Raw genomic sequence first — 57,671 nt, 5'->3', positions numbered from 1 at the left:
CGGCGATGATTTCGCGCGGGCTGCGGTCTTCTTCCATGTAGGCGCGGACGATGGCATCGAGCACCTCGTAGGGTGGCAATGAATCTTGGTCAGTCTGATCGGGTTTCAGTTCCGCCGATGGCGGCCGGACGATGATGTTTTCAGGAATCACCAGATCGCCCTGGCACAGCGTATTGCGATAACGCGACAAACGATAGACCAGCGTCTTGTAGACGTCCTTGATCACCGCGAAGCCGCCGGCCATGTCGCCGTACAGCGTGCAGTAGCCAACCGCCATTTCCGACTTGTTGCCGGTGGTCAGCACAAGCGACCCCGTCTTGTTGGAGATGGCCATCAGGATGTTGCCGCGAATGCGCGCCTGGATGTTTTCTTCGGTCGTATCGGCCGGCAGGCCGACGAACAACGGATCAAGCATGCTGCTGTAGACGTCCATCGCTGGCGCAATGGCGATCTCGTCGTAGCGCACGCCGAGGACGCGGATCATCTCGCGTGAATCATCGAGACTCATCTGCGCCGTATAGGGTGACGGCATCATGACCGCCCGCACCTTGTCGGCACCCAGCGCATCGACCGCGACGCAGAGCGTCAGCGCCGAGTCGATACCGCCGGACAGGCCGATGATGGCGCCCTTGAACCCGGTCTTGCCGATGTAGTCACGAACGCCGAGAACCAGCGCCTGGTAGGCTTCGGCCTCGATCGACAACTCTTCGGCCAGCTGTTCGGAATAGAGGTGGCCGGCATCGAAATCAACGATGCCCAGCGCTTCCTCGAACGAAGGCAAGCGCATGCAGCATTTTTTCCGGGCATCGAGCGCGAACGAAGCGCCATCGAAGACCAGCTCATCCTGGCCGCCGACCAGATTGCAGTAGATCGCCGGAATGCCCGTGGCGTCGATGCGCTCGCCGAGTACCTGGGCGCGTTGCTGATGTTTTTCGAGATGGCAGGGCGAGGCGTTAAGGACCAGCAGCAGTTCGGCGCCCGCCTTCCTGGCCAGCTCGGCTGCGCCCTCTTCCCAGATATCGGCGCAGATATTGATGCCGCAGCGCACGCCACCGAGGGTGACGACACAGGCGTCAGCACCAGGCTCGAAATAACGTCTTTCGTCGAAAACTTCGTAATTCGGCAGGCGAATCTTGCGGTACACCGCTATTTTCCGGCCATTTTCGATGACCGTCGCCGCATTGAAGCAGTGACCGTCATGCTCGGCAGGATGGCCGACGATAACGGCGATGCCATCGACCCGGCAGGCCAGGTCATCAAGCGCCCGGTTGCAGGCCCGGTAGAAATCCGGGCGTAGCAACAGGTCTTCGGGCGGGTAGCCGCATAACGCCAGTTCGGGCGTCAGCAGCACCTGAGCGCCGCGGGCTTTGGCCTCGACGGCGCACTGGATGATGCGTTCGACGTTGCCCGTCAGGTCACCGACGGTGGCGTTGAACTGGGCAACGGCGATACGCAACATGACGTGCTTAGTAAGCCGGCTTGTCTTTCGCGTCGTTGTAACGCTGGATGCCGGTCAGAATCTCGTTTCTGGCGGCTTCAATGCCTTCCCAGCCATTGACCTTGACCCACTTGCCTGGCTCGAGATCCTTGTAGTGCTCGAAGAAGTGGGCGATCTGCTTGCGCAGCAGTTCCGGCATGTCTTCATAGGTCTTGACGTCCTTGTAGAGCGGGGTCAGCTTGTCGACCGGGACGGCCAGAAGCTTGGCATCCTCGCCACCTTCATCGGTCATCGACAGCTGACCAAGCGGGCGGCAACGCACGACAACACCCGGCGGCAAGGAGAACGGGCTGACCACCAGGACGTCGACCGGATCGCCATCACCGGCGATGGTGTGGGGGATGTAGCCGTAATTGCAGGGATAATGCATCGAGGTCGACATGAAACGATCGACGAAAATCGCGCCGCTTTCCTTGTCAACTTCGTATTTGACGGGTTCGGAATGGGCCGTGATTTCGATGATGACGTTGAAATCGTCGGGCAGCGACTTGCCGGAAGGAACGTTGTTTAGAGCCATCGTTATCTCTCTGCGGTTGGGTTTGAGAACTTGTAATTATACCGTCGAGGCAGCGCTTATTTACTGCCAGGCGGCGAGAAACTCTTGCCAGTGCAGCGCACCGATCCGGGCCAACTGGGCCTTGATGAAATCACATTCGGCCAGCTCTTCGGCGGCGGTCAGCTCGCCGCGCATGCGGCGGAAACGGTTATAGACCAGATAGGTATTGATCACATCGGTCTCGCAGTAATCCCGAATCTCGGCGCTCTTGCCAGCCTGCCAGGCCTCCCAGACCTTGCCGCCATCCATGCCGAGCTTGCCAGGAAAACCGTAAAGCTTGGCCAGATCGTCGAGCGGCGCGTTGGCCCGGGCGTTGTAGAGGGCCAGCAGATCCATCAGATCGAGATGGCGCATGTGGTAGCGGCTGATATAGTTGTTCCACTTGAAATCGCGCGAATCGGCGTAGTCGCCGTCACCGAGATCCCAGTAGCGCGGTGCGGCAACACCGTGCAACATGCCGCGGTAGTGCAGGACCGGCAGATCGAAACCGCTGCCATTCCACGAAACGATCTGTGGCGTAAACTTCTCGATGCCATCGAAGAAGCGCTGGATGATGGCGCCTTCGTTGAGATCCGGCTCAGACAGCGACCAAACCTTGAGTCCCTCGCTGGTACGCAGCACGCAGGAAATGGTGACAATGCGCTGCAGGTGCAATTGCAGGAAGTCATTGCCCGTCTTGGCGCGCCGCTGCTGGAAGGCGAGTTCGGCGACTTCATCGTCGGAAAGCCCGGCCGGCAGATCGTTCAGGCGGCGGAGGCCAGCGACGTCGGGAATGGTCTCGATGTCAAAGACGAGAACAGGCTTCATGCCGGGAAAACGCCCGTAGACAGGTAGCGATCGCCGCGGTCGCAGACGATGGTGACGATCACTGCATTTTCCAGCTCCTGCGACAGTCGCAAGGCCACCGCCAAGGCGCCACCGGATGAAATGCCGGCGAAGATGCCCTCTTCCATCGCCAGCCGGCGTGTCATGGCCTCGGCATCGGCCTGACTGACGCTTTCTACACGGTCAACCCGATTTTTATCGAAAATTTTAGGCAGGTAAGCTTCCGGCCATTTGCGGATGCCGGGGATTTGGCTGCCGTCTTCCGGCTGGCAACCGACGATCTGGATGGCCGGATTTTGCGTCTTGAGGTACGCCGAAGTACCCATGATGGTGCCGGTCGTCCCCATGCTGGAAACGAAATGCGTGATCTTGCCGTCGGTGTCACGCCAGATTTCCGGGCCGGTGCCTTCGATATGAGCCAGCGGATTATCCGGGTTGCCAAACTGGTCGAGGATGATCCCCTTGCCTTCGTCGCGCATCTTTTCTGCGACGTCGCGACACAGTTCCATGCCGCCATCCTTTGGCGTCAGCACCAGTTCGGCGCCGTAGGCGCGCATGCTCTGGCGGCGTTCGATGCTCTGGTTCTCGGGCATCACGAGAATCATCTTGTAGCCCTTGATCGCCGCCGCCATGGCCAGCGCGATGCCGGTGTTGCCGGAAGTCGCCTCGATCAGCGTGTCACCGGGCTTGATGTCGCCGCGTGCTTCGGCGTGGACGATCATCGACAGCGCCGGGCGGTCTTTCACCGAACCGGCCGGGTTGTTGCCTTCAAGCTTGGCCAGAATGACGTTGTTGCGCTGGTCGTTTTCAATGCCCGGGATGCGCACGAGGCGAACCAGCGGCGTGTTTCCGACAAAATCCTGCAGGGTTTTATACATTTTTATTGAGCCACTCGATGTATTGGGAGACGCCCTCCTCAACCGTCGCCATCGGCGCAGCGTAGCCGGCGTCGCGCAGGCGCGTCAGATCGGCCTGGGTGAATGCCTGATACTTGCCTTTCAGCGCCTCGGGGAAGGCGACGTATTCCAGCAAACCCTGTGCCCGCAATTCGTCAAGCGATAGCGGCGCTTCGCTTTTTGCCTTCCGGCAGCCGTTGACCGCAGCAACCGCGACATCGTTGAAACTCTGCGCCCGACCGGAACCGAGGTTGAAAATGCCGGACTTTTCCGGGTGATCGAGGAAATACAGATTGACCTTGGCGACGTCGCCGACGAAAACGAAATCGCGCTGCTGACCGCCGTCCGGGTAGCCGTGCGAACCTTCGAACAACTTGACCTTGCCGTCAGCGCGGAACTGGTTGAAGTTGTGGAAGGCGACGGAGGCCATGCGCCCCTTGTGCGTTTCGCGCGGACCATAGACGTTGAAGTAGCGGAAGCCGACGATCTGCGAAGACGGGTCCTGCGCCAGCTTCTGGCGGACGATCTGGTCGAAGAGGAACTTGGAGTAGCCGTAAACGTTGAGCGGCCCTTCGTATTGGCGCTCTTCCTTGAAAACGTTGCTGGCCCCGTAGGTGGCGGCGCTGGAGGCATAGAGGAACTGGACATCCTGATCGAGACACCAGTCGAGCAGAATGGATGAATAACGGAAGTTGTTTTCCATCATGTAGCGACCGTCGGTTTCCATGGTGTCCGAGCAGGCACCCTCGTGGAAAATGGCATCGATCTCGCCATCGAAATGGCCGGCCTGAATGCGTGCGATGAAATCGTTCTTGTCGATGTAATCGGCAATCTCGCAATCGATCAGGTTCTTGAACTTGTCGGCCTTGGTCAGGTTGTCGACCGCGATGATCTTCGTTAGGCCCCGCTCGTTGAGCGCCTTGACGATATTGGAACCAATGAAGCCGGCAGCGCCGGTAACGACTGTGTACATGATTATTCCTTACAGGGCTGCGGCAAGTTCTTCACGGCTGACAACGGCGGTACCAAGTTTGCCGACGACGATGCCGGCGGCGATATTGGCGACCCGAATGGCTTCGGCCCAATCGGCGCCGGCAGCGATCATGACGGCCAGTGTGGCGATCACCGTATCGCCAGCTCCGGAAACGTCGAATACTTCGCGCGCCAGGGCCGGCTGATGGTGTGTCTCATCAGCGAAAAGGGTCATGCCCTCCTCGCTGCGGGTAACCAGCAAGGCTTCGAGGCCGAGCTCGCCGCGCAACTTGCTGGCCTTGGCAGCCAGTTCGTCATCCGACGACCAGCGCCCGACAACCTCTTTCAGCTCCGAGCGATTTGGCGTGATCACGGTAGCACCTGAATACTTGCCCCACTCATCGCCTTTGGGATCGACCAGCACCGGTTTGTCGTGAGCGCGCGCGATGCGGATCATCTCGGCGATATGCGTCAATCCGCCCTTGCCGTAGTCGGAAAGGACCACCACATCGGACTGGACAACCCGGGTTTCAAAATCGGCCAGCTTGGCCTGCAGCACTTCGTGCGAAGGGGTCGTCTCGAAATCGATGCGCAGCAGTTGCTGCTGACGACCAATGACGCGCAACTTCACAGTGGTGTCGATTTCACGGTCAACGTGCAAATTGGCATCGATTTGACCTTCTTCGAGCAGGCGCCCGAGCGTACGCCCCGCCTCGTCGTCACCAACCACTGACAGCAGGGCTGAAACGGCCCCGAGCGAAGCGGCGTTGCGGGCAACATTGGCCGCCCCGCCGAGACGCTCTTCCATGCGCTGAACCTTGACCACCGGCACCGGCGCCTCGGGCGAAATCCGGCTGACCTCGCCGAACCAATAGCGGTCAAGCATCACGTCGCCAACTACCAGCAGACGAACCTGCGAAATCTTTTCCAGCATGCTGCTGCTCATTGATCAGCGCCCGATTGCGAAATACTCGATGCCTGTAGCACGCACGAATTTCGGGTCATACAGGTTACGGCCGTCGAAGATCACCGGGCTCTTGAGCGTTGCCTTGATGGCCTCAAAATCCGGACTACGGAATTCCTTCCATTCGGTAACGATCAGCAGCGCATCGGCGTTGTTGAGAGCACCCATCGGGTTTTCAGCATATTGCAGACGGCTGTCATCACCGTAGATGCGCTGGGTTTCGTGGATGGCGACAGGATCGTAGGCCGTCACGGTGGCGCCGGCGGCGAACAAGTCAGCAATCAGTTCACGGCTGGGCGCCTCACGCATGTCGTCGGTATTCGGCTTGAATGCCAGGCCCCACAGGGCGAAATGCTTGCCCTTGAGATCGCCGAAGCGTGCCTTGAGCTTGCGCGTCAGCACGTGCTTCTGGGCATCGTTGGCTTCCTCGACGGCAGTCAGTACCTTGAGGGTAATATCTGCATCGTCCTTGGCCGTCGCGATGAGCGCCTTGACGTCCTTGGGGAAGCAGGAGCCACCGTAACCGCAACCAGGGTAAAGGAAGTGGTAGCCGATGCGCGGATCAGAGCCGATACCCTGACGAACCATTTCAATGTCGGCACCCAGCACTTCAGCCAGATTGGCCAGTTCGTTCATGAAACTGATACGCGTCGCCAGCATGGCGTTGGCGGCATACTTGGTCAGTTCTGCGCTCTTGACGTCAGTAATGATCAGGCGCTCATGGTTGCGCTGGAAGGGTGCGTAAAGGGCACGCATGAGGTGGATGGCCTGCTCTTCCTCGGCGCCGACGACGATGCGGTCGGGACGCATGAAGTCTTCGACAGCCGCTCCTTCCTTGAGGAACTCAGGATTGGAGACAACGCTGTAAGGGATATCGATACCCCGCTTGGCGAGTTCGTCAGCGATGGCAGCCTTGACCTTGGCACCTGTACCAACCGGCACGGTGCTCTTGTCAACAACGACTTTATAGTCAGTCATCAAACGGCCGATGTTGCGGGCTGCGCCAAGAACGTATTGAAGGTCTGCAGAACCATCTTCATCAGGCGGCGTACCAACCGCGATGAACTGAATCGTGCCGTGCTGCACGGCTTTTTCAACGTCGGTGGTGAAGTGCAGGCGACCGGCGGCAACATTGCGGCGGACCATTTCCTGCAGACCAGGCTCGAAGATCGGGATACCGCCTTCTTCGAGAATGCGGATTTTCTCCGGATCGACGTCCAGACAAAGAACATCGTTACCTACTTCAGCCAGACAGGTGCCACTGACCAGACCAACATAGCCGGTGCCGACAACGGTGATTTTCATAAGACTTCCTACAAGGATTGATCGAATTCTTCACTGCGCCGCGGCGGATAGGTTTCCCAACCACCACAGGCCGGACAACGCCAATAGAACTGGCGGGCCTTGAAACCGCAATTATCGCATCGATAGCGCGACAGACGTTTCGTGTAGCCCTGGATAATGGTCCTCGCCAACTCGACATCCGGACGAACCTCCGGCGCCACCAGCGGCAAACGCGCGCTCATCAGTTTTTCCAGGCCTAGCAAGGTGGGATTGCGCTGGAGCTCGGCCCGCACCAAACGATAGGCCGCTTCGACACCTTCGCTTTCAAGAACCAGCTGATAGACCACCTCGAGCAGATCGAGCGAGGGATAGCGTTCAAGATAACCGCTCAGCAGTGCAATGCCTTCGGCCGGCCGTTCAAGCCTGCGATAAGCCTCGAGCAGTCGCTGGGCGACCAGCGCCAGATATGCGGGATCCTGTTGCTCGATACGCTGCCAGGCTTCGATCGCGCCGTTGAGATCGACCTCCTGCATCAACAGATCCCCTTGCAGGAGACTCGCCCGCACGCACTTCCGATTCTCCTGGGTCGCCACCTCAAGATACTCACGCGCCGAATCCGGACGGGAACGCATGATTTCGTTGGCCGCCAGTTCGCAGTAGTACTCGGCGATATCGCGATGCGACGCGACATCCGGCAATTCACGGGCTATTTCTATTGCCTTCAACCACTCCTTCTCGACCTGATAAATTTCCAGAAGACTGCGCTTGGCCTCTTCCTCAAAATCAGTTCCCAACAATTTATTAAATATTTCTTCAGCCCGATCGAGCAGGCCCGCCTTCAAATAATCCTGCCCCAACTCCGACAGCGCCTGCAAACGCACTTTGTCATCGAGATCAGGCAAGTCAATCAGATTCTGGTGCATGCGTATTGCACGCTCGGTTTCGCCACGCCGGCGAAACAGGTTGCCAAGAGCAAAATGCAACTCGACGGTTTGCGAATCAACCTTGGCAACTTCGAGAAAGGAATCGATTGCCTTGTCCGGCTGCTCATTGAGCAGAAAATTCAGACCTTGAAAATAGGAACGGGGCAAGGTGCGCGATTCATGCACGACTTGCTGCATGTCGACGCGGGCAGCGATCCAGCCCAAGGCAAAAAAGGCCGGTATCAGCAGTAGCTGCCAGTATTCGAATAATTCGTTCATGCGTTTGGCGGCGCTTCCGGGGTAAGCGAAGATGGTTTTTGCACAACCTCGCGCTTCAGGCTGGAGATTTCACGGCGCTGCCGGAAAATGACACCAAGCAACGAGAGCGCGCCAAGTATCACGCCACCGATAAAGAAGGCCAGCAAGGCGATCACCAGTGGCGTCTGCCAGATCGCCCCAGGAAGAATGCGCAGGCTTACCGGATCGGTGTTCTGGGTCGCAAAAACGACCAGAAAGATAAAAATAATGGCCCGTATGGCCCAAGTCAGTGCTGTCATGACATTCAATAAAAAAGGGCAGTGAAATCATTCACTGCCCTGAATCTACCACATTGGGCCAAGCCCGACGTCAGATCGCCTGATCGACCCTTTCGCGCAATTCTTTTCCAGCCTTGAAGTGGGGAACCCACTTGGCCGGGACGCCAACCTTTTCCCCTGATTTGGGGTTACGGCCAGTACGCGGCGGCCGATAGTTGAGCGCAAAGCTGCCGAATCCGCGGATCTCGATACGATCTCCTCGCACAAGTGCTTCGGACATCGCATCGAGAATCATCTTGACCGCAAAATCAGCATCTTTCGCCACCAACTGGGGAAACCGCTCCGCCAGCCGGGCGATGAGCTCGGATTTGGTCATGCTTTTGCCTTATCAGCCTTGCTGGTTGAGCTTGGCCTTCAAAAGAGCACCCAGGTTGGTCGTACCGGAGGCAGCAGCGGAAGACTCGGCAGAAAGTTTCTGCATGGCTTCGTGCTGTTCGGCATTGTCCTTGGCCTTGATGGAAAGGTTGATACCACGGGTCTTGCGATCCACGTTGATGATCATGGCTTCAACCGTATCGCCCACCTTGAGGTGCTGCGACAGGTCGTCGATACGATCACGCGAGAATTCGGAAGCACGCAGGTAACCTTCGTTCTCACCATCCAGCGTCAGCACAGCGCCGCGAGCGTCGACCGTCTTGACGGTGCAGTTCACGATGCTGTTCTTTTCGTGGGTAGCGATGAAGTTGGTGTACGGATCACCTTCCATCTGCTTGATACCGAGGGAGATACGCTCCTTCTCGACGTCGATGCCGAGGACCAGCGCCTCAACTTCGTCGCCCTTCTTGAAGTTGCGGATGGCTTCTTCGCCGGTCGCAGACCAGGACAGGTCGGACAGGTGAACCAGACCATCGATACCGCCAGGCAGACCGATGAAGATGCCGAAGTCGGTGATCGACTTGATGGCGCCCTTAACCTTGTCACCCTTCTTGTGGTTCATCGCGAAGTCGTCCCAAGGATTGGCTTGGCACTGCTTCATACCCAGGGAGATACGACGACGCTCTTCGTCGATCTCGAGGATCATGACTTCGACTTCGTCGCCGAGCTGGACAACCTTGGACGGATGAACGTTCTTGTTGGTCCAGTCCATTTCAGAAACGTGAACCAGGCCTTCGATGCCCTGTTCGATTTCAACGAAGGAACCATAGTCGGTCAGGTTGGTGACCTTGCCGAACAGGCGGGTGCCGGCCGGGTAACGGCGGGCGATGCCGACCCACGGATCGTCGCCCAGTTGCTTCATACCCAGGGAGACGCGGTTCTTCTCGGCATCGAACTTGAGGATCTTGGCGGTAACTTCGTCACCGACGTTGAGCACTTCGCTCGGGTGACGGACACGACGCCAGGCCAGGTCGGTAATGTGCAGCAGGCCATCGATACCGCCGAGGTCGACGAATGCGCCGTAGTCGGTGATGTTCTTGACGATACCCTTGACGGTGGTGCCTTCCTTGAGGTTCTCGAGGAGCTTTTCGCGATCTTTGTCAGCGGTGGCTTCGAGCACGGCACGGCGGGACATCACGACATTGTTGCGCTTGCGGTCAAGCTTGATGACCTTGAACTCCATGGTCTTGCCTTCGTACGGCGTGGTGTCCTTGACCGGACGCATGTCGACGAGGGAACCCGGCAGGAAAGCGCGAACACCGTTGGACATGACGGTCAGACCGCCCTTGACCTTGCCGGTGATGGTGCCAGTAACCAGGGAGTTGTTGTTCAGGGCTTCTTCCAGGAAGTTCCAGGCAGCGATGCGCTTGGCGCGATCACGGGACAGGCGCGTTGCGCCGTAGCCGTCTTCCAGCATTTCGATAGCCACTTGGACGAAATCGCCCACCTTGACTTCGAGTTCGCCCTGATCATTCAGAAATTCTTCGAGCGGAACATAGGATTCCGATTTCAGGCCGGCATTGACCACAACGAAATTGTGATCGATGAGCACCACTTCTGCAGTGATGACTTCGCCTTGACGCATTTCCTGGCGAGCCAGGGATTCTTCAAATAGTTGAGCAAAAGATTCCATTGACGGAGAGAGCTTTCATGCTGCCGCGAATCGTGAAATCCACAGCGGGTTAGGGTTTAAAACAAATTACCAGCCACCTGACTGGCAACACCTTACTGCAACGCTTCCCTGCTCCATTCCAGCACCTGATTCACCGCCTGTTCGATGGTGAGATGCGTGGTGTCGAGCAGCTTTGCATCTGCCTCTTGCCGAAGAGGAGCAACGCTACGCTGAGAATCGCGCTCGTCACGTTGCTTCAAGTCCAACAGAAGGTCCGCGAGATTAGCAGAGAATCCTTTTTCGATCAACTGCTTATAACGACGCTCAGCGCGCGCTTCGGCACTCGCTGTCAGGAACACTTTTAGCACTGCGCGGGGGAAGACGACCGAGCCCATATCCCGCCCGTCACCAATCAGGCCAGGCGCCTTGTTGAAGACCCGTTGGCGAAAAAGCAGCGCCTCCCGTACAGCAGGCAGGGCCGCGACTTTCGAGGCCCCCACCGAGAGTTCTTCTGTACGAATGGCGTCACCGACAAGCTCACCATTTAGACGGATGTCACCCCCTGAAAACTCGACGTTGAGCTCAGCGGCAATGGCAGCCACAGCAGTCTCATCCGCCCAATCGACAGCTGCCTGTCGAGCGGCCAGTGCGGTCAACCGGTAGAGGGCACCGGAATCGAGATAGGCGTAACCAAGTGCTGTAGCCACCCGGGCTGCTACTGTTCCCTTGCCGGAAGCCGAAGGGCCATCGATGGCGATGACCGGCGCTGCCTTGGTGACGGCCGCAAAGCGTTCAAAATAATCAGGGAAAGTCTTGGCCACACACTTTGGATCATTGATGCGCAGCGGTGTACCGAAAGCGGCCAATGAGAAACACATTGCCATGCGATGGTCGTCGTAAGTATCAATGGCGGCTGGTTTGAGAGTTGCCGGGGTAACAGATATGAAATCCTCCCCCTCTTCGACCACAGCACCCAATTTACGCAATTCGGTTGCCATCGCCGCAATTCGGTCAGTTTCCTTGACCCGCCAGCTAGCAATATTGCGCAGCGTGGTCGTACCTTTGGCAAACAGCGCGGTCGCCGCCAGCGTCATCGCTGCATCGGGAATGTGGTTGCAATCGAGGTTAACCGCAACCAAGCCTGATTTTGGCGCACGCGCCTCCATCCAGTTCGGCCCCATCTCGATTTCCGCACCCATTTTGGCCAAAGCCTCGGCGAAACGAACGTCGCCCTGGATAGAGTCTCGCCCGACACCTTCAACACGTACGGGTCCGCCGCCTATAGCCCCCTGGGCGAGAAAATACGACGCCGACGAAGCATCACCTTCAACGTAAATCGTTCCCGGCGAGACATAGCGACTACCACCCAGGACTGTAAAACGCTGCCAGCCGTCACGCTGAACCTCTACCCCAAAACGCGCCATGGTCGCCAGCGTGATTTCGATATAAGGTTTGGAAATCAACTCACCAACGACGTCGACCGCAACAGTCTCCCCGGTCAATGGCAACGCCATCAGCAAACCAGTCAGGAACTGGCTGGAAACATCACCACGCACCTTGACCACGCCGCCCGGCTGTATATTAGCCGGCTTCAAACGCAACGGCGGATACCCTTCGTTGCCTAGGTAGGTCACATCCGCCCCCAACTGGCGCAAGCCATCGACCAGATCACCGATCGGCCGCTCATGCATGCGTGCCACGCCCTTCAGCACATAATCACCACCGGCCAGCGCCAGCGCCGCGGTCAATGGGCGAAAAGCCGTGCCGGCATTGCCGAGAAACAATTCAGCCTGCCGGACCGGGCAATTGCCAGAACAGCCCTTGATGTGCCAGTTCTCACCCCCGAGATGGGTAATCCCGACACCAAGCATCTTGAGCGCATCAAGCATGCGTTCAGTATCATCCGAAGCAAGCAAATCACGTACTTCGGTCTCGCCATCGGCCAGTGCGGCAAGGAGCAAAACCCGGTTGGAAATACTTTTCGAGCCGGGCAAACGAACCGAGCCGACAGCGGAAATGAGTTGGGGCAGATCGAGGAATTCGTGGGTCACACAGTCACCGTGGTCATGATGCGGCAGTCGCCGGAGGGATAGTCAAGAGGGATTGAAGGCGGCCGGGGTGTATTCCGGGACCCATTGCTGTAGCGCCTGACGCACCAGCGCATCGCTCTGGCTGGTTTCGGCGAGCCAGGGCTGCAAGTTCATCAGGAATTCGTCGTCAACCGGCCGCGCCCGGGCAATGCGCAGCTTGGGATGCGGCGTCGGCTGAGTCTGTTCGGCATCGGCCAGCAATTCTTCATAGAGCTTTTCGCCGGGACGCAAGCCGGAAAACTCGATACGTATCTCGTTATCTGTATAACCGCACAAGTGAATCATCTTGCTCGCCAAATCGACGATCTTGACCGGATCACCCATGTCGAGAACGAATATCTCGCCACCCTGACCCATCGCTGCCGCCTGCAGTACCAGTTGTGCGGCTTCTGGGATTGACATGAAATAACGAGTAATTTCCGGATGGGTGACCGTCACCGGCCCCCCTCGAGCAATCTGTTCCTGAAACTTGGGAATCACGCTACCAGTGCTGCCCAGCACATTGCCGAAGCGCACCATGCCAAACTTTGTGCCACCGCCCTGACGATGCAATGCCTCGCAAACCATTTCGGCCAGACGCTTGGTAGTGCCCATCACGTTGGTCGGATTCACCGCCTTGTCAGTCGAAATTAGCACAAAGCGTTCGGCGCCGAAGCGGCTGGCACATTCTGCCACCCGCAAGGTGCCCATGACGTTGTTGCGTACAGCCTGCCAGGCATTGCCCACCTCCATCAACGGTACATGCTTGTAGGCTGCGGCGTGAAATACCACTTGCGGCTGGTAGGCGGCAAAAACCTCATCCAAGCGAGCCGCATCCTTAACATCGCCGGCCAGCGGCACCAGGTTGATGTCCGGCAAATGGGCCGAAAACCACTGTTCCAGCGTATACAGTGCAAATTCGCTCTGCTCAAAAAGAACCAGCTGTGTCGGCCCGAAACGCGCCAGTTGCCGGCATAGCTCGCTGCCAATCGAGCCACCTGCCCCGGTCACCAGGATGGTCTTGTCTGAGACCATGGCAGCAACATGTTCCGAGTCGATCCAAACCGGCTCGCGGCCCAGCAAATCCTCGATCGCCACCGGACGAATCGATGAAATGGCGACCCTTCCCGCCATCACGTCCCCCAGTCCCGGCACCGTGAAGACATGCGCTCCCGCCTCCACCGCCAGATCGGTTGCCCGTCGACATGCTTCTGTGGCAGCTGAGGGCATAGCCAAAATCACGTGAGAGGCTTTCTCGGAGGCCAGCACCTCTGGCAAAGCGTCAATGCCGCCCACTACCGGATGCCCGGAAAGCTCCCTGCCCCATTTATCGCGGTCGTCATCGACCAGACAGACCACCCGCCAGTCGGCGCTGCGCTCCAGTTCACGCACCAGGGTGACCCCGCCCCGCCCCGCCCCGACAATGACTACCGGCTTACCTTGGGCGATCAGGCCACCATACAGGCGATGCTCTTTCCACATCCGGTAGGCAGCACGACCGCCCCCCATGTAGACAACCATCAACAACGGATAGAGCACCAGCAAGGAACGCGGCACGACCTGCTGTTCGTGGCGATACAGCACAAAGAAAATCAGGAGGGCAATGGTGGACAGCCAGACAGCGCTCAGCACGCGTTTGAGATCCGGCAAGCTGGCAAACATCCAGATTCCGCGATACAGACCGGCAACGCGACAAGCCACGGCATGAGCCGGCAACAGAAACACCAGCCCCCAAGTCAATACCGAAACAAAATTGGCCGGCACGTCGAAATTGAAACGCAGCAGAAAGCCCCCTCCCCAAGCGAATAAGAATGCGGAGAGATCAAATATAAAGACAAAAAAAGATAGGAAGGCTTTGGTCATTTGTATCGGTTGGTTGCAGGCGCGAATCCAGTCACACATATCCTGAATTCAGCCCACTATTGTAACTGCTCCGCACACCATGCCGAACAGCCGACTACGCAGACAGCATTAATGGGTCACTCCATCGCGCCGCAGCACCTTGATAAACGTCATCCACAGAATGCGAATATCAAACCACAATGATCGGGCGCGCTGATATTCAACATCGAGCGCGACCTTCTGCGGAATCGGCAGTTCATCCCGCCCATTGACTTGGGCCCAGCCGGTCAAACCCGGGAGCAGTTCATGTACGCCTTTTTCCGTACGTAGCGCGATCAGGTCCTCCTGATTGAACAACGCCGGCCGCGGCCCGACAAAGCTCATGTCTCCGACCAGAATGCTCCACAACTGCGGCAGTTCATCCAAACTTGACTTGCGCAGGAACGAACCGATCGGAGTTAGGCAGGCCTTCGGATCGCTGAGTAAATGGGTCGCCACCGCGGGTGTCCCCACGCGCATGCTGCGAAATTTCGGCATACGGAAGATCTGGTTGCGGCGCCCGACACGATCAGACCAATAAAGCGCCGGCCCAGGCGACGTCAGCTTGACCAGAATGGCCACTAACACTAGTGGAACGGCCAACGGTACGGCGGCAAGCAACGAAAGAGACAAATCAAAAAGACGTTTCATTGTTTGAACATTCCAGCCAAACCGTCGGTCAGGGATACCCTGGCCGACCAGTTCAATTCCTGTTCGATGCGCGCTGGCGAATACCAGGCCGAGCCAAGCAGACGCCCGACTACCTCACGATCCAGCGGAAGACGGCGCCGCAACAGAGATTCCAAACCATCCCCAAAGCTTGCCGCCAGGTGCCAGAGCTGAACAGGAACCGACCACCGGCATGGTGGCAACCCATTTGCAGTCCGCAAAGCATCATACAGGCCGCGCCCCGAGGGTGCCAGGTGATGAGCAACGATATAGGTTTTCCCAACAGCCCGTACGTCGGTGGCAACCTGCCGCATCGCCGACACAACATCATCCACATGCACCAGCGAGCGATGATTGCCCGTTTCCGGCAAGGGCGGAAAAACTCCTCGCCCGACCAGACGCCCCATGCGCTCAAGATTTCCCCGCCCGCCGGGGCCATAAACCATAGCCAGACGGAGATTAACCACCTGCATGCCAAAGCGCAGGCCGGCTGCCAGAACAGCTGCTTCCGCCGCACGCTTGGATTGCCCGTAGGCTGTTTCCGGCTCCCCTGGGAAATCCTCGTCGACACACTTGTTGCCGGGCTCGGACATGGCCTTGACGCTGGACAGAAAGACAAAGCGCTTTACACCAGCCTGCCCTGCAACCTCGACCAGGTTGCGCGTGCCCTCGAAATTGACACGCCAATGCATTTCCGTATCGTCACCAGATAAGGAAGAAAATGCATGCGCATAGCCGGCGCAGTGAAAAATCGTGTCGGCCCCGGCACAAGCGACCGCCAAGGCTTGCCTATCAACCAGATCAGCCACAACGCTGTTCTGAGCGCGCGCTCCCGACCGGCTCAAAACGCGAGTAGTGACACCATCGGCATTCAGGCTCTGCACGAGTCGTCGCCCGATAAAGCCTGTTCCCCCGGAGACTAGATGCACTTTTCCCCCAATATCCATCCCCTTCCTATCCGCCAATCCAGCCAAGCCGGACGTGCGTCGATCAAGCCGGTCAGACCGGCTTTGACCAAACAGTACGATTTACATAATCGACGTAACTCATGACAACACGAAGAATCTGCTTGGAAACCGGGCCTGCCTCGTAATCCTGCACCGGCCGCATCACCCGCGCCGCCTTGTCGTGCTGAGAAATGATCACCTGCACCGCATCAAGCACCCGCTCCTCATTCAGGCCACTCATGATCAGGGTACCGACATCCATCCCTTCTGGACGTTCGTGGGCGTTGCGAATGGTAATTGCCGGCAGATTCAGCAAGGAACTCTCTTCGGTGATCGTGCCGCTGTCAGACACGACACACAGCGCTTCCATTTGCAGCTTGATGTAGTCACAGAACCCGAACGGCTTTAGAAATTGGATATGGGGGTTGAGTTGACCCAACTCCAGCACATCCAGACGCTTCCGGGTACGCGGGTGGGTAGAAACGATGACCGGACAGTCGTACGTTTCCGCTAACGCATTCAGCGTCTTGATCATGTCGAGAAGATTTTGCGGGGTATCGACGTTTTCTTCCCGATGGGCACTGACGATGAAGAATCGATTCGATTCTAGGCCCATGCGCGCCAGGATGTCCGAGCGCTCGATATCGGGCATGTAGTGATCAAGCACTTCGCGCATGTGAGAACCAGTCTTGACGATCGTTTCTGGGCGGATGCCTTCCGCAATCAAATAGCGACGTGCATGCTCCGTCAAGACCATATTAATGTCGCTCAGATGGTCCAGCACCTTCCGGTTCAGTTCCTCCGGAACCCGTTGATCAAAGCAGCGATTACCGGCTTCCATGTGGAACACTGGAATCTTGCGCCGCTTGGCGGGGATTACTGCCAAGCAGGTATTCGTGTCGCCATAGAGCATCAGAGCATCGGGCTTTTCGCTTTCGAATACCAAGTCGACCTTGGCGATAATTTCAGCAATCGTCTGAGCCACTGTTTCGCCAGCCGCCCCAAGAAAATGGTCAGGCTTGCGGATATCAAGGTCTTCGAAAAACACCTGATTCAGTTCGTAATCATAGTTCTGCCCCGAGTGCACTAGAACGTGGTCGACCTGGCGGTCGAGTTCTGCGATCACCCGGCTCATCTTGATCAGTTCGGGCCTGGTGCCGACTAGCGTCATCACTTTAAGCACGCAGCACCTCTTGGATGTAGTCGAGTTTCAGCAGCAGTTCCTTGATTCCGGCCACATCGAGTCGGAAGGTATTGTGCGAGGTGTAGTCATCGAGCTCGTTGATTCGCCGCTCACCCTCGACGAAGTATTTCTTGTAGTTGAGGTCGCGATTATCGGCCGGAATACGGTAGTAGCGTCCCATATCCTCCGCCTTGGCCATTTCCTCGCGCGAAACCAGCGATTCGTAAAGCTTCTCGCCATGTCGGGTGCCGATAACTCTTACTGGGCTGTCCTTGCCCAGCATTTCCTTCAATGCTTGAGCCAGGTCACCCACCGTCGATGCTGGCGCCTTCTGGATAAATAGATCACCCTGCTCAGCATGCTCGAATGCGTACAGCACAAGATCGACAGAATCCTCCAACGACATCAAAAAACGTGTCATCTCCGGATCGGTTACCGTCAAAGGCTCGCCAGAACGCAGCTGATCGACAAATAGTGGAATCACCGAACCCCGCGAGGCCATGACGTTGCCGTAGCGGGTTGCACATAACACAGTGCCTCCCGCGGGAACAGTTCGTGACTTGGCGACCATCAACTTCTCAGCCATGGCCTTGGATATACCCATCGCGTTGATCGGATAGACCGCCTTATCGGTACTCAGCACCACCACCCGACTGACACCACGTGCAATAGCCGCGTTGAGCACGTTCTCAGTACCGAGGACATTTGTTCGAACCGCTTCCATCGGATAAAACTCGCATGACGGCACCTGCTTAAGGGCGGCCGCGTGAAACACGTAATCTACCCCGGTGACTGCCTGAGCCACGCTATCGTAGTCTCGGACATCGCCGATGTAGAACTTTACCTTGTCGTCAGCCAAGGCGATGCGCATGTCTTCCTGCTTTTTCTCATCGCGACTGAAGATCCGTATCTCGCGCACCTCGGTGGAGAGAAAACGCTTGAGTACGGTGTTCCCGAAAGACCCCGTACCACCAGAGATCATCAATACTTTATCTTTGAACATGAAAATCCGAACTTGTCTAATTAATCGTCCCTAAATGACCCCTAGGGTCGGAAATCCGATCAGCCAGAATTGGCCCAGAGGAGCCCCCCTGTGAATCAAGCACTTCTACAAAGAGATGGTGATTTACAGTGATTGTTATCGCCACGTGCTGAAAGAACAATTCTCCGGTTTGCCATCACTCAGGCTTCACTCAAGCCAGCAGCCAAAGCCAGAACCCGCAAAAAAGAACGTAACAATTCAATACCACTACTAATCTCGTGAAATCGGTCGATTACAAATCAATCGGGAGCGCCTAACCATTAATTATAGGTGCGCATTGTTTCTATTAGTTCTGACCATTCCGGTGCAACATAACCTGTCGCTTCACGGAAGCGCGTTGCATCGAGCGAACGGTCGATCACCACCTGCTCACTCGGTGAAATCTCTATCGTCTTGCGGTATACCGCAGCAATCAGCTTAAGCAAGTCGTACTTCGATATAGGTTTTGCGGAGACATGATACACGCCGGACAAAGCAGCGTTCGGTATTACCAAATCGCGTACGATCTGCGCTAACACGACAGTGGGCAAACCCGAAAAGATCGCCTTTGTATAGCCATTGCAGCTCCCATTCTGCGCTAGGAACCAGCCAACCAAACCGTGAGCACTCTGCAACTCATGCCCAATAATGGAAGTGCGCAGAGTAACGGAATGTGGATAGGCAACTTCACCCAAGTATTTGGAACGCCCATACAGGTCTTTCGCATCCGACGGGTCGGACTCGAGATAACTTCCCTTGTCGCCTGAAAAGACACAATCGGTACTCATGTGCACCAAACGCGCGCCGGACAGTTCGCACATCCGGGCCAGCCGGTGCGGCAGCAACGCGTTGATGGGAATGGCTTGCAAAGGATCGTCCGCATCCGCCAATTGTTTGATCAATCCGACGCAATTGATCACGACTTCGGGGCGTACCTGAATAAAGGTCTGCAACAACGAATCCTGCTGCTCTGCATCCACACCTGCGATCAAATACCTCGCGATATCAGGCTGGAAGGCCCGCTTCGCGCTTTCCGAACGGACCGTGCCATGCACCTGCCAGTCCGTCATTTCGCTCAGCACACGAATCATCGCGTTACCGAGCATGCCGCTGGCCCCCAATACTAATACTCTCATTTGGCTCTCATTTTATGGTCGCACAATGACAGGAGGTGCATTGTCAACTGGTCGACCAGCATTTCATGCGCAAAATGCTGCGTGTAGTATAAACGACCGCGCGCACCCATCGCTTCCCGTGCCTGCGGCGGCATACGGTAGAGTTCCATTACCGCGGCTGCCAATGCCTTTGCATCTTCAGCCGGCACTGCCAGTCCTGCCTCGGCTGCGCTAACTAGATTCGCCCCTTCACCATTGAGACACGCTAGGATAGGGCGTCCCGCCGCCAGATATGCCTGCACCTTGCTGGGGATAGTCGCTTTGAATATCTCCTGGTCAGCCAATGTCACTAACAGTGCGGAGGCTTTCTGCAAAAACCCGGGCATGGTTTCAACCGGGAAGCGGCCTGGCAGATGCAGATTGTTCAAGCCAAGCTTTAGCGCTTGCTGGTGCATCCATTGCCAGCGGCTGCCTTCACCCAGAACTACAAAGTGGATATCAGACTGCTCTTTGAGCAAGCGGGCCGCCTCCACTATCACCTCCACCGCCTGCGCAGTGCCGATGTTGCCGGCGAACATAACAGAGAATCCTTCGTCCAGGCCGTCCACCACAGGAAGCTCACCTTTGGCTGGAAGAGCAAAACTGTCATCCACCGAGTTCGGGTAGTACTCAATGGGTGTATCCGCAGCCAGCGCACGGACCGGAGCAACGAACGCGCGTGATTGCACAAGAAGCAGGTCGGAGTGTCGGTAGATAAAGCGCACAACCCATTCGACCACTTTAAGCGCCCAGCGGTTGCGCACGTAGCCCGTTGCAGAGAGGCTCTCTGGCCAAAGATCCTGTACCCACAACACAACGCGGCACCCCAGCAGCCAGCCGAGAAAAATAGCCGGGATGGCTTGTAGTATTGGGGAGGGCGCATAGACAAAGATCACATCAAAACGCTTCCTGCGCAGCACCCAAGGCCCGAACAACAAACCGGAGAAGATGAAGGACAGGTAATTCAGCATCAGGTGCATGCCGCCGCGGTTCCTTGGCAGCAAGGGGATACGGTTTATTTCGACACCCTGCCAAGTCTCCTGTTGGCATCCCGCAGCGCGGTAGCCATCGAAGATAGTCCCGCGAGGATAGTTCGGTTTTCCTGTCAGCACATCAACCCTGATGCCTTTATCCAATAAGGATCTGGTTACCTCGTTGATCCGGAAGCTTTCTGGCCAGAAGTATTGGCTGAAGATCAGAACACGCATGCTAGCTCACCGCCTTGTCCGGAGCGATCAACAGTTCTCGCCAATACCCCATGCAGATGATGAGTGCCAGCCCGATGAACAGCCAGACCGGGAAGATCTGGAGCCGCGTGACAAAACCAGTAATCAAACAATAGAGCAACAAGACTAGTGCGTAGACGCTAGCGGGAGATGGATGTGCCAAATACGCGCCAATCCCACGTACGACCAGCAGACCGCCCCCCAAGATCACTGCGCCCAGTCCGGTCCATCCGACATCCTGATACAGAACCAACCAGCCCGCGTCGCTGTACTCGCCGACAAAACGTCCTTCGATCGACACCGCGATCTCCTTCAACACCACGATCTCCGCCGGGATGCCGATGTATTGAAATATGTAGTTGACCAAATGGATAGGAGCAGCGACGAACCTCTCGCCCAACAGGGTGATCTCCTGCCAACTTGCATAGCCCAGACATGCGACTCCAGAATAGATTGACAGCATAGTCAGTAGTAGAACCAGTAGGGGCAGCCACTGCAAGCGCTTCCTAATTAGCGCCGGTGGCAGGAATAGCAGGGCCATCAGCAAATACCCCGCGCTTCTCGATCCGGAAAGGTATATCGCAGTCGCGACCAGCACCATACCCAGCAGGAACATCCATTGATATTGCTTATACGCCTGCATGCCATAGGCACAGCCTAGATACACCAGCGAGGCCCAAAATGCATACAGGTTCGGATTGAACAAGACAGAAGCGGCGCGATACACAATTGCCCCGGAACTCTCCAAAAAAGACGCCCACGCATGCCGTGTAAGCACCTCATACAAGGCGATGCCGTCTATGATACCTAGTATGAGCAGCCCGACCAGTCCCCACGCATAGACCTTTCCTGGTTGCAAAGAAGGCACACCTGCTGCCGTAGCAAGATAGCCCAGCATAACGAGCACGAACATGGTCTCGATCGAGACGATATTCTTCAGTTGCAACAAGTCACCAGTTCTGTAGTTGAGCAGATATCCCAATAACAGCATCCCCATCACAAGCAACGCGAACACAATATCCTTCTTCTCTCCCGCGCGACCGGAAACATACGTCTCGTAAGCGTGCCGACCCAGCAAGCTGAACACGATAACCAGCAGAATCAAAGTTGAGAGCCGCGCCAGCAGACCACCGCCCTCGTTATGCAGGTCAATCAGCAAGCGGCTGGCGTCGTTAGTCGTCAGCGCCATCACGGCAAAACTGAAATGGAACGTGCCACATACGAACAGCACAAACAACAGCGTGACGACATCCCTCTTGCGCAACAGCACCAAGCCAAGTCCAAATACGATCAGGACATTGACCAATTCGATATCATTGAATTTCAAAATTCCCACTCACATTGTTCTGAGAGTCGTTCGAGGAAGCCCTTGGCATCCAGCAACGGCAATGCGGGTTCTTCGTTACCCATGAATCGCTTCACTGCCCTGGCGATGGAAAGCGCTGAATCAGGATCAAAGGTCTGCTCCGGATCAAGAACATCGCGCACATAGTCCATTTCCGATGCCAGCACAGGCAATTCAGCCTGCCGCGCTTCGAGCAGCGGCAACCCGAACGATTCGAAGGTCGATGGAAAAATAGCAGCGTTTGCTTTCCGGAAGAGAGCCAACGCATCCATGTGAGTCAGTTCGCCGACGTTGGCGACTTTAATCCGATGGTATTGCCTCAAAGTCTCGATGTCGTCGCACAAGGAGGCAAAACGAGTCGCATCCAATGTCAGGCACAGCGAGGGAAAAAGTCCGTCTTCGGCTAACAGACACCAAGCCTCAAGCAAACGCCGGTGGTTCTTGTGGGGTTCGCCGGTGGCGACATAGACGAATTCATGTTCCTTGTCACTGCGCGAGAGCGGCTTTACGGCGGAGCGCGCGTAACCATTGGGTTCGGCCATAAACGGCAAGACACGCACAGGAATCCTGCCACCAGACTTCCTTGTCACAAGTCTCTTCATCGTCGGAGTCTGCACAACGAAGTCATCGACGTGCGCCATCATTAAAGATAGCCACAGTCGCTCGATAGACAGACGCAATCTCACCCATATCGGAAAACCATCTAAACCAACATCGTCAATAAGATAGCGGTTCTGCACAAAGACCACTGTACGTGCACGCAGCCTGAACAATGGTGGCAGGTTGCCGAAGCACAAAACGGTATCTTCAGGCTTGGCGTTTCGGGCCAGCCATCCTTCGGCGCTCATTCGTTGCAAGATCGACGGCTCCACCCTTTTTATTGCCGCGCTTTCCGGTACATCCTCGGGTAAAGTCATGCGGCTATCGAGCAAATAGACGGCCAGGTTTGATCCGGCCATAGCACGGATGATCGACCAGAGCAGGGATTTACCGCCACCCTGGTGGACGTTTACTGCATGAACAATCAGCTTTCCTGGACCCATCATATTTGAGAGCGTCGTCTAACCCAGAAGGGCTCGGTGCAGCGCTTCCAGATAGGCATGACCCCAGCGCGTGTCAGGCTCCATATAGTTGCCCTCGGCCCATTCGTTCCAAGACTTAAGAAAGACAATGCGGTGCTCGTCATCGCGATCGCTGACCGCAGCGACCGCATCGCGCATATGCTTTTCAAATAACTCAGGCGTAGACTCAGTCAACACAAGTCCCTTGCGCCCGGAACGCGGCGTGTGGTCCCAATTGGGATACGCGCAAGGGTAGGCATCGAAACAGAACTTTGTCAAATCCGGGATTAGGTGCTCAATCGCTTCCTTATATTCGACGGTGCGAGGACCGCCAAGGTCTAGTTTCTTGCTGACCCCCCAGTACAGCCATTTCGCCTTGTTCATCACTGCGTTTTTCGTTGTGATAACGCCCAAGGTCGTAACCACAGCACCATCCAAACCAAGAGCAGCAGCGTCCTCAAAATCCAACAGGTTGTTGCCGAGGATGTACAACCCCTTTAAACCTGCCTGAAGCGCCCACTCGCGCCAGCGATCAAGGCGCCGCTTAGCATCAGGCAGCTTTAGGGGTTTATAGATGAACAACAGTGGTTTGCCGTCCACGGTGATGTAGCGGCGGTCGGCAAACGCGCTCAACAGATAATCGAAATGCGCCCGGTCATCTTCTGCCCCAGGATATGTTTGCTCCATGAGCATACGGCGCGGTTCGTTATTCCAGACACCGGTCCATGACTCATTGGCCCAGCCAAGACAAAACGGAAAATCCGGCTGTCCCGAAGCAAGAACTTCGGCCAGCGGTCTTTCCAGCAAGCGACGGCCACCAAACCAGTAATGCCAGTAGCAGAAACCCTCAACACCATAAGCCGCAGCCATCTCGGCCTGAGCAACACGAAGCTCGGGTAAACGCAGGTCGTAAAAACCCAGATCAGCGGGAAGATGTGGCTGCTCATGCCCCTTGAACAGCGGCCGAGCCCTAACTACATTGGTCCACTCCGTGAAGCCCCTTCCCCACCATTCGTCATTTTCCGGGATGGGGTGAAATTGCGGCAAATAGAAGGCGATTACGCGAGCTTTTTTCAACGCAGCTTTTTCGTTCATTATCAGTAAACCGTTGCTAATTGATCGTCACAACCTCGACTTCAGGCAACGGGAAAACCAGTTTCATGCCAGAGAGCTTTTTATTCGAGATAAAGAATTTCCGGAAATGCCACGGTAGCACAATCATGTAATCCGGCTTCTTTGCGAGCAGTTCCTGTTCTTCGATGATGGGTATCCAGGTTCCCGGCGTGTAGGAGCCGAATTTCTCCGAATTGACTTCACCCACACAGTCGACCTCCCTGGTGGTGAGGCCGCAGTACTGCAGTAGCACATTACCCTTGGTCGATGCCCCCAAGACCGCCACGGTCTTCCCCTCCGCATGTGCCTTCCCAATAAACGCGCGCAGGTCGCATTTTGTCCGCACAACTCGTTCCGCGAACGCTTGATAGGGCTTCAATGTATCCAGCCCTCTTGCACACTCATCGTCCAGTATCTTTTGTACTGCAGGCTCAGTCGACGTGTCACCATGCGATTTCGCCACTGTCACGGAGAAGCTACCACCGTTGATGTCGTTAAATTCGACATCAACAATACGGAAGCCGACACGGTCAGCCATCCACTTTATCTGGCGCAACGCGTAAAACTCGAGATGTTCGTGGCACACCGTGTCATACGAATTCGTGTCCAGCATGGTAGGCATATAGCTCTGCTCAAACACCCAGATGCCGTCATCAGCGAGCACTTCGAACACCTGACGCATGAAACCCATCGGGTCTTCCAAGTCGTAGAACATAGAGAACGAAGTTACGACTTTTGCCTTCTGTTCGGGGAAACGCTGTTGCACCAAGCTTGCCGAGAAAAAATCCGGGATCAACTGAATGTGCGACGGATAGTAACTGTGGAATTTGATGCCGGTCGGATCGACCCCTACCAACACCGGGCCGATTTCGGGATACGCCTGCAGCGTGGTGCTGTCGTTGCTACCGATATCGATAACGAGGTCGCCCATCTGCAATTTCACAAGCCCCAGAATGCGCATCACCTTTTTATTGAGGTGCGCGACCATACTGGCGTTCAGACCAGAACGGTAACCGTAGTTTTCACCATACATCTCACCTAGATCGTAAGAGTGCTCCATCTGTAGCAGGCCACAGGCATCGTCGTTACCGGTGCACTTCACTAGGCGCAGCGGGCCAGTCGTGACTTTCGCCCCCTTCTCGCGCGGAAAGACACCGGTCAGCATCTGCTCGCCCAAGTCCAGCACACGTTCCAGATACGTATTGCCGCAGATTCTGCATTTCTCGATTTTCTTGTACATCATCTTTGCCTCGTTCCTTTGTTAACTCTTTGCACTCAGGCTACGCAAATCTGCATCCACCATCATCTGCACCAGTTCCTTGAATCCAATTTCCGGGCGCCATTGCAACTTGGCACGTGCTTTAGATATGTCGCCAACCAACAACGCCGTTTCGGCTGGGCGAAAGAATGACTCACCATCACGCACATAATCTCGATAGTCCATACTCAAATGGCTGAAGGCGAATTCACATAATTCGCGCACGGAGTGCACTTGCCCTGTCGCCAAGACATAATCATCTGCATGTTCCTGTTGCAGCATCAACCACATCCCACGCACATAATCACCAGCAAAACCCCAATCTCTTAGCGCATCCAGATTGCCGAGGCGCAACTCCTTTGACAGCCCCAACTTTATCTTCGCGGCCTCATGCGTGATCTTCCTAGTGACGAACCCCAATCCGCGGCGTGGACTTTCATGATTAAACAGAATTGCAGAACAGGCGAAGAGGTTATATCGCTGGCGATAAATTCTAATCATCGAATCCGCATACAGCTTCGCTGCTCCATAAGGACTACGGGGGTTTACCAGTGTCGTTTCACTCTGCGGACTCTCGATCGCTTCGCCGAACACCTCTCGACTGGAAGCTTGGCACAATCGAATATTGGCATCCACCGCACGAATTGCTTCGAGTATGCGAGTTACAGCTAAACCATTGATTTCGCCTACACCAACGGGATCATCAAACATTCCCGCACCGGATGAATATGCGGCAAAGTTGTAAATCTCTTGCGGCCGATATTTAGTCAGCACTTCAGTCACGCAACGAGCATTTAGCATATCCCAAACGACCAGTTCAACCTCATCCTTCAGCGTAGGTGGAAGCGCTTTAATGGCTTTCTGGTTGTCTCGCACAGTGCCGACGATGCGATAGCCTTTAGCAAGCAACTGTTCCGCTAGGTACAACCCATCCTGCCCCGTTACCCCTGTGATGAGTGCAGTTGGCATCCCTCTCAACGAACACCTCGATCGAAAACATGCGAGGATAAGCGGCTCAACCATCCTGCATTCGGGCTGAACAATAGATCATCTAACGCCATCCTGGCCGGCTTAGGCGAGCGTGCAAAATATGTCACCATAACCAGATTCGCCAATGATGCTGGAAAAACACTGATCAGATACGCTACAAATCTTTCAGTCTTGCCAACATCATCCGGCCAAAACTGTTTGAATACGGCAGAAGAATAAGCACCAAGGGCACGGTTATGGAATAAGGCCTTTGCGCTACGCCAGGGCTCGCGTCGGCAGATTTTTCTTTTTGCCGCCTCAGAAAAATCCGGAAACGACCATATTAGCCTAGGCCACTTGAACATCCAGACTTCGAAACTACGCGATGTCCACATTGCATTGCCATAACGAATGATGATCTGTGGCTCGGCTACAACCCTGACGTTGGCCACCGGAGGGCTCTGGAAGATTACACCGACATGAATGAACAAGGAACCGAAATAAGCGATGCGCTCCCTGGCAAGCCAGAAAGTTCGCCTGATCACCACACAGCCAATGAATGAAAGGTAGGCTGCGGTTTCCGCGAAGAACGCTTCGCGAGCATCCGCGCGATAAATCTTATCCGCATTAAACACCAAGCGTTGTTTCTCGAACAGCTCTGAAAGATCCGCGCTTCTTACCTCGGCATTGACGATGACTAAGTCGTCCTCGCCTCCAATTGTGGACAACACAGCCGCCACCGCCCCCGGACGCAGCAGGTCATCGTCGGTCATGAGCCAGCAGAACTCACCTTTCGCATAGCCCACCGCCTTGTCGAAATCTGCATCCACACCGGAGTTTACGGATTCCCGGAAGTAGCGAATCTCTGGGTGTGCCGCTGCATATCGCGCCATTACCTCAGGAGTTTCGTCCGGTGATGCGCCATCCACAACGACGATCTCTACGCCTGGCGCCATCTGGCCAAGGATGGACTCCAACGTCTCCCCTATGAATAGCCCCCTTTTAAAGGTCGCAATACAGATGGACAGCTTTGGTGTTTCATTAATTGTCATCGCTTCTTGGTTCAAGTCATTTTGTCGTAAGGTGGATCCGACCTTCTCTCGCCCTAAATAGTCACGAATTTCTGATCGGCGATCAGCTCAAACTGCAGCTCGCTCGGGGTACGGAATTTCTTGTATTGAGATTGGTTCTCCGCAAATTTAAGGCCCCTAATCCCATCAAGGAAGGAAATATCGAAATGTACTGGATCCACAAAGAATCCATTCACGCCGTTGCGGTCTACAGTCACGAATCGATAGCCATGCTGCTCAAAGAATTTCCGCCAGCCCGAGATCGACACGCCGTAATACAAATGCGTGGGATGTGCTTGGGTGAACACGAATGTCGGCTGGTATTCGATAGTCATGCTTCGTTCCGGACCATAGACCGAGTTATATTCAACCGCAAAAATCTTCGGGCGGAAGCCGACATCGAAAATGGCTTGGGCGATGTAATAGTCGTTTCCGTCGATATCAAGAGAGAACACGTCCGGGTCGTGGTGCATCGCCATTACCTTCAGGTCACGCACGCTTTCCTTCGTGACGAACATGTTGTGGATTTCGGCTCCGATACTGTATCCGAGCACCGTGCGTCTTGCTCTCTCCACCAAGTGCGCGCTACCTTCGACTAGCATGCCGTTGTATTTCTCTGCAACAAGCAACCAGCCTGAATTATTTTCGATGCCATCCGCGGCGCCAATCTCGATGAAATAGCGGTTGCTTTCCTTCAGGTTCTTGCGCAAAACATCTAGGATTCCATCCTCGCCATTCTGGCTGAATCCGGAAAACTCCCAGCTTGCCGGCACTTTAAGATCAATGCTGCGCGCGTGCATCATTGAACCGCCTTTGCTCAAAGCAATGGCGATACGCTGACGGTCGCGTACATCAAGCAGATAATTCATCAGTTTTCTAAACATATTTTTACCTTCTATTAAAACTTTGCTGACTCATATGGCAGCCACCTTCTTCCATTTCAGCTTGCCCTTAATCGCAGTGCGCAGACGCTTCGACGCTACTATAGAAAGGATCATGGCTATCAGTGCCAGCAGACCTCCGCCTATCAATTTCGCGAGAGCCGGATATTGATAGCTATGCACGGTGAAATGTCCCAGCACGCCGATCAGTAGCGTAAGCATGAACGGAATCCCGATATCTTGCAGCACGTCCCCGAATCCAATGCCCTTTAGCAATCGATGGTGCGTCAACCACATGCCTAAAAACATGTAAATAACATGCAATAGCAGCCACGCCAGCGCACCTCCGATCGCACCATAGTTAAGCGCGAAATAAATGATCATTGGGAGGAAAACCATCATTAACATGATGTTGATGGTCAGCGGCAACCGCGTCATGCCATATGCCAGTTGCAAAGCATATGGAAAGTACATTGCGCCATGCAAACCCGAGCCTATTGCCAGTAGCGCGATGACCGGTGCCACGCTTGAAGCGATGGCCGGATTACCAGTCCAGACCAATACCAACTCGTACCCAAATACCGCCAGAACCATTGCGATCGGGAAGATGGCGCTCACCAGCAACCGCGTCCCCATACGATAGAGATCGGCTAGTTTTTCAGTGTCGCCGGTTACCACAAGCGCCGAGAAGCGCGGGTAAATCACGTTGTAAACTGGCGTAATGAATACATACAGGCCGCTCACAACGACAGTGGCCAGCATGTAATGTCCGAATTCTTCCAGCCCCAGCATTTTGCTCAGTATCACCTTATCCATCTGGGTGAATATCAAAGCCGTCAATCCAATGCCACTCATCCCTGCCGTAAAACGCCATACGCTTTTCAGTTTCTCAATATCGAATCGGTTGTGTCCTGACTTGCCAACGATACGCCAAGCAGCGAACCGCATGGTTACCGCGTAGGCGAGACCTACGCAAGCCTGCCAGATGAAGAAGGCCTCTATGGTGGGCGAAACAAAGGCAAGCACCGCTATCGCCCCCACGCTGCCGATCGTCACCATGGTAATATTTATAGTGCTTGATATTGTCAGTCGCTGCGCCCCGATCAGCGCCCCCTGATAGAGTCCGATTGGCCAGCGGCACGCCACCACCACCCCCATCAGCATTACAGCATGCGAGATAGTTTGCGGCGACAATTGCTTGGATCGTAGCCAATACTCTGAAATCAACGGGGCAAATACCAGCATCAATAGTGCGATCACGGCAGCCATACCCCAATAAACCACGGCAAGGGTATACAACAGTTTGCCTGCCTCCTGAATCTCCCCGCTTGCCGAACAACGTGCGACCTCTCGATTGATCGTGGGTGCCATCCCCATGTCCAGTAACTGGAGCAGTGCCTGAGTAGTCACATAGAAACCGATCAATCCATAGGCTTCAATCCCGAGATATCCGAGATAGAACGGAACCACGGTCAAGCCGACCAGTGCTGACCAGATAGAATTGGCTAAACCTGCAATTAGATTGCGACCAAGCGTCACACGCGATCACTCATGGTAGGTGTTCGCATAGTAGCCATGGCTCTTTACAAGCTCATCGCGCTCAGCTGTCTTGAGATCTTCGCGCACCATCTCCTTAACCAGTTCCTCAAAAGAAGTCTTGGGCTGCCAACCTAGCTTTTCTCTAGCCCTGGAAGCATCTCCCAACAGTGTTTCCACCTCAGTGGGGCGGAAATAACGTGGATCTACCGACACGATGCAATTGCCATCGGCGTCATAACCCCTCTCGTCAACACCGCAACCTTCCCAACGAACCTTAATGCCCAGTTCTGCAGCAGCAGCATTCACGAAATCTCGCACGCTGTATTGGACCCCTGTTGCAATCACAAAGTCCTCCGGCTTCTCCTGTTGCAGCATCAGCCACTGAACTTCCACATAGTCGCGGGCGTGCCCCCAATCCCGCTTTGCATCCAGATTGCCAAGATACATCTGCTTCTGAAGACCCAGTTTTATCCGTGCCAATGCACGCGTAATTTTACGAGTTACGAAGTTTTCGCCACGTACAGGTGATTCATGATTGAACAGGATGCCATTGCATGCGTACATCCCGTAAGCTTCGCGGTAGTTCACCGTTATCCAGTAGGCGTATAGCTTTGCCACCGCATAAGGGCTACGCGGATAGAACGGCGTCGTTTCCTTCTGCGGAATCTCTTGAACTAGCCCGTATAACTCCGAAGTAGAGGCTTGGTAGAAGCGTGTCTTTTTCTGCAACCCTAGAATGCGAATTGCCTCCAGTACCCGCAGAGCGCCCAAAGCATCTGAATTGGCTGTGTATTCAGGCTCTTCAAATGAAACCGCAACATGGCTTTGCGCTGCCAAGTTGTAGATTTCATCTGGCTGCACCTGCTGGATGATTCTGATCAGGCTGCTTGAGTCGGTAAGGTCGCCGTGATGCAGAAAAAAGCGCACACCATCCTCGTGAGGATCTCGATAAAGGTGATCGACTCTTGCCGTATTGAATGACGATGCACGCCTTTTTATGCCATGAACAATGTAGTTTTTATTTAAAAGAAATTCCGCCAGATAGGCACCATCTTGCCCCGTCACTCCAGTAATCAATGCGATCTTATTTGCCATTTCCATTCTCTCCCATCTCTGGATATCTACGTATCAAACGCAGATATCCGTTCAATTATTCCTCACACCATCAAGTAGAGACTCTTTATCGAGCTGAATTCCCACCTGAGCAAAAATGCCCAGGAATATTTCGAGGACTCGTCGATTCATTAGCTCAACACAAAGAAGATTCTTAATTCAGCCAGAGCAACGAATCCATGTCCTCAGATCTTTAGCAGAATACTGAAGCGTGTCGGTGAATAGACAGGACCACCAAATTACCGAAAACCATTTGGATTCTTGCTTTGCCAGCGCCAGGCGTCGACACACATGGCATCCATATTCCGTTCAGCACACCAGTTGAGCAGTTCGGCAGCGAAGGCTGGATTGGCATAGCAGGAGGCCACATCGCCAGGCCGGCGCGGTGCCAGCTCGTAAGGTATCGGGCGGCCACTGGCTTTTTCGAATGCTTTGACCACGTCAAGCACGCTATAACCGGTACCTGTGCCAAGGTTTACCTCAAAGCATTGTGCTTCGTTCAGGCGTTCAAGCGCCTTAAGATGGCCGAGAGCCAAGTCGACGACATGGATGTAATCGCGCACCCCGGTACCGTCTGGCGTCGGGTAGTCGTTGCCCCAGACCTTCAATTGCTCGCGCCGGCCGACGGCCACCTGGGCGACGAAGGGCATCAGGTTGTTCGGGATGCCTTGCGGGTCTTCGCCGATCAGGCCGCTTTCGTGGGCGCCGACCGGATTGAAGTAGCGCAGGATGCCGATCCGCCAGGTTGGATCGGAGCGATATAGGTCGCGCAGCATGTCTTCGATGACCAGCTTGGTGCGGCCGTAAGGATTGGTTGCCGAGAGCGGGTGATCTTCGGTCAGTGGCAGGCGTTGCGGTTCGCCGTAGACGGTGGCGGAGGAGCTGAAGACCAGCGTCTTGACACCGCATTCGCCCATCGCGCCGAGCAGACGATGCGTGCCGATGACGTTGTTGTCGTAGTATTCGAGCGGTTTTTCGACCGATTCGCCGACCGCTTTCAGTCCGGCAAAATGGATTACCGCCTGGCAATCGAATTGTCGCAAAGCAGCAGCCACGGCCGCCTGGTCGCGGATATCGCCCTCGACACAGTGGATATTCTTGCCAGTGATTGCCTCGACGCGTTTCAGCGATTCCCGATGGCTATTGGAAAAGTTGTCGAAAACGACCACTTCCTGACCGGATTGGAGAAGTTCAACGCAGGTATGCGAGCCGATATAGCCAGCTCCGCCAGTCACGAAAATCATCGCTGTTCGCCGTTGAAAATAAAGGTGGAATTTTACCCGTTCGAGGTCATGGACGCATTACAACCGAGGTAAAGAATTGGCGCCGGACTTGTACCGAGTTATTCGTCCCGGATGCGCAGAAAACTGGCAAACCGGGGCTGTCCCTTACTCGTGATATCGCGGTAGCGGTACGTCACCGTTGTACCCAACGCAGGCGGCTCACGTCTCTGCTTCGCCGAAAAACCGGTGCCCAACAGAAATTCCTTACCTCCTGGCGTGCGCACTTTCAAGGCCCCCAGCATGCCGGCAAAACGGCCTTTGCCCGGCTGATGACCGATGACCACCGCTTCGGCATCCTGCCAAGGTTTTACTTTGAGCAGCACATCGCTGCGCCCGGTCTCGTAAGGCGCATCGGCCAGATGCAGCATCAGTCCTTCGCCACCAGCCCGAACGACCTCGTCGAGGCGTTTTTTGAGATTGCCACGGTCAACCGGAAAAAACTGCTTAATTTCAAATAGCCACGGGACGTTGGCCTGCCGTACCAAAAACCGTATCTGTTCGGCCCGCTCGCTGAATGTACCCGGCGCACCCGGCAATTCAAAAATCATGTAGCGCACCTCACGCCAGGCCGCGTCGTCGGAAATCTCCCGCCGGACAATGCCGGAAACGCGCTCGAACTGACCGCGAGCAATCCACAGTTCGCCGTCGAGCGGCTGTTTCGGCAAGCCGGCGAGAAACCAGCCCGGTGCGTTGATGGTTTTTCCGCTACGGAAGCGCAGCGTCTGCCCGTCCCAGATTGCCCGCACGCCATCGAGCTTTTCACTGGCCAGATAGCGGGAGACGTCGACCTGATCGCGATAGACATTTGCCAGCAGAATGACCGGCGTTTCGGCTTCAGCGATGATCGGCAGCGTCAGCGCCAACCCGAGGAGCAGCGCCTGAAGCAGCCGGGACATCAGCCCTCGCCGGCCCAGTCGCGGCGGGCGCGACGCGCGATGCCGAAGACTTCTTCGAGGCGCTCGCCATCGTTGCGGGCCAGCGCCGTGCGCAGTTCGTCGAGTTGGGCGCGGTAGCAGTCGAGTTCGCCGAGCAGCGCTTCGCGGTTGGCGAGGCAGATGTCGCGCCACATTTCCGGGTGGCTGGCGGCGATCCGCGTGAAATCGCGGAATCCCGAGGCGGCGAAGGTGAAGAACAGATCGGCGTCATCGCGCACGGCCAGTTGATGCACCAGCGCGTAGGAGAGCAGATGCGGCAGATGGCTGACCGCGGCGAAAACACGGTCATGCATTTCCGGCGTCAGCTCGTAGATATCGGCGCCGCAAAGCGACCAGGCGCGCTTGATGTGATCTAGCGCCTCGTCGCTGTTTTCCGGCAAGGGCGTAACGACGACCTTCTTGCCCTGGTAAAGATCCCAGCGCGCTGCCGCCGGGCCACTGTTTTCCGCACCGGCAATCGGGTGAGCCGGCACGAACTGGCCGATCCGGTCGCCCAGCGCAGCTCGAGCAGCAGCAACCACGTCGCCCTTGGTCGAACCGCCGTCAGTAACGATGGTATTCGGCCCTAGATACGGTCCGATACGCTCGAAAATATCGGCCATCTGCGCCACCGGCGTTGCCACCAGAACGATGTCGGCATCCTCGATTTCGTGGGTTGGATTGATCCCGGCCCGATCAATGACGCCCAGTTCCTGCGCCTTGCGCAAGGTAGCCGGCGTACGGCCGAAACCGACGACCTCCTCGACCGCTTCCGCTTCCTTGAGCGCCAGCGAGAAGGAGCCGCCGATCAGGCCGGTGCCAAAGACGACGACTTTGCCGAATTTGGCCATGGTTTTAGATCACCTGCTCCAGCGCTTCGAGGAACCGGGCATTTTCCGCCTCGGTACCGATGGTCACGCGCAGCCATTCCGGCATACCATAGCCCCCGATTGGCCGTACGATGACGCCCAGGTTCAGGAGCTTTTGATTGATCCCGGCACCATCGCCGACCTTGAAGGTGACGAAGTTGCCGTGCGGCTTGATGTATTCGAGGCCCAGCTTTTCCAGGCCGGCGACAATCTGCGCCATGCCACGCCGGTTCAGCTCGTAGCTAGCCTGCAGGAATTCGTCGTCATCAAGCGCCGCCAGTGCCCCGGCCAGCGCCAGATTATTGACGTTGAACGGCTGGCGAACACGGTTCATGAGGTCGGCAACCTCGGCCGAAGCCAGTGCATAACCAATGCGCAGGCCGGCCAGGCCGTAGATCTTCGACATCGTGCGGCAAACGACGAGGTTGGAGAAATCCTTGATCCAGGTTGCCGTATCGACGCGATCTTCCGGCGGCAGGTATTCGTTGTAAGCCTCGTCGAGCACGACAACGACATCCTTCGGCACAGCTTCGAGGAAGGCGCGCACTTCCGGATAGGGCACGAAATTGCCGGTCGGATTGTTCGGGTTGGCGATCCACACGATGCGCGTATCGGGCCGGATAGCGGCGCGCATGGCGTCGAGGTCGTGACCGTAATTCTTGGCTGGTATCGAGATCAGTTCGCCACCGATCGACAGCGTGGCCAACGGATAAACGGCGAAGGCGTGCTGGGCGAATACCGCTGAGCGGCCCGGCGCCAGGAAAACGCGGGCGATCAGGTCGAGCACGTCGTTCGAGCCGTTGCCGAGGACCACCTGGTTTTGCGCCAGACCACAGCGCTCGGCCACTTTGGCGATCAGGTCAAACTGATCGGGATAGCGTTCGACGCCGCTGATCGCCGCCTCAACGGCCTTCTTCGCCTTCGGGCTCATGCCCAGCGGATTTTCGTTGGAAGCCAGCTTGACGATCTTGTCTACCGGAATGCCCGTTTCACGGGCCAGTTCGGTGATCGGCTTGCCCGGCTGGTAGGGCGAAATGGCGCGAACGTAAGGCAACGCCTGATCGGCAAGACTCATCGAAACTTCCTCAATAAACGGCAACCGGGTAAGACCCGAGAATTTTCAGATAGGCGGCGTAGCCAGCCAGTTTTTCCAATGCGGCCTTGATCGCCGGCTCGTCGTGATGGCCTTCGATATCGACGTAGAAAACATATTCCCACAAGGCGTTCCTGGCCGGCCGCGACTCCAGCCGACACATCGAAACCCCCGCCGTCGACAGGGGCAGCAGCAGTTCGTGCAGGGCGCCGGTGCGGTTTGGCGCCGACATGATCAGCGAGGTCTTGTCGCGACCGGAAATCGCCGCGTCGTGCTTGCCGAGGATCAGGAAACGCGTCGTATTGTTCGGCTCGTCCTCGATGTTTTCGACCAGCTTGGGCAGGTTGTAGCGTTCGGCCGCAGCGACCCCGGCAATTGCCGCCGTGCCTGGCTCGTCAGCAGCCATCTGGGCAGCCAGTGAATTGCTCGACACCGAAATGCGCGGGATACCCGGCAGGTTGCGATTGAGCCATTCGTGGCACTGGGCCAGCGACTGGGCGTGCGAATAAACCTTGGTGATCTTGCCCAGATCGGTTTCGTTGGTCAGCAGGTTCTGGTGGATGCGCAACACGACTTCGCCGCAAATCTTGAGCGGCGTGCCGAGCAGCAGATCCATCGTCCGGCCGACGGCGCCTTCGGTCGAATTCTCGACCGGCACCACGGCATAGTGAGCGTGACCCGATTCGACTTCGCGGAACACGTCGTCGATCGACGCCTGCGGCAACAAGCGGGCAGCGTGGCCGAAATGCTTGGTCGCCGCGCTGCCGGTAAAGGAACCGAGGGGCCCGAGGAAGGAAATGCCGAGCGGCTCTTCGAGCGACAGGCAGGCCGACATCACTTCCCGGAAGAAGAAGGTGATATTTTCGTTTGGCAATGGACCCGGATTGGCGTCCTGCAGACGGCGCAAAACCTGGGCTTCGCGCTCGGGGCGATAGATATGCCCGGCTTCGCCATGCTCGGCCTTGATCTCGCCAACCTTCTGGGCGCAACGGGCCCGCTGGTTGAGGAGGCGCAGCAATTCGCTGTCGATAATATCGATTTCGGCGCGCACGCCGGCCAGGGCTTTTTGCAAGTCGGTTTGCTGCGGGTCGCTCATAAACTCAACCGTTACGTTTGGCGAAATCGTTCATGAATGCCACCAGCGCCTGCACGGCTTCCAGCGACACGGCGTTGTAGATCGAGGCGCGCATGCCGCCAACCGACTTGTGTCCCTTCAAACCGAGCACGCCGGCCGCCTTGGCCTCGGCCAAGAAAGCGGCATCAAGGTCGGCATTGCCGAGAATGAACGGCACGTTCATGGCCGAGCGACAATCCGGATCGACCGGGTTGGTGTAGAAACCGTCGGAATCGTCAATGGCGGAATACAAAATTCGTGCTTTTTCGGCGTTGACCGCAGCAATACCCGACAAACCGCCCTGCCGCTTGAGCCACTGGAAAACCAGGCCGGCGATGTAGATGCCGAAGGTCGGCGGCGTGTTGAGCATCGACCCGTTTTCGGCCATCACGGCGTAATCCATGACCGTCGGGATATTCAACGGCGCCATGCCGAGCAGGTCGCGATGCACGACAACTAGCGTCAGTCCGGACGGACCGATGTTCTTCTGAGCCCCGGCGTAAATCAGGCCGAATTTCTCGACATTGACCGGCCGCGACAGGATATGCGACGACATGTCGGCAACCAGCGGCACGCCGGTATCGGCAATGCGCTCGGCGGGAATTTCTACGCCGTGGATCGTTTCGTTGGTGCACACGTGCAGGTAGGCGGCGAACGGGTCGAGCTTGATTTCCTCGGCCACCGGCAGGCGGGTGAAGCCGCTGCTCTCGGTCGTCGCGGCACAACGAACGTTACCGATGCGCTGCGCTTCCTTGAAAGCCTTCTTCGACCACGAACCGGTCACGATGTAGTCGGCCGAACGACCGGCCAGCAGGTTCATCGGAATCTGCGCGAACTGCTGCGTCGCCCCGCCCTGCAGGAAGAGGACCTTGTATTGCTCGGGAATGCCCATCAGCTCACGTAGGTCGGCTTCGGCCTGGCCGAGAATGCTGCCGAACTCCTTGCCGCGATGGCTCATCTCCATGACGCTGCAACCGGCGCCATGCCAGTCGAGCAGCTCTTCCTGCGCCTGGCGCAGGACTTCCTCGGGAAGAGCAGCCGGACCGGCGCTGAAATTCCAGATGCGGCTCATTTATGCTTCTCCACCTTCGTTGGGTTCGGATGATTCCGGATTTGGCCCATTTTCCGGGTTGACCGTGGGATTCACGATTTCTGCCTCGGATTCTGCTTCAGCATCGACCTCGGCCACCGATTCAGCGACCTTCTCCAGACCGGCCAGCTTCTCGCCGTCATCCAGCGAGATCAGCGTGACGCCCTGCGTCGCCCGGCCCATGCCGCGGATTTCCGCGACGCGGGTTCGGATCAGCACGCCGCCGGTGGTGATCAGCATGATTTCGTCTTCGTCATTGACCAGTTTGGCGCCAACGACAATACCGTTGCGCTCACTGTCGGCAATGGCGCGCACGCCCTGCGTGCCGCGACCGGAGTGGCGGAAATCGGCCAGCACGGTGCGCTTGCCGAAACCGTTCTCGGTGGCGACGAGCACCGTCTGTTGATCGCTCTCGGCGACCAATAGCGAAATGACCGACTGACCTTCCATCAGACGCATGCCACGCACACCGCGAGCGCCACGGCCCATCGGACGGACGTCTTCTTCGTCGAACCAGACGGCCTTGCCGGCATTCGAAACAAGCACGATATCGCTCGTCCCGCTGGTCAGCTCGACGCCGATCAGGTAATCGCCCTCGTCGAGCGCCACGGCAATGATGCCGGCCTTGCGCGGGTTCGAGTAATCGGACAGCGGGGTCTTCTTGACGGTGCCCATGACGGTGGCCATGAACACGTACTGGTCGTCGGAAAATTCCTTGACCGGCAGCACGGCGTTGATCCGTTCGCCCTCTTCGAGCGGGAACAGATTGACGATCGGCTTGCCGCGGCTGACCCGGCTGCCCTGCGGCGCTTCGTAAACCTTGAGCCAGTAGCAGCGTCCGCGGTTCGAGAAGCACAGGATGTAATCGTGGGTATTGGCCACGAACAGGTGATCGACGAAATCCTCGTCCTTGATCGCCGCCGCCTGCTTGCCCCGCCCGCCGCGCTTCTGGGCGCGGTAATCGGCCAGCGGCTGGGCCTTGATGTAGCCGCCGTGCGACAGCGTGACAACCATGTCCTGCGGCGTGATCAGGTCTTCGAGGCTCAGTTCATGGGTCTGCAGGATGATTTCCGAGCGACGCTCGTCGCCGAACTGTTCGCGGATCGCCACCAGTTCGGTGACGATGATTTCGGTGATGCGTTCCGGCTTGGCCAGGATGTCGAGCAGATCGAGGATCTTGGCCATGACGTCCTTGTACTCGCTGACGATCTTGTCCTGCTCCAGCCCGGTCAGGCGTTGCAGGCGCAGCTCGAGAATGGCCTGGGCCTGGGCATCGGACAGCCGATAACCCTGCTCCGACAAACCGAACTCCGGCGCCAGACCGTCCGGACGCGAAGCATCGGAAGCGGCACGTACCAACATTTCCTCGACCACGGCGCTGCGCCAGGTACGCTCCATGAGGCCGCGTTTGGCGTCAGCCGGCGTCGGTGCCGCCTTGATCAGGGTGATGATGTCGTCGACGTTGGACAGCGCGACAGCCAGACCTTCAAGAATGTGGCCGCGTTCGCGCGCCTTGCGCAGCTCGAAAACAGTGCGTCGCGTAATGACTTCGCGACGGTGCGACAGGAAGCACTCAAGCATCTGCTTGAGGTTGAGCAGGCGTGGCTGGCCATCGACCAGCGCCACCATGTTCATGCCGAAGGTGTCCTGCAACTGCGTCTGCTTGTACAGGTTGTTGAGGATGACCTCGCCGACTTCGCCACGCTTCAGCTCAATGACGATGCGCATGCCCGACTTGTCCGACTCGTCGCGGATGTCGGAAATACCCTCGATCTTCTTCTCATTGACCAGCTCGGCGATCTTCTCGATCAGCGACTTCTTGTTCACCTGGTAGGGAATCTCGTCGACGATCAGCGCCTGACGACCATTACCCTTTTCCATGTCCTCGAAGTGCGTGCGAGCGCGCATGATGACGCGGCCGCGGCCAGTCTGGTAACCCTCGCGGACACCGGTCATGCCATAGATCAGGCCAGCCGTCGGAAAATCCGGCGCCGGAATGTAGGCAATCAATTCCTCGATGGTGATTGCCGGGTTTTCCAGCATGGCCAGACAACCAGCGATAACTTCATTGAGGTTGTGCGGCGGAATATTGGTCGCCATACCCACCGCGATACCGGACGAACCGTTGATCAGCAGATTGGGGATACGCGCCGGCATGACCAGCGGCTCATTCTCGGAACCGTCGTAGTTCGGCCCGAAATCGACGGTTTCCTTGTCAAGGTCTTCGAGCAGCTGATGGCCGATCTTGGCCATACGGACTTCGGTGTAACGCATCGCCGCCGCGTTGTCGCCATCCACCGAACCGAAGTTACCCTGGCCATCAACCAGCATGTAGCGCAGCGAGAAATCCTGCGCCATGCGGACGATCGTGTCATAGACCGCGGTGTCGCCGTGCGGGTGGTACTTACCGATCACGTCACCGACGATACGGGCCGATTTCTTGTACGCCTTGTTCCAGTCGTTGTTCAGCTCGTGCATCGCGAACAACACCCGGCGATGCACCGGCTTCAGGCCATCGCGCGCATCCGGCAATGCCCGGCCAACGATCACGCTCATGGCGTAATCGAGATAAGAACGCCGCATCTCGTCTTCGAGGCTGATCGGCAATGTTTCTTTGGCGAATTGGTCCATGTCTCACATTCGCACCGCTTGCGCGATGCCTTATTAGTTGATTCAAGCGTAATTTGCTATTTTAACACGCCAACTTAACCGTACAGACCCCGTTTTACATGACAACAACACCCGAAGTAATCGACCTGCTGATCGACGCCCGCTGGATTGCCACGGTCGCCCCCGACGCCGTGTTGACCAATCACGCCGTCGCCGTTGACGCCGGTCGTATCCTGGCCGTTCTACCCAGCGGCGAAGCGCACGCCCGCTTTGCGCCAGGCAAGCACATCAGCCTACCGGATCACATCCTGATCCCCGGCCTGATCAACCTGCACGCCCATGCCGCAATGGCGCTGATGCGCGGCCTGGCCGACGACCAGCCGCTCATGGACTGGCTGCAAAAACATATCTGGCCGGCCGAAACTGCCCACATGTCGGCTCAGTTCGTCTATGACGGCACCCGCCTCGCCTGCGCCGAAATGCTCAAGGGCGGCATCACCTGCTTCAACGACATGTATTTCTTCCCTGACGCCGCCGCGGCCGCCGCCTCCGAAGCCGGCATGCGCGCCATGCTCGGCATCATTGCACTCGAATTCCCGACGCCCTACGCCAGCGACGCCGACGACTACCTGAACAAGGGACTGGCTGTTCGCGAAACCTGGCTGAACGACCCGCTGATCGGCTTCTGCCTTGCCCCGCACGCCCCCTACACCGTCGCCGACAGCACTTTCGACAGAATCCTGACGCTTTCCGAGCAGATGAACTTGCCAGTGCATTGCCACATCCACGAAACGCGACAGGAAATTGAGGACAGCCTCAAACAACACAATCGCCGGCCACTGGAACGCCTGCGGCAACTTGGCCAGCTTGGACCCAACTTCCTCGGCGTGCACGCAGTACACCTTGACGAAGACGAATTGCAGCTACTGGCGGCCACCGGATGCAGCATCGCGCACTGCCCGACATCCAATCTCAAATTGGCCAGCGGCTTTGCGCCTGTGGCGCGGATGCGACAACTTGGCATTAATGTCGGCTTAGGCACCGATGGCGCAGCCAGCAACAATCGCCTCGACATGTTCGGTGAAATGCGCCTGGCCTCCCTCCTCGCCAAAGGCCTGACAGGAGATGCCAGCGCCCTGCCGGCCCGAGACATCCTGCGCATGGCAACTCTCAATGCAGCCAACGCCTTGGGCCTGGGCAACGAAATCGGCTCGATTTCCCCTGGCAAGTCCGCCGACCTATGCGCCGTCGATCTCGGCACTCTTGAAATGCGCCCATGTTTCGATCCGCTGTCACATCTCGTCAATGTTGCCGGGCGAGAATGCGTCAGTCATGTATGGGTGGCCGGAAAGTGTTGCGTAGACCACAAAACTTTACTCAACAACGACCAAAAGCACTTGGAATCGGCCGTTGCACTATGGCAAAATGGTTTGGAAGTCCGCCGGCGGCCTTGAGCTTTGCCATAGCGCGGGTTAAAGATTTTCAAATTTTCTTCAACGAGGGAAAACAATGATCAAAAATATCGCCAAAAAATCTCTGGTTCTGGCCCTGCTGGCCGGTATCGGTTTTACCGCTGTTGCCCAAGAACGCGTTTACCTGATCGACGGTCGTGACGTCGTCGCCAAGTCCGGCTTCGGCCTGTGCTGGCGCGATGGCTACTGGACCCCGGCCGCTGCCGCTGCCGACAAGGCAGGTTGCGAATGCGACAAGGACCTGCTGCCGAAGGAAGCCTGCGAACCGAAGGTTGCAGCTGCTCCGGCTCCGGCCGCTGCTACCGGCGTCAAGCCGTCCGGCGAAAAGATCACCGTCGCTGCCGACGCCCTGTTCGACTTCAACAAGGCTGTCCTGCGTCCGGCCGGCAAGGCCAAGCTCGACGAGCTGGTCTCCAAGGCCAAGGCCATCAAGCTCGAAGTGATCCTGGCCGTTGGCCACACCGACCGTATCGGTGGCGACGCCTACAACCAGAAGCTGTCCGAAAAGCGCGCTGCCGCGGTCAAGGAATACCTGGTTGCCAAGGGCATCGAAGCCAACCGTGTTTACACCGAAGGCAAGGGCGAGAAGCAGCCGGTCACCGGCGACAAGTGCAAGGGCAACGCCAAGACCAAGGCCCTGATCGACTGCCTGCAGCCGGATCGTCGCGTTGATATCGAAGTCATCGGCACCAAGTAATCGGCCGACGCTTCAATGAAAGCCCCGCCCAGCGGGGCTTTTTCTTTTCCGATCAAATTTTCTCAACATAATGACCATACTCAACGCCGACCCAGCCGAACTGGAAAAGTTTGGTGATCTCGCCCACCACTGGTGGGATCCGAACAGCGAATTCAAGCCGCTGCACGATATCAATCCGCTTCGACTGGACTGGATCGACCAGGCCATCGGCCTTGCCGGCAAGCGCATCCTTGATGTCGGCTGTGGTGGCGGCTTGCTGTCGGAAGGCATGGCGGTACGTGGCGCCAACGTGACCGGCATCGACCTCTCGGAAAAACCGCTCGGCGTCGCCAAATTGCATTTGCTGGAAAGCGGCCAGAAGGTTGATTACCGCAAGATTTCGGTCGAACATCTGGCAGTCGAAATGCCGGGCGCTTTCGACGCGGTGACCTGCCTCGAAATGCTCGAGCATGTGCCGAACCCGTCCAGTGTCATCGCCGCCTGCGCGCGTTTGGTCAAACCGGGCGGGCAGGTTTTCCTGTCCACATTGAACCGCAATCCGAAGTCCTACCTCTTCGCAGTGATCGGGGCTGAATACGTCATGAACATGCTACCCCGAGGGACGCATGACTACGCCAAGTTCATCAAGCCATCCGAACTGGCGCGCTGGGCCAAGCTGGCTGGCATCGAGCCGGACGAAGTGGTCGGCATGAGCTACAACCCGCTAAGCAAAGTCTATTCGCTGGGAACGGACACCAGCGTCAATTACCTGATGCGCGCGACACGGCATGTTTGATGCCGTTCTCTTCGACCTGGACGGGACGCTGGCCGACACGGCACCCGACCTCGGCGAAGCAGTCAATATTTTGCTGCAGGAGGAAGGTCGACCGCAGCAATCCCTGACCGCGCTCAGGCCATATACCTCGCAAGGCGTTCGGGGACTGCTCAACGCGGGCTTCGGTATCGATAGCTCGCACCCGAGCTACGAACGTCTGTCACAGCGTTTTCTTGAGATTTACGCCGGGCGACTGTGCGATGCCACCCGCCTGTTCGATGGCATTCCGGAATTGCTTGATGCGCTGGAGGCCTTGAATCTGGGTTGGGGCATCGTCACCAACAAGCGCATGCGCTTTACCGATCCACTCGTCGAGTTATTGCAGCTGACACCCCGCACCAACTGTGTTGTCAGCGGCGACACCACGGCCGAGGCGAAGCCTTCGCCCTTGCCTATCCTGCATGCCTGCCAACTGCTCCGCTGCCGACCGGAACGGGCGCTTTACGTCGGTGACGACCGGCGCGACATCGTCGCCGGCAACGCCGCTGGTTGCAAAACGGTGGCCGTTTCCTATGGTTATCTCGGCGACAGCGGGCCATTGCATGCTTGGGGTGCCAATCTGATCATCGACCATCCGAGCCAACTGGCCGATTATCTGGCTAGGCTAGTCGTGCCGAAATAAGCAGGTTGCGCGGCGTCAGACGCCGGTTGCAGAAGCTACCCAGGCCTACCTCGTAGCCCCGCTCAGCGAGAAAACAAGCCTGATCGAGGGCAAGCCAGACTTCGATGGCCCGGCGGAAGGCATGGCGGACGATGGATAGCCGCATGACTTCGTTACGCCGCTGCCAGCCGCGGACTTCGAACTCTGCGACAACAGATGCTGATGGTAGCGGCAAGCCCTCCCGTTCCGCCATCCGCCCCAAAAAATCGGCAAATTCGGCGCGTATCCAGACTTCGGGCACTGGTTTGAAATTGTGGTAGACATCGTCCGTCACCGCCCGGCGATAGGTATCGAACCCGAGCTTCCAGGCGATGGCCCGATCCCGCTGCCGCGTTTCCCGTGGTGACGAAGTGACAGTTTCGGTCACGGCCAGACGGGTGTCGTCGCGCGTCAGCGACAATTGCAGATTGGCCGACTGCGCCTGATAGTTCTCGGCCACGCCGCGGTGATAGCAACATGGCGCAACATCAAAGGCAGCCACGCCTTTGGCGACACCATCGCGGATCAAGCGGCGATGCAACTCGCCGCAGGCGTGCAGGGCGACGGCATGCTGGCCGGCCCGCGGCCAGGCTGTTGCGGTCAACGCATCAGAAACGACAAATTCCTGCCGTACTCCGGCGCGTTGGGCCAGACCCTCGCCCGCCTTGCACAAACCGGCATCGATTTCGAGGGTATGCACTGGCGTCTGCCAGGTCAGCGCCAGCAGGCGGCCAAGGTGGCCCTTGCCGCCGCACCAGTCGAGTACTGGTTGCCGGCCCTGACCGGCCGCTGCGGCGAAGGCTTCGATCTGCTCGCGCTTCCGCCCGGGGATTTCCCAAGCCCAGTGCGCGCCTCGGTCGGGCAACGATGCTCCTTGTAACACCGGCAATTCGGCCAAAGAAGCCAGCGTGGAGACGGCCGGAATATGGCGGGCGAGCAGAGCCAACGCAGCCTCGCTGTCATCGTTTAGGCGCGCAATATCGGTTTCGGGCAACCCCATCAGTTCATCGAACAACGACGGCCAGCGCTCGCACCACTGCGGGCGAGGATCACGAAAGGGCTGCGGATGCCACAGGTCGTGAAAGTTGAGCAGTTCAGCATCCAGCCCTTGCTGGCGCTCGACCAGCTTCACTTGAGCGCGGCCCGACGCTCGCGGCGACGATAGCCGACAACGGCCGGGATGATGGCCAGCACCAGCACCAGCAGGCCGAGTCCGAGCGGCCAGAGCACAGGGCCATTCCATTCGCGGCGGGCAGCAGCGCGTTCAGCGGTGTCGATGCGCTGGTATTTCAAGGTGTTGTTACCAACGTCGCTCGGCTTGCGATTCTTGAGCCAGCGATGGCTCAGAGTGTAGCTTTTCGGGTGCAGGCCGAAGACCCACGGCGCGTCGTGGTGCAGGATGCGGTTCATCTGGCGGACGATGCCCAGGCGCTCGGGTGTGTTGTCCATGTTCTTCATGCGCAGGAACAGGCGGTCGAATTCCGGGTTGGCGTAGTTCGAGGCGTTCTCGCCGCCCTTGGCGACCTTGCTTTCATTGCCGTCGAGCAGGAAAAAGAAGTTTTCCGGGTCCGGGTAATCGGCGTTCCAGCCGAAGTAATAGAGCTGGACGTTGCCCTTGCGAATCTTGTCTTGAAAGCGGTTGAAGTCGGTCGAGCGGACGACCAATTGCACGTCGATCTTGGCGAATTGCCGGGTCAACCAGTCAAGCCGCGATTTCTCGCCCATACCGCCGCCCGTGGTATCGAGGTTGACGACGAGCGGCTCGCCGGTCTTTTCATCGCGGCCGTTCGGATAGCCGGCTTCGGCGACCAGTTTTTTGGCGACCTCGACCGGCTTGCGCTTCGGCTTGCCATCGACCCAGTCGTAAACGGTGCTGTCGATCCCCTGCTCACCCGCTTCGAAACCGAAGATACCCGGTGGTAGCGGGCTTTGCGCGGCGATGCCGCGGCCATTCTGGAAGATGGAGATGTACTCTTCCTGGTCGATGGCAATCGAAATAGCCTGGCGCAACTTGGTCGCCCGTGGCGAAAGGCCGCCGATGACCGGGTCGAGCATGTTGAAACCCATGTAGAAGGTCGACGACTTGACCGAGGTGAGCAGGCGAATGCCTTTGTCACGCATTTCATCGGTCAGCGCCACGTCACCGCCGACATTGACCCGCACGGCCTGGTCGAAGCTGTCGGAGGAGATTCCGGAGGCGTCGTAGTAACCCTGCAGGAACTTGTTCCAGTAGGGAATCGCCTCCTTTTCCCGGGTAAAAATGGCCTGGTCGAGGAAAGGTAGCGGCTTGCCGCAATCGTCGAGCAAGCCGGCGGCATGGTCGCCCGGCTCACCTTCGCAGGGGTAGGCCTGGCCGTGAAAATTCGGGTTTCGGGAGAGAACCATGCGGCGGTTCGGATCGTTTTCGCTGAGCATGAACGGGCCGGTGCCAACAGGCCACCAGTCGAGCGTCAGGTTCTTTTCGGCCATGCCCGGCTGGCTGAAGAAGCGGTCGACCTCGCGCGGCACCGGTGCGAAAAACGGCATGGCCAGCCAGTAGAGAAACTGCGGGTACTTACCCTTGATGCGAATGCGCCAGGTCAGCGCGTCGACCTTCTCGACGCCGCTCAGCGGGTAGGCATCGAGATCGAGCCATTCGTTCGCCGGCTTGTCCCTGGCTGCTTTCTGCAGGCTGTCACCGAGCGCCTTGAGGCCGACGATCTTGTCGGCCATCATGCCGAAGATCGGCGAATGCAGGCGCGGGTGGGCCAGGCGCTTGATCTGGTAGATGTAGTCGTCAGCCGTCAGCTCACGTGTGCCGAAGTTGGTGAAATCAGCCATGGTCTGCCGTTTGGCGATTTCATTTTTGGTCAAAATTTCCGGTTGACCGTGGGAATCGAGGGCGAAGGCCGGATGCGGCTGAAAACGGATGCCCGGCCTGAGTTTAAGCTCGTAGACGCTCTCGACGATGCGTTCAACCGGTGCATCATGCGGCAGTTCACGCCCGGCGGCGTCGTAGAAGCGCGGCACCGGCACTTGCTCGACGGTAGACGGATTCAACTCGTAAGGCCGCTTCAGGTAGTGGTATTGCAGCGGCGGTTCGTAGATTTGCCCGGTGAAGGTAATCTCGTCTTCGGCATAGGACTGCGCCGGGTCGAGATGCTTGGGGCGGTCAGTAAAGGCCGTGTAGAGAATGTTGCGACCAGCATCGGCGACCGGGTACGGATCGTTCCAGGCCTGCCCGCAACCGGACAGGGCAATGACGACAACGAGGCTCGCACAGATTTTTCGCATGGGCAGAAGTTTAACAAATGCCCGCCGCGCCGCTTGACCTGCCTGCAGTGAATTGCCCACAATGCCTCAAACACCACAACACAGAGGCATTGCCATGCTCGATACCCCAATCCCCGACTTCTCACTGCCGGCGACCAGCGGCGCCACTTTCAACTTGGCCGCCCAGGCCGGCAAGGTCGTCGTGATCTATTTTTACCCGAAGGACAGCACCCCGGGTTGTACCACCCAGGGCCAAAATTTCCGCGACCTGCATGACCAATTCGTCGCCGCCAACGCGGTCGTTCTCGGCATTTCGCGGGACAGCCTGAAGTCGCATGAGAACTTCAAGGCCAAACAAAGCTTCCCCTTCGAACTGGGCTCGGATGTCGATGAAGCCATCTGCACCTTGTTCGCTGTCATGAAAATGAAAAACATGTATGGGAAACAGGTGCGGGGCATCGAACGCAGCACCTTCGTCATCGACCGCAACGGCGTTCTGCGCCGGGAATGGCGTGGCGTCAAAGTTCCCGGCCACGTTCAGGAAGTGCTCGATTTTGTCAAAACCCTTTAACCACCCTCAATCAACCTAACCCAAGGCCCAATCCATGCCGCGCAAGCCCGCAGCCACAAAAAAGCCCGCCGTTACCAAGATTTTCGTCCTCGATACCAACGTGCTCATGCACGATCCCAGCAGTCTTTTCAGATTCGAAGAACACGACGTCTTCCTGCCCATCATGACGCTGGAAGAACTCGACAACCACAAGAAGGGCATGTCCGAAATTGCCCGCAATGCCCGCCAGACGTCCCGTATGCTCGACGAATTGCTGGCCGCCAATGGCGAGGACGACATCGACGAAGGCATCGACCTCTACGCCCCGTCGAAAAAGCTGGCCAGCGGCCGGCTCTACCTGCAGACCGAAGCAATCAGCGCCGATCTGCCGCAAGGCCTGCCGACCTCCAAGGTCGACAACCAGATTCTCTCGGTGGTTATCCACCTCCAGAAGAAATTTCCCAAGCGCCCGGTGATTCTGGTGTCGAAAGACATCAACATGCGCATCAAGTCGCGTGCCCTCAATCTGCTCGCCGAGGACTACTTCAACGACAAGGTGCTCGAGGATACCGACATCCTCTACACCGGCACCCGCGCCCTGCCCGACAATTTCTGGGACAAGCACGGCAAGGGCATGGAGTCGTGGAAGAAGGACAGCCGGACCTACTACAAGGTCACCGGCCCGCTCTGCCCGCAGATGCTGGTTAATGAATGCATCTGGCTCGAAAAGGACGGCTTCACGGCCATCGTCAAGGAATCTGCGGGCAAGACCGCGATCCTCGAAACCCTGATCGACTACACCCATCCGAAGAATGCGGTGTGGGGCATCATGGCGCGCAATCGCGAACAGAATTTCGCGATGAACCTGCTCATGAACCCGGACATCGATTTCGTCACCCTGCTTGGCCAGGCCGGTACCGGCAAGACGCTGCTGACGCTGGCCGCCGGACTGACCCAGGTGCTCGAAAGCAAGCTGTTCGCCGAAATCATCATGACCCGCGCCACCGTTCCGGTTGGTGAAGATATCGGCTTCCTGCCAGGCACCGAGGAAGAAAAGATGGCACCGTGGATGGGTGCCCTCGAAGACAACCTCGACGTCCTGACCCACACCGACGAAGCGAGCAGTGGCGCCTACGGCGGCGACTGGGGCAAGGCGGCGACCAACGACATCATCCGTTCGCGGATCAAGGTCAAGTCGATGAACTTCATGCGCGGCCGGACCTTCCTCAAGAAATACCTGATCATCGACGAAGCGCAGAACCTGACGCCGAAACAGATGAAAACGCTGGTCACCCGTGCTGGCCCGGGCACCAAGGTCGTCTGCCTGGGCAACATCGCGCAGATCGATACGCCCTACCTGACCGAAGGCAGTTCCGGCCTGACCTACGTCGTCGACCGCTTCAAGGGTTGGCCGCACTCCGGTCACATAACGTTACAACGCGGAGAGCGCTCCCGCTTGGCTGACCACGCGGGCGAAGTGCTATAATTAATTCATTAATCAAGGGGCCGTGTCAGTGACACGGCCTTTTCGTTTCAACCACGGATTGTTTCAGCCGGAGGAGTTTCTTGAAACGTCGCGACTTTCTGGCATCAGCCGCAGCACTCTCGCTATTCGTTACCGACGCCTGGGCGGCAAAAAAGCAGGCCAAAGCCACTTCATCCAAGGCAACAGCAGGCAAAGCCAGGGGCTCAGCCGGCAAGGGGTCGAAAAAGCCAGCCTTGAGGCAAAAAGGCAAAGTCAGCTACAAGCCGCGCGAACCGGTCGCCCATACCGCTGACGACCCGGTCATTGAGCGACCGCCGCAAGGCACGTCCGCCTCCCGTCTGCCGCCCGTCAAAGCGCCGGAACCACCGAGCGAATGGCGTACCTTTGAAATCACGACGACGGTCAACCTCAAAAACAGAAGCGGTGCCGCCAAGCTCTGGCTGCCCCTGCCTCTCAACCAGGATACGCTGTATCAGCGGACCCTCGGACACACGTGGGCCGGCAATCAGGCCAACGCCAGCATGCGCCGCCTGCCAGATGGCGACCTTGAGGTCTTCTACTGCGAATGGCCGGACAGCGGCGATGCCCGACTTCAACTTACCACGCTGGTGACCACCGCCGACCGCCATTTCGACGTCACCAAACGGACAGTTGCCCCAGAGCGGGAAGATATCCTGCGCCGCAACCTGCAAGCCTCCCAGCTCATCCCCAATGATGGACTGGCCTTTCAGCTCGGTGAACGCATCCTCGGGCGCATCAAGGATCCGGTTGCCCAAGCCAAAGCCATCTACGAATGGGTTGTCGACAACACGACTTATGACTTAAGTCTGCCCGGCTGCGGTACCGGAGATGTGCGCCGACAGTTAATCCAAGGACAATACGGCGGGCGCTCGGCTGACATCAACGGCCTCTTCGTTTCCATCTGCCGGGCCATCGGCATCCCGGCACGCTGCGTTTACGGCATGCGTACCGGATCGTCACGGCTGTTTAGAAGCCTCGGACTGAGTAGCGATGATGCGACGCACGGTCATCACGTCCGGGCCGAGTTTTACGTACCTGGCTACGGATGGATCCCCGTTGATCCCAGCGATGTGCGCCGGGCAATTTCTCTGGAAGTTCTTTCCGATCGCGACAGCAAGCTGATCTCGCTGAAGAAAATCCTGTTCGGCGTCTGGGAAATGAACTGGATTGCCTTCAACCTGGGAACTGATGTCGTCTTGCCAGGAAAGAATTCTGCCGTCCCATTTCTCCTCATGCCGCAACTGGAGTCATCGGGTAGCCGCCCCGAGGCAGCCCTCCAGTACAGCATCCGGACCCGGCAGGTCGTACTGTAAACGAACCTCAGTTCTGCGAATCGATGAAGCCGCCGCTAGCCAGATTCTGGAAGCGAGTAAATTCGCCGACGAAGTTCAGGCGCACCGTACCGGTCGGGCCGTTACGCTGCTTGCCGATAATAACTTCAGCCAGACCCTTGTTGTCCTGGCTTTCCTTGTTGTAATACTCGTCGCGGTACATCATCAGGATCACGTCGGCATCCTGTTCGATAGCGCCTGATTCACGCAAGTCGGACATCATTGGTCGCTTGTCAGTCCGCTCCTCGACCTTCCGCGACAACTGCGATAGGGCAACAATGGGCACCTGCAGCTCTTTGGCCAGGGATTTGATCGAGCGGGAAATCTCCGAAACTTCGGTCGCCCGATTCTCCCCTTGCCGGTTACCGCTCATGAGCTGGATGTAGTCGATGACAATCAGCCCCAATTTCCCGCCATATTGACGCGCCAGACGCCGGGCGCGAGCGCGCAGATTAGCCGGGCTCAAGCCGCCCGTTTCATCGATATAAATCGGCGCTTCATGCAGCTTTCCCAGCGCGAAGGATAGCTTTGACCATTCCTCGTCGTTCATCCTGCCCGTACGCAGGCTTTGGGAATTGAGACGCCCAATCGAAGCCAGCATCCGCATGGCCAACTGGGCACCACCCATTTCCATCGAAAATACGCCAACCGGCAAACCGCTTTCGACCGCAACGTTTTCAGCAATATTCAGCGCAAACGCCGTCTTCCCCATCGACGGACGACCCGCAACAATAATCAGGTCTCCCGGCTGAAAACCTGACGTTTTCTGGTCAAGATCGATGAAACCGGTCGGAACGCCCGTTATATCGGAAGGATTGTCTCGATCATGCAACTCCTGAATCCGCTCAACCACCTGGGTCAACAAGGGGTTGATATGGACGAAACCTTCGCTATGCCCGGCACCTGCTTCAGCAATCCTGAAAATCTTCGATTCCGCTTCATCAAGCAGCGTCTCGGCATCCCGGCCCAGAGGATTCAGCGCATCGGCAGCGATTTCATCGGCTGTGGCAACAAGCTTGCGCAACACAGAACGCTCGCGAACGATTTCAGCGTAACGTTTGATATTTGCCGCCGAGGGCGTATTGGCCGCCAGCTCACCAAGATAAGCCAGCCCACCGGTTTGGTCGCCCTCCCCAGCCGCATCAAGCGCCTCGGCAACAGTGACCACATCGGCCGGCTTGGCGTTATCCAATAACTTGCGAATCTGCCGGAAAATACGCCGGTGCTCATCCCGATAAAAATCGGTTTCGGCAACCTGATCGCCGATTCGGTCCCAAGCCTGATTATCAAGCAACAAGCCACCCAAAACAGACTGCTCGGCCTCGATTGAGTGAGGAGGAACACGCAGGTGATCGAGGGTGGAATCAGAGATTCTTGGCTTTGGCGGACGTTGATTCATGGCGGCAAGTTTAAATTAAAAAGGCCTCGCAATCGCGAGGCCTTTTTGGTGGGTGATGTCCGGAATTACTCGGCGACCACGGCCACGGTAATGTTGGCCAGCACATCGGTGTGCAGAGCCACGTTGAGCGGGAACTCGCCGATTGCCTTGAGCGGACCGTCCGGCATGCGGATGGACGCCTTGTCGACATCGAAACCAGCAGCCTTGAGAGCTTCGGCGATATCAACGTTACCAACTGAACCGAACAGGCGACCGTCCATGCCGGCCTTGCGGGCGACGGAGACAACAGTACCGTTCATCTTGTCGGCAACACCCTGGGCAGCAGCGAGCTTTTCAGCAGCGAGCTTCTCCAGTTCAGCGCGGCGGACTTCAAATTCAGCCATGGCAGCCGGCGTAGCACGCTTGGCCATGCGTTGCGGAATCAGGAAATTACGGGCATAGCCGTCCTTGACCTTGACGACATCACCGAGGTTACCGAGGTTGACAACCTTTTCGAGCAGAATGATTTGCATGTTTCGTCTCCTCGAAAATTATTGATGGTTGTCGGTGTACGGCAGCAGTGCCATGAAGCGGGCGCGCTTGATAGCAGTACCCAGCTGGCGCTGATAGCCGGCCTTGGTGCCGGTCAGACGAGCCGGCATGATCTTGGCGTTTTCCTGGATGAATTCCTTGAGGACATCCACATCCTTGTAGTCGATCTGTTCGACCTTTTCAGCTGTGAAGCGGCAGAACTTGCGACGCTTGAACAGGCCGCCACCGCGCTTCTTTTTCTTGTCGTCATCCTTCTTCTTGAAGAACCGAGCCATTTTCATTTCCTTCCAAAAATTCGAGTGTATTCACATGCAGCACGGGAGCTTTGCTGTTGCGGCTCTTGGCAGCAAGAAATCCGGTCAGTTTGACCACCCCTCCGAGGGGTGCTGCCTCCAGCCAGCGGGCAGTTTCGCCCAAGGCCACGACAGCAATTTCCACTTCCACCAAACGCTCTGCACCACTTTCAGTTTGCGAGGAGCTGTGTTGCAGCCATCCTTCGCTAACCGGGACACCAGCCGGTGTGTAGCGCAATGCCTTGCGCTCGACCAGTTTTCCCGAGAGTGTGATGCAGTTCAGCCCTTACTTCCCGTACAGAGTCTTAAGCAGCAGCCGGTTCAGCCTGAACAGCCGGAGCTGCGTCAGTAGGCATCATCGACTTGGATTTCTCTTCCTTCATCATCGGGGAAGGAGTCGTCACAGCCGCTTTCATCTTGACGGTCAGGTGGCGCAGCACGGCGTCGTTGAACTTGAACGAATGCTCGAGTTCGTTCAGCGTTTCGCCGTCGCACTCGATGTTCATCAGAACGTAGTGAGCCTTGTGGATCTTCTGGATCGGGTAAGCCAGTTGACGGCGGCCCCAGTCTTCCAGACGATGAATGGTACCGTTCTTGGCAGCAACAATGGCGCGATAGCGCTCGACCATGCCGGGCACCTGTTCGCTTTGGTCCGGATGGACGATAAAGCAGATTTCGTAATGGCGCATGCAATCTCCTTTTGGGATAAACCCTCCACCATGCGGGTGCGGTAGGGCAAGGTTGAAAAGCCCACGATTATATCAACTATCGTGGGCTTTTGGGGAAAACAGGAGACTGATTGTCAGAAACTGTCGTCTGCCAGCTCCAGGGCCCCGACCGCACCAGCCACCACAGACTCGGCCAGACCAGCAGCCTGAGTCAGGAAATGATCGGCATAAAACCGCGTCGTTGACAGTTTTGCCACCCAGAAAGGATCTGTTTCTCCTGCGGCAATCTTGCTGCGCGCGATCACGGCGGCACGCCCCATCTGCCAACCGCCCGCCACGATACCGAACAGGTGGAGAAATGGCACAGCTCCGGCATGTGCAGCTTTGGGATCCGTAGAGAAATTCGCAACGATCCAGAAAACAGCCTTTTCCAGCGCGTCGACCGCAGCATTCTGGCGCGCACCAATTGCCGCCAGATCGCCATCAAGTTGTGTTGCCGCTGATCGCATGTCTGCAATCACAGTCATGACCGTTGCACCCTTTTCACGAGCAATCTTGCGCCCAATCAGGTCATTGGCCTGAATGGCCGTCGTTCCCTCGTAGATGGCGGTAATGCGCGCATCGCGCAGATGCTGCGCGGCACCGGTTTCCTCGATATAACCCATGCCACCATGGACTTGCACGCCCAGCGAAGCGATATCAATGGCGCTCTCGGTACTCCACCCCTTGACAACCGGAATCAATAAATCGGCGAAAGCCCTGGCTTTTTCACGCGCAACGTCATCCGGATTGCCATGCGCGTTGTCCTGCGCGGCGGCCGTCACATAAGCCAGAGCCCGCATCGCCTCAATGCGGGCGCGCATGGACAGCAACATGCGGCGAACATCCGGATGCTTGATGATCGGCACTTTCGGGCCACCCCGGACACCAACTTCCGTACCCTGTACGCGCTCCCTGGCATAGACCACTGCACGCTGATAGGCACGCTCGGCGTCGCCCAGACCTTCAAGGCCGACGTTAAAGCGGGCAGCGTTCATCATGATGAACATGTACTCGAGACCACGATTTTCCTCGCCAACCAGCGTGCCGATAGCGCCACCGTGGTCGCCGAAGGCCAGCACGGCCGTGGGGCTGCCATGAATGCCCAATTTGTGTTCGATGGACACGCAATAAACGTCATTTCGCTCACCCGGCGTGCCGTCAGCCTTGAGCAGGAACTTCGGCACAACGAATAGAGAAATGCCCTTGACACCTTCAGGTGCATTCGGGGTTCGCGCCAACACGAGATGGACGATGTTGTCCGCCATGTCGTGCTCACCGTAAGTGATAAATATCTTCTGTCCGAAAACCCTGTACGTCCCGTCACCGACTGGCTCGGCGCGCGAACGCACTGCCGCCAAATCGGAACCCGCCGAAGGCTCGGTCAGGTTCATTGTGCCGGTCCACTCACCGGACACCAGATTTGGCAGATAAGCCGCCTTCTGCTCATCTGTACCCGCAATCATCAAAGCCTCGATGGCGCCCTGTGTCAACATCGGGCACAGCGAGAAGGCGTGATTGGACGCTTTCCACATTTCACTGACAGCCGTAGACAGGAGCTTGGGCAAGCCCTGCCCACCAAACTCGGGGTCGCAACCCAGGCCGTTCCAGCCATTGTCAACAAACTGGCGATAGGCTTCCTTGAACCCAGGCGAAGTCGTAACAACGGTATCCTTCCATTTGGCGCCATCCCTGTCGCCAACCCGGTTCAATGGTGACAAAACCTCACCGGCGAAGCGGGCAGCCTCTTCCAGAATGGCGTCAACGACGTCTGGCGTTGCCTCTTCACACCCGGGCAGAGAAACCACCTGATCAAGACCAGCCAGTTCCTGCATGGCAAAACGCATTTCTTTCAGGGGGGCAAGATATTCGCTCATCAGATTTTTTCCATACGGTTAGCGGTTTCTTTTAGCTCGATCAGGAACAGCACATCCTCGACCACCGGCAACGAAAAGCCCAGGCGTTGGCCACCCCGGTTATCACGCAGCAATTGGTACATGTAGCCCACGACATCACCGGAATTCCACAGATCGACGATCGTGGTAACCAGACGAGGCAGGTCTTCCAGGGTCTGTGGCCGGGGCGCGACGGGATGTTCGCCGGATACATCTATTCCCGAAAGAGCGTCATCCCAACTCTGAACCTCGACATTAAAATGCAGGTTGAGGTTGCGGGCGACATTTTCAAACTCGGCACGCATACCGGCCATCCGGTACACATCCATCAAGCGAATCCACGGTTGCAATGCTTCTTGCGGGTTGTGGTCGATGTATTCCTGCAAAGCCTGGGCAGCGCCCTTGACCCGACCAAATGAGAGCATGATGTCGGCCAGCTCCATGACAGGATTGGCTTCAAAATGCTCATCCAAAGTCGTTGCACTGATCGACATCAGCGAGTCATGCCCGCGCTCAGGGGCCTTCGCCGGCATTTCCGATGCACTGGAGGCGGAGGAGCTTTCGCTCCCACCAACATCAAGCTCGACATCCACCTGCATCGGCATGCCCATGGCCACCGGCTCGAAGGGAAGGTCGACGCCACCAAGCTCCTCGTGCTCTTCGGCGCGCTTCGGGTCAATTTTCAATTCGGGAATCAGGACCGCGGATTCGGAATCGCCGGCACCCAGCATCTTCTCTCGATAATTTTTCCACCCGAGCCAACCGGCCAGCCCGAGCGCCGATCCAAGCAGCACCCCGTAAAGCATCCACTCCGATAGCCCTGACGACTGCTCGTCGGCTGCCGAAGGCTGTATTGACTGCTGCCCGACGGCGATACCCCCGGCAGGCGATGGTGTAACGGCGGAAGGTAGTGAAACATCTGGAGCACCGGCACCAACCGAAGAGGAGCCAGGAACGGGTACCGCGCCATCCGCTTCCACCCGCTTGGCAAACTCAGCCGCACGCTGCTGGAGTTCGCCCAATGTGCCTTCCATGTTCCGCAATTTCTCGGCGGTCGCCATTTGCGACGTGGCCTGTTCGTGCATGGCCATCAACATCCGGAATTCAAGACGCAATATTTCCCGCTGCGCCTCCTTTACCTCTGCACCACCGAGGGACAACCCAGTCGCCAGACGCAGGGATGGCTCAGCGACATAGCCATCGTCCGACAGCATCAGGCGGTCTGGCATCCCACGAGCAACGGGGCGTTTATCAGGACGCCGGACAGGCAACTTCGGCGCCTCATCGCCGGCCGCTGGAGCAACCGAACGAACCCGGACCGGCCGCTGAACCGCCGGCCGATCGGGAGTCGCTGCAACTTCACGTTGGCGTGGCTCATCTGCCAGAGATTGCCCCCCTCCCGGGGATGCCATAAGAACATACTCTCGGGAAATTTCATGCCCGCAACCCAAGTAAACCGTCAATTGCATGATCGGTTCTCGTAAGGGCACATCCGAACGAATTTCGAGAACTGGCTGGACGCCTTTGCGCACACTAAAGCTGGCTTTTCTGAGCCACGGAAGATCGCCGGCTCCGGACGGCTGCACAAGGCGAAAACAACTGGCGTCAAACTTCTGCTTTTCTGCGCCAAGGAGATCGATTTCCAGCTGAATCCGCTCCCCCAAAACCGGCTGCCCACGCAAATCGCCCAAGCCGACTGCAAACGCGCCTCCTGAGAAAGCGAGCATCAAGACCGGCAAAGCATAGCGATAAGCAACGCGCCTCAAAGACGAAACTCCAAATGACATTAAATTATTGAAATTGTAGCTGTTATTTCCCTGCCAGATAAGTGGAATCATCGAAGCTGCCGACCCATTCAGGCCGGTAAACAACGAACAAGGTCATCAACATCCCCGACAACCATGCTTCCGAGAACGCAAGCAGCACAAAATAGGGGAAATATTCGCTGATCAGATAGTCCCACTCATAAGCGCCAGCCGTTGCCAACAGGACCGTAGCAGCAAAACCAACACCGACAATCGTCAATGCAGCGCCAAGAAATCCATTTACGAAGATAAAGACGAAGAAATGTCTGGGCAGCACACCGGCAAAGATGCGGAAGAAAAACTGGCTCAATCCGACACTTAAGCCTGCCAGCAGCAACGCATTGGCCGCATAGGCGAACGGTCCGGCAGCGCCGTTCAAGGTGATGCCGAGCGTTACCAAGGAAAGCCCGACAAAAGCCAGATGCGGCCCGAAGCTGAGGGTAAACACCGTCGCCCCGAGCAGATGAAACGTCAGGCCAGGCTTGATGCCAGCCTTGAGGCTCCAGACAACGGTGAGCAAAACCACCATCCCGAGCCACACGTTGAGCTGCTCGGAATCTTTTAACCGCCGCCATGGGGCACACCAAAGACTGCGGGCGAAAAACAGCCCCCAGGCGATCCAGGCCGCCCAGTACCATCCTTCGCCCATCAAGGTATCTGTCAGATTCACATAGCTATTCTAGCCGACGGCTCCGACCAGTTGCGGTACCACTTCGAACAAATCGCCTACCAGCCCGTAATCCGCCACCTGGAAGATCGGTGCATCGGGATCCTTGTTGATGGCGACGATGACTTTCGACTCCTT

At 57.1% G+C, this 57,671-nt stretch carries 52 protein-coding genes and 1 pseudogene (1 of these 53 running past the window's edge); 7 read left to right on the top strand and 46 right to left on the bottom strand.

The genetic code is table 11. The features are described from left to right. The 35 genes from AC07TV_RS20445 to gyrA form a co-directional block, all read right to left on the bottom strand. Positions 1-1,459 carry the 5' portion of an NAD+ synthase gene (locus AC07TV_RS20445; protein ID WP_494650216.1) on the bottom strand. Its footprint begins 158 nt before the window's first position, so the window shows 1,459 of its 1,617 coding nt (coding positions 1-1,459); its start codon is at positions 1,457-1,459; the stop codon falls past the left edge of the window. Between the two features lie 7 nt (positions 1,460-1,466). After that, a complete protein-coding gene (ppa, locus tag AC07TV_RS20440; protein ID WP_226495934.1) occupies positions 1,467-2,015 on the bottom strand; it encodes an inorganic diphosphatase in 549 nt (182 codons plus the stop codon). Positions 2,016-2,075: 60 nt separating this feature from the next. Continuing rightward, on the bottom strand, positions 2,076-2,861 hold the full coding sequence (locus AC07TV_RS20435; protein WP_494650215.1) for a 3'-5' exonuclease: 786 nt from the start codon (positions 2,859-2,861) through the stop codon (positions 2,076-2,078). Beyond that, on the bottom strand, positions 2,858-3,757 hold the full coding sequence (gene cysM / locus AC07TV_RS20430; RefSeq protein WP_494650214.1) for a cysteine synthase CysM: 900 nt from the start codon (positions 3,755-3,757) through the stop codon (positions 2,858-2,860). The genes AC07TV_RS20435 and cysM overlap by 4 nt, the downstream gene beginning before the upstream one ends. Continuing rightward, positions 3,750-4,748, bottom strand: coding sequence for an ADP-glyceromanno-heptose 6-epimerase (gene rfaD, locus AC07TV_RS20425; protein ID WP_494650213.1), 999 nt, complete (start codon positions 4,746-4,748; stop codon positions 3,750-3,752). Before rfaD ends, cysM begins: the two co-directional genes overlap by 8 nt. A 9-nt stretch (positions 4,749-4,757) precedes the next feature. Continuing rightward, complete coding sequence (rfaE1, locus tag AC07TV_RS20420) at positions 4,758-5,693, bottom strand: D-glycero-beta-D-manno-heptose-7-phosphate kinase (protein ID WP_494650212.1); 936 nt, start codon at positions 5,691-5,693, stop codon at positions 4,758-4,760. A gap of 3 nt (positions 5,694-5,696) precedes the next feature. Next, a complete protein-coding gene (locus AC07TV_RS20415; protein WP_494650211.1) occupies positions 5,697-7,016 on the bottom strand; it encodes a UDP-glucose dehydrogenase family protein in 1,320 nt (439 codons plus the stop codon). A gap of 8 nt (positions 7,017-7,024) precedes the next feature. Beyond that, positions 7,025-8,197 (bottom strand): lipopolysaccharide assembly protein LapB, encoded by a 1,173-nt coding sequence (gene lapB / locus AC07TV_RS20410; RefSeq protein WP_494650210.1) that lies wholly within the window; start codon positions 8,195-8,197, stop codon positions 7,025-7,027. Further along, complete coding sequence (locus tag AC07TV_RS20405; RefSeq protein WP_494650209.1) at positions 8,194-8,475, bottom strand: LapA family protein; 282 nt, start codon at positions 8,473-8,475, stop codon at positions 8,194-8,196. Before AC07TV_RS20405 ends, lapB begins: the two co-directional genes overlap by 4 nt. 70 nt (positions 8,476-8,545) lie before the next feature. Further along, positions 8,546-8,830, bottom strand: a complete 285-nt coding sequence (locus AC07TV_RS20400) for an integration host factor subunit beta (RefSeq protein ID WP_117609136.1) — start codon at positions 8,828-8,830, stop codon at positions 8,546-8,548. Positions 8,831-8,842: 12 nt separating this feature from the next. Continuing rightward, a complete protein-coding gene (rpsA, locus tag AC07TV_RS20395) occupies positions 8,843-10,522 on the bottom strand; it encodes a 30S ribosomal protein S1 (protein WP_226404481.1) in 1,680 nt (559 codons plus the stop codon). 92 nt (positions 10,523-10,614) lie between these two features. Next, positions 10,615-12,552 carry a bifunctional 3-phosphoshikimate 1-carboxyvinyltransferase/cytidylate kinase gene (locus tag AC07TV_RS20390; RefSeq protein WP_494650208.1) on the bottom strand — a complete coding sequence of 646 codons (1,938 nt, stop codon included), beginning with the start codon at positions 12,550-12,552 and terminating at the stop codon, positions 10,615-10,617. Between the two features lie 42 nt (positions 12,553-12,594). After that, positions 12,595-14,433 carry a polysaccharide biosynthesis protein gene (locus AC07TV_RS20385; RefSeq protein WP_494650207.1) on the bottom strand — a complete coding sequence of 613 codons (1,839 nt, stop codon included), beginning with the start codon at positions 14,431-14,433 and terminating at the stop codon, positions 12,595-12,597. 108 nt (positions 14,434-14,541) lie between these two features. After that, positions 14,542-15,102, bottom strand: coding sequence for a sugar transferase (locus tag AC07TV_RS20380; RefSeq protein WP_494650206.1), 561 nt, complete (start codon positions 15,100-15,102; stop codon positions 14,542-14,544). Beyond that, positions 15,099-16,067 carry an NAD-dependent epimerase/dehydratase family protein gene (locus tag AC07TV_RS20375; protein WP_494650205.1) on the bottom strand — a complete coding sequence of 323 codons (969 nt, stop codon included), beginning with the start codon at positions 16,065-16,067 and terminating at the stop codon, positions 15,099-15,101. Before AC07TV_RS20375 ends, AC07TV_RS20380 begins: the two co-directional genes overlap by 4 nt. A gap of 52 nt (positions 16,068-16,119) precedes the next feature. Next, the gene (gene wecB, locus AC07TV_RS20370; protein ID WP_494650204.1) at positions 16,120-17,250 is read right to left on the bottom strand and encodes a non-hydrolyzing UDP-N-acetylglucosamine 2-epimerase; all 1,131 of its coding nucleotides are present in this window, start codon (positions 17,248-17,250) and stop codon (positions 16,120-16,122) included. Beyond that, complete coding sequence (locus AC07TV_RS20365) at positions 17,243-18,253, bottom strand: polysaccharide biosynthesis protein (protein WP_494650203.1); 1,011 nt, start codon at positions 18,251-18,253, stop codon at positions 17,243-17,245. Before AC07TV_RS20365 ends, wecB begins: the two co-directional genes overlap by 8 nt. A gap of 299 nt (positions 18,254-18,552) precedes the next feature. After that, positions 18,553-19,407 carry a dTDP-4-dehydrorhamnose reductase family protein gene (locus AC07TV_RS20360; protein WP_494650202.1) on the bottom strand — a complete coding sequence of 285 codons (855 nt, stop codon included), beginning with the start codon at positions 19,405-19,407 and terminating at the stop codon, positions 18,553-18,555. Next, positions 19,404-20,633, bottom strand: coding sequence for a glycosyltransferase family 4 protein (locus AC07TV_RS20355; protein ID WP_494650201.1), 1,230 nt, complete (start codon positions 20,631-20,633; stop codon positions 19,404-19,406). Before AC07TV_RS20355 ends, AC07TV_RS20360 begins: the two co-directional genes overlap by 4 nt. A gap of 1 nt (position 20,634) precedes the next feature. Continuing rightward, entirely contained in the window at positions 20,635-21,987 is a 1,353-nt protein-coding gene (locus AC07TV_RS20350) for a hypothetical protein (protein WP_494650200.1), read from the bottom strand. Next, positions 21,975-23,042, bottom strand: a complete 1,068-nt coding sequence (locus AC07TV_RS20345; RefSeq protein ID WP_494650199.1) for a glycosyltransferase — start codon at positions 23,040-23,042, stop codon at positions 21,975-21,977. The genes AC07TV_RS20350 and AC07TV_RS20345 overlap by 13 nt, the downstream gene beginning before the upstream one ends. 15 nt (positions 23,043-23,057) lie before the next feature. Next, positions 23,058-24,152: a glycosyltransferase WbsX family protein gene (locus tag AC07TV_RS20340; RefSeq protein ID WP_494650198.1), complete on the bottom strand. Its 1,095-nt coding sequence runs from the start codon at positions 24,150-24,152 to the stop codon at positions 23,058-23,060. A gap of 16 nt (positions 24,153-24,168) precedes the next feature. Further along, on the bottom strand, positions 24,169-25,413 hold the full coding sequence (locus tag AC07TV_RS20335) for a class I SAM-dependent methyltransferase (RefSeq protein WP_494650197.1): 1,245 nt from the start codon (positions 25,411-25,413) through the stop codon (positions 24,169-24,171). An 18-nt stretch (positions 25,414-25,431) separates the two neighbouring features. Beyond that, positions 25,432-26,397: a GDP-mannose 4,6-dehydratase gene (locus AC07TV_RS20330; protein WP_494650196.1), complete on the bottom strand. Its 966-nt coding sequence runs from the start codon at positions 26,395-26,397 to the stop codon at positions 25,432-25,434. A 5-nt stretch (positions 26,398-26,402) separates the two neighbouring features. Continuing rightward, positions 26,403-27,464, bottom strand: a complete 1,062-nt coding sequence (locus AC07TV_RS20325; protein WP_494650195.1) for a glycosyltransferase family 2 protein — start codon at positions 27,462-27,464, stop codon at positions 26,403-26,405. 38 nt (positions 27,465-27,502) lie between these two features. Further along, on the bottom strand, positions 27,503-28,336 hold the full coding sequence (locus tag AC07TV_RS20320) for a hypothetical protein (protein WP_494650194.1): 834 nt from the start codon (positions 28,334-28,336) through the stop codon (positions 27,503-27,505). A gap of 45 nt (positions 28,337-28,381) precedes the next feature. After that, positions 28,382-29,887 (bottom strand): lipopolysaccharide biosynthesis protein, encoded by a 1,506-nt coding sequence (locus AC07TV_RS20315; RefSeq protein ID WP_494650193.1) that lies wholly within the window; start codon positions 29,885-29,887, stop codon positions 28,382-28,384. 6 nt (positions 29,888-29,893) lie between these two features. Then, the gene (gmd, locus tag AC07TV_RS20310) at positions 29,894-30,988 is read right to left on the bottom strand and encodes a GDP-mannose 4,6-dehydratase (protein WP_494650192.1); all 1,095 of its coding nucleotides are present in this window, start codon (positions 30,986-30,988) and stop codon (positions 29,894-29,896) included. Between the two features lie 251 nt (positions 30,989-31,239). Then, entirely contained in the window at positions 31,240-32,244 is a 1,005-nt protein-coding gene (gene galE / locus AC07TV_RS20305; protein ID WP_494650191.1) for a UDP-glucose 4-epimerase GalE, read from the bottom strand. Positions 32,245-32,342: 98 nt separating this feature from the next. After that, positions 32,343-33,179, bottom strand: a complete 837-nt coding sequence (locus AC07TV_RS20300) for a DNA ligase (RefSeq protein WP_494650190.1) — start codon at positions 33,177-33,179, stop codon at positions 32,343-32,345. Then, positions 33,179-34,048 carry a prephenate dehydrogenase gene (locus tag AC07TV_RS20295; protein ID WP_494650189.1) on the bottom strand — a complete coding sequence of 290 codons (870 nt, stop codon included), beginning with the start codon at positions 34,046-34,048 and terminating at the stop codon, positions 33,179-33,181. Before AC07TV_RS20295 ends, AC07TV_RS20300 begins: the two co-directional genes overlap by 1 nt. Positions 34,049-34,052: 4 nt before the next feature. Further along, positions 34,053-35,141 carry a histidinol-phosphate transaminase gene (hisC, locus tag AC07TV_RS20290; protein WP_494650188.1) on the bottom strand — a complete coding sequence of 363 codons (1,089 nt, stop codon included), beginning with the start codon at positions 35,139-35,141 and terminating at the stop codon, positions 34,053-34,055. Positions 35,142-35,151: 10 nt separating this feature from the next. Further along, complete coding sequence (pheA, locus tag AC07TV_RS20285) at positions 35,152-36,231, bottom strand: prephenate dehydratase (RefSeq protein WP_494650251.1); 1,080 nt, start codon at positions 36,229-36,231, stop codon at positions 35,152-35,154. A gap of 28 nt (positions 36,232-36,259) precedes the next feature. Next, positions 36,260-37,345: a 3-phosphoserine/phosphohydroxythreonine transaminase gene (gene serC / locus AC07TV_RS20280; RefSeq protein WP_494650187.1), complete on the bottom strand. Its 1,086-nt coding sequence runs from the start codon at positions 37,343-37,345 to the stop codon at positions 36,260-36,262. Further along, positions 37,346-39,994 carry a DNA gyrase subunit A gene (gyrA, locus tag AC07TV_RS20275; protein ID WP_494650186.1) on the bottom strand — a complete coding sequence of 883 codons (2,649 nt, stop codon included), beginning with the start codon at positions 39,992-39,994 and terminating at the stop codon, positions 37,346-37,348. A 98-nt stretch (positions 39,995-40,092) separates the two neighbouring features. Here gyrA and AC07TV_RS20270 point away from each other — a divergent pair, with 98 nt between their 5' ends. The 4 genes from AC07TV_RS20270 (at position 40,093) to AC07TV_RS20255 (ending at position 43,578) form a co-directional block, all read left to right on the top strand. Beyond that, on the top strand, positions 40,093-41,427 hold the full coding sequence (locus AC07TV_RS20270) for a TRZ/ATZ family hydrolase (RefSeq protein WP_494650185.1): 1,335 nt from the start codon (positions 40,093-40,095) through the stop codon (positions 41,425-41,427). A 55-nt stretch (positions 41,428-41,482) separates the two neighbouring features. Then, positions 41,483-42,142, top strand: coding sequence for an OmpA family protein (locus AC07TV_RS20265; protein ID WP_226404453.1), 660 nt, complete (start codon positions 41,483-41,485; stop codon positions 42,140-42,142). 70 nt (positions 42,143-42,212) lie between these two features. Continuing rightward, positions 42,213-42,917 carry a bifunctional 2-polyprenyl-6-hydroxyphenol methylase/3-demethylubiquinol 3-O-methyltransferase UbiG gene (ubiG, locus tag AC07TV_RS20260; RefSeq protein WP_494650184.1) on the top strand — a complete coding sequence of 235 codons (705 nt, stop codon included), beginning with the start codon at positions 42,213-42,215 and terminating at the stop codon, positions 42,915-42,917. After that, positions 42,910-43,578 (top strand): HAD family hydrolase, encoded by a 669-nt coding sequence (locus tag AC07TV_RS20255; protein ID WP_494650183.1) that lies wholly within the window; start codon positions 42,910-42,912, stop codon positions 43,576-43,578. The genes ubiG and AC07TV_RS20255 overlap by 8 nt, the downstream gene beginning before the upstream one ends. Here the strand turns inward: AC07TV_RS20255 and AC07TV_RS20250 are convergent. Beyond that, positions 43,556-44,728, bottom strand: coding sequence for a methyltransferase (locus tag AC07TV_RS20250; RefSeq protein WP_494650182.1), 1,173 nt, complete (start codon positions 44,726-44,728; stop codon positions 43,556-43,558). The two genes, AC07TV_RS20255 and AC07TV_RS20250, sit on opposite strands and share 23 nt — an antisense overlap. Beyond that, positions 44,725-46,869: an ABC transporter substrate-binding protein gene (locus tag AC07TV_RS20245; protein ID WP_494650181.1), complete on the bottom strand. Its 2,145-nt coding sequence runs from the start codon at positions 46,867-46,869 to the stop codon at positions 44,725-44,727. Before AC07TV_RS20245 ends, AC07TV_RS20250 begins: the two co-directional genes overlap by 4 nt. A gap of 94 nt (positions 46,870-46,963) precedes the next feature. Here AC07TV_RS20245 and AC07TV_RS20240 point away from each other — a divergent pair, with 94 nt between their 5' ends. The 3 genes from AC07TV_RS20240 to AC07TV_RS20230 all read left to right on the top strand — a co-directional run bounded on the left by AC07TV_RS20240 (position 46,964) and on the right by AC07TV_RS20230 (position 50,218). Then, positions 46,964-47,419 carry a peroxiredoxin gene (locus tag AC07TV_RS20240; protein ID WP_494650180.1) on the top strand — a complete coding sequence of 152 codons (456 nt, stop codon included), beginning with the start codon at positions 46,964-46,966 and terminating at the stop codon, positions 47,417-47,419. A 34-nt stretch (positions 47,420-47,453) separates the two neighbouring features. Next, complete coding sequence (locus AC07TV_RS20235) at positions 47,454-48,884, top strand: PhoH family protein (protein ID WP_494650179.1); 1,431 nt, start codon at positions 47,454-47,456, stop codon at positions 48,882-48,884. Positions 48,885-48,964: 80 nt separating this feature from the next. Beyond that, positions 48,965-50,218 (top strand): transglutaminase-like domain-containing protein, encoded by a 1,254-nt coding sequence (locus AC07TV_RS20230; RefSeq protein ID WP_494650178.1) that lies wholly within the window; start codon positions 48,965-48,967, stop codon positions 50,216-50,218. A 7-nt stretch (positions 50,219-50,225) separates the two neighbouring features. Here the strand turns inward: AC07TV_RS20230 and dnaB are convergent, their stop codons facing one another. The 9 genes and pseudogenes from dnaB to AC07TV_RS20185 all read right to left on the bottom strand — a co-directional run. Beyond that, positions 50,226-51,635: a replicative DNA helicase gene (gene dnaB / locus AC07TV_RS20225; protein WP_226495975.1), complete on the bottom strand. Its 1,410-nt coding sequence runs from the start codon at positions 51,633-51,635 to the stop codon at positions 50,226-50,228. A 65-nt stretch (positions 51,636-51,700) separates the two neighbouring features. Next, a complete protein-coding gene (gene rplI, locus AC07TV_RS20220; protein ID WP_494650177.1) occupies positions 51,701-52,147 on the bottom strand; it encodes a 50S ribosomal protein L9 in 447 nt (148 codons plus the stop codon). A gap of 18 nt (positions 52,148-52,165) precedes the next feature. Beyond that, a complete protein-coding gene (gene rpsR, locus AC07TV_RS20215) occupies positions 52,166-52,441 on the bottom strand; it encodes a 30S ribosomal protein S18 (protein ID WP_011286983.1) in 276 nt (91 codons plus the stop codon). Beyond that, positions 52,413-52,733: a primosomal replication protein N gene (gene priB, locus AC07TV_RS20210; RefSeq protein ID WP_494650250.1), complete on the bottom strand. Its 321-nt coding sequence runs from the start codon at positions 52,731-52,733 to the stop codon at positions 52,413-52,415. The genes rpsR and priB overlap by 29 nt, the downstream gene beginning before the upstream one ends. Before the next feature lie 31 nt (positions 52,734-52,764). Next, positions 52,765-53,148: a 30S ribosomal protein S6 gene (gene rpsF, locus AC07TV_RS20205; protein WP_494650176.1), complete on the bottom strand. Its 384-nt coding sequence runs from the start codon at positions 53,146-53,148 to the stop codon at positions 52,765-52,767. A gap of 113 nt (positions 53,149-53,261) precedes the next feature. Continuing rightward, on the bottom strand, positions 53,262-55,043 hold the full coding sequence (locus AC07TV_RS20200) for an acyl-CoA dehydrogenase (RefSeq protein ID WP_494650175.1): 1,782 nt from the start codon (positions 55,041-55,043) through the stop codon (positions 53,262-53,264). Then, complete coding sequence (locus tag AC07TV_RS20195; protein WP_494650174.1) at positions 55,043-56,899, bottom strand: type IV pilus assembly protein FimV; 1,857 nt, start codon at positions 56,897-56,899, stop codon at positions 55,043-55,045. Before AC07TV_RS20195 ends, AC07TV_RS20200 begins: the two co-directional genes overlap by 1 nt. After that, on the bottom strand, positions 56,871-57,536 hold the full coding sequence (locus tag AC07TV_RS20190) for an energy-coupling factor ABC transporter permease (RefSeq protein WP_494650173.1): 666 nt from the start codon (positions 57,534-57,536) through the stop codon (positions 56,871-56,873). The genes AC07TV_RS20195 and AC07TV_RS20190 overlap by 29 nt, the downstream gene beginning before the upstream one ends. Before the next feature lie 9 nt (positions 57,537-57,545). Further along, positions 57,546-57,671 (bottom strand): annotated as a pseudogene (locus AC07TV_RS20185) (electron transfer flavoprotein subunit alpha/FixB family protein); the annotation flags it as partial.

The organism is Azonexus sp. GW821-FHT04F04, assembly GCF_059420025.1.
Note: the sequence above shows the minus strand (reverse complement) of the source record. Positions and strands in the feature narration are given on the sequence as shown.

Bases quoted from the DNA above. Each gene is read 5' to 3' on its own strand.
- ppa (WP_226495934.1), bottom strand. From the start codon at position 2,015: ATGGCTCTAAACAACGTTCCTTCCGGCAAGTCGCTGCCCGACGATTTC.
- AC07TV_RS20435 (WP_494650215.1), bottom strand. From the start codon at position 2,861: ATGAAGCCTGTTCTCGTCTTTGACATCGAGACCATTCCCGACGTCGCT.
- cysM (WP_494650214.1), bottom strand. From the start codon at position 3,757: ATGTATAAAACCCTGCAGGATTTTGTCGGAAACACGCCGCTGGTTCGC.
- rfaD (WP_494650213.1), bottom strand. From the start codon at position 4,748: ATGTACACAGTCGTTACCGGCGCTGCCGGCTTCATTGGTTCCAATATC.
- rfaE1 (WP_494650212.1), bottom strand. From the start codon at position 5,693: ATGAGCAGCAGCATGCTGGAAAAGATTTCGCAGGTTCGTCTGCTGGTA.
- AC07TV_RS20415 (WP_494650211.1), bottom strand. From the start codon at position 7,016: ATGAAAATCACCGTTGTCGGCACCGGCTATGTTGGTCTGGTCAGTGGC.
- lapB (WP_494650210.1), bottom strand. From the start codon at position 8,197: ATGAACGAATTATTCGAATACTGGCAGCTACTGCTGATACCGGCCTTT.
- AC07TV_RS20405 (WP_494650209.1), bottom strand. From the start codon at position 8,475: ATGACAGCACTGACTTGGGCCATACGGGCCATTATTTTTATCTTTCTG.
- AC07TV_RS20400 (WP_117609136.1), bottom strand. From the start codon at position 8,830: ATGACCAAATCCGAGCTCATCGCCCGGCTGGCGGAGCGGTTTCCCCAG.
- rpsA (WP_226404481.1), bottom strand. From the start codon at position 10,522: ATGGAATCTTTTGCTCAACTATTTGAAGAATCCCTGGCTCGCCAGGAA.
- AC07TV_RS20385 (WP_494650207.1), bottom strand. From the start codon at position 14,433: ATGACCAAAGCCTTCCTATCTTTTTTTGTCTTTATATTTGATCTCTCC.
- AC07TV_RS20380 (WP_494650206.1), bottom strand. From the start codon at position 15,102: ATGAAACGTCTTTTTGATTTGTCTCTTTCGTTGCTTGCCGCCGTACCG.
- AC07TV_RS20375 (WP_494650205.1), bottom strand. From the start codon at position 16,067: ATGGATATTGGGGGAAAAGTGCATCTAGTCTCCGGGGGAACAGGCTTT.
- AC07TV_RS20365 (WP_494650203.1), bottom strand. From the start codon at position 18,253: ATGTTCAAAGATAAAGTATTGATGATCTCTGGTGGTACGGGGTCTTTC.
- AC07TV_RS20360 (WP_494650202.1), bottom strand. From the start codon at position 19,407: ATGAGAGTATTAGTATTGGGGGCCAGCGGCATGCTCGGTAACGCGATG.
- AC07TV_RS20355 (WP_494650201.1), bottom strand. From the start codon at position 20,633: ATGCGTGTTCTGATCTTCAGCCAATACTTCTGGCCAGAAAGCTTCCGG.
- AC07TV_RS20345 (WP_494650199.1), bottom strand. From the start codon at position 23,042: ATGATGGGTCCAGGAAAGCTGATTGTTCATGCAGTAAACGTCCACCAG.
- AC07TV_RS20340 (WP_494650198.1), bottom strand. From the start codon at position 24,152: ATGAACGAAAAAGCTGCGTTGAAAAAAGCTCGCGTAATCGCCTTCTAT.
- AC07TV_RS20335 (WP_494650197.1), bottom strand. From the start codon at position 25,413: ATGATGTACAAGAAAATCGAGAAATGCAGAATCTGCGGCAATACGTAT.
- AC07TV_RS20330 (WP_494650196.1), bottom strand. From the start codon at position 26,397: ATGCCAACTGCACTCATCACAGGGGTAACGGGGCAGGATGGGTTGTAC.
- AC07TV_RS20320 (WP_494650194.1), bottom strand. From the start codon at position 28,336: ATGAATTATCTGCTTGATGTACGCGACCGTCAGCGTATCGCCATTGCT.
- gmd (WP_494650192.1), bottom strand. From the start codon at position 30,988: ATGGAAATGGCAAATAAGATCGCATTGATTACTGGAGTGACGGGGCAA.
- galE (WP_494650191.1), bottom strand. From the start codon at position 32,244: ATGATTTTCGTGACTGGCGGAGCTGGCTATATCGGCTCGCATACCTGC.
- AC07TV_RS20300 (WP_494650190.1), bottom strand. From the start codon at position 33,179: ATGTCCCGGCTGCTTCAGGCGCTGCTCCTCGGGTTGGCGCTGACGCTG.
- AC07TV_RS20295 (WP_494650189.1), bottom strand. From the start codon at position 34,048: ATGGCCAAATTCGGCAAAGTCGTCGTCTTTGGCACCGGCCTGATCGGC.
- hisC (WP_494650188.1), bottom strand. From the start codon at position 35,141: ATGAGTCTTGCCGATCAGGCGTTGCCTTACGTTCGCGCCATTTCGCCC.
- serC (WP_494650187.1), bottom strand. From the start codon at position 37,345: ATGAGCCGCATCTGGAATTTCAGCGCCGGTCCGGCTGCTCTTCCCGAG.
- gyrA (WP_494650186.1), bottom strand. From the start codon at position 39,994: ATGGACCAATTCGCCAAAGAAACATTGCCGATCAGCCTCGAAGACGAG.
- AC07TV_RS20270 (WP_494650185.1), top strand. From the start codon at position 40,093: ATGACAACAACACCCGAAGTAATCGACCTGCTGATCGACGCCCGCTGG.
- AC07TV_RS20265 (WP_226404453.1), top strand. From the start codon at position 41,483: ATGATCAAAAATATCGCCAAAAAATCTCTGGTTCTGGCCCTGCTGGCC.
- ubiG (WP_494650184.1), top strand. From the start codon at position 42,213: ATGACCATACTCAACGCCGACCCAGCCGAACTGGAAAAGTTTGGTGAT.
- AC07TV_RS20255 (WP_494650183.1), top strand. From the start codon at position 42,910: ATGTTTGATGCCGTTCTCTTCGACCTGGACGGGACGCTGGCCGACACG.
- AC07TV_RS20245 (WP_494650181.1), bottom strand. From the start codon at position 46,869: ATGCGAAAAATCTGTGCGAGCCTCGTTGTCGTCATTGCCCTGTCCGGT.
- AC07TV_RS20240 (WP_494650180.1), top strand. From the start codon at position 46,964: ATGCTCGATACCCCAATCCCCGACTTCTCACTGCCGGCGACCAGCGGC.
- AC07TV_RS20235 (WP_494650179.1), top strand. From the start codon at position 47,454: ATGCCGCGCAAGCCCGCAGCCACAAAAAAGCCCGCCGTTACCAAGATT.
- dnaB (WP_226495975.1), bottom strand. From the start codon at position 51,635: ATGAATCAACGTCCGCCAAAGCCAAGAATCTCTGATTCCACCCTCGAT.
- rplI (WP_494650177.1), bottom strand. From the start codon at position 52,147: ATGCAAATCATTCTGCTCGAAAAGGTTGTCAACCTCGGTAACCTCGGT.
- rpsR (WP_011286983.1), bottom strand. From the start codon at position 52,441: ATGGCTCGGTTCTTCAAGAAGAAGGATGACGACAAGAAAAAGAAGCGC.
- rpsF (WP_494650176.1), bottom strand. From the start codon at position 53,148: ATGCGCCATTACGAAATCTGCTTTATCGTCCATCCGGACCAAAGCGAA.
- AC07TV_RS20200 (WP_494650175.1), bottom strand. From the start codon at position 55,043: ATGAGCGAATATCTTGCCCCCCTGAAAGAAATGCGTTTTGCCATGCAG.
- AC07TV_RS20195 (WP_494650174.1), bottom strand. From the start codon at position 56,899: ATGATTCCACTTATCTGGCAGGGAAATAACAGCTACAATTTCAATAAT.